Source organism: Streptomyces poriferorum, assembly GCF_019399235.1.
In the GTDB taxonomy this organism is placed as follows: domain Bacteria; phylum Actinomycetota; class Actinomycetes; order Streptomycetales; family Streptomycetaceae; genus Streptomyces; species Streptomyces poriferorum.
The window spans coordinates 1-57,671 of record NZ_JAELVH010000006.1 but is presented as its reverse complement, the minus strand read 5'-3'; the positions used below and the strand labels follow the sequence as shown (position 1 = coordinate 57,671).

Genomic DNA, 57,671 nt, shown 5'->3' with positions numbered 1-57,671 from the left:
TCGCCACCGGGTCGGTTCCGAAGTTCGCCACCAGCAAGGTGCTGATCTCGTCTGCCGTACTCATGGGGGCACTCCTCCGCTGTCGTACGCGGTGACGCCTTGCCGCGTGGGGTGTGCGTGCCATCGGGGGACGCCGGCTGGTCCGGAGGAACCTTTTATACGCCCTGCCGGCGACGGGTCCGGTCCGCGTTCCCCCGTGCGGTGGGGGGCTGTCCAGGTGTGCGAATTGGCCGGGGCGCGACGAGGAGCGGAGGCGCGTACGGGGCCGGCGCCGCACGCACCCCCCGCGGGCCGGCCAACGGGCCTCCTCATGGCCGGGCTTCGCCCGTAAACTCCGCGATCATGACGATCGAAACGACTCAGGCAGCCGGAACGGCCGAGGCCGAGGCCCTGTTCTCCACCATGTCCACGATGCGCGCGATGCGCCGGCTCAAGCCGGAACCCGTCCCGGACGAGACGCTGGAGCAGCTCATACAGGCCGCCGTCTGGGGCCCCAGCGGCGGGAACATGCAGTGTTACGAGTACGTGGTCGTGACCGACCGCGAGGTGATGGCACGTCTGGCCCCGCTGTGGAAGCGGTGCGTGGACGCGTATCTGGCGACGACCGGGAAGTACGCGCCCAAGGGCATGGACGACGCGGCGTACGGCCGGATGGTCGCCGCGATCGAGTACCAGCGCGACCACTTCGCCGACACACCGGCACTGATCGTGCCCTGCTACCGGTTCCCGGAGCCCCGGATGGACGAGGAGGGCCTGGCCGCCTACGCGCAGGCGCTCGGCCCGGCGGGGGTCGAGCACATGATGAGCACGCAGACCCGCTTCCAGGCACTCGCCGAGGGCTCCTGCGTGTACCCGGGGGTCCAGAACGTCCTGCTCGCCGCCCGGGCGCTCGGGCTCGCGGCGAACGTCACCATCTGGCACCTGATGCTGGAGCAGGAGTGGAAGGAGGCGCTCGGCATTCCCGAGGACATGCAGACCTTCGCGGCCATTCCCGTCGGATGGCCCAAGGGCAACTTCGGGCCGATCCGGCGCCGCCCGGTGGCCGACGTCATCCACCGCGACCGCTGGTAGGACCAGCCGTCCGGACCACGCCCCGGCGGCGGGGTCCGGACGGCACTCTCCCCGTGCGCGCGGGACGCTCAACTCCATTGGGGTGAAAGGGAGTTCGACACGCCGCGCCATGATTGTCATGCCCTGGACAGACGGATAACCTGAACGGGCCTCGCGGCCCCCGCTCCACCCCACCCGGGCCCGGCGCCGTTCTTCTCCCCCACAGAGCAGGAGCAGGTATGCCCACACGCGCCGCCGCCCACACCCGGGCCCGCGCCACCGTGCTCGCGGCCCTCACCGCCACCGTCCTGGCCGCGACCGGCACCCCGGCCCTCGCCTCGACGGACACCGGGCGCCCCATGAACCGGGCGTTCGAGCAGGCCGCCGAGACGTACGACGTACCCCGCGATCTGCTCGCCGCCGTCGGTTACGGCGAGACCCGGCTCGACGGCCACTCCGGTCGCCCCAGCCAGGCGAACGGCTTCGGCGTCATGCACCTGGTCAGCAACCCCACCCACCGGACCCTGGAGCAGGCCGCCGGCCTCACCGGGAAGCCCCTGGCCGAGCTCCGCGGCGACACCCCGGCCAACATCCTGGGCGGCGCGGCCGTCCTGCGCGGGTACGCGGACAAGCTCGGGCTCGACGCCGGGGACCGCGACGACCTCGGCGCCTGGTACCCGGCCGTCGCCCGGTACAGCGGCGCCGACGGGCAGGCCGCCGCCCTCTACGCCGACACGGTCTACACGTTCCTGGCCGACGGGCTCGACGCCGTCACCCCGGACGGCGAGCACGTCTCGGTGACGGGCCGCCCGGTCTCCCCGCACAAGGACGGCCTCACCGCCACGGACGCGAGCGTCCGGAGCGCCGACTACCCGTCCGCCCTCTGGGCCGCGGCCGACCCGAACAACTTCGCCACGGGACGCTCGGCGACGATCGACAAAGTGGTCATCCATGTCACGCAGGGCTCGTACGCGGGCACGATCAGCTGGTTCCAGGACCCGGTGTCCGAGGTGAGTTCCCACTACGTGGTCCGCTCGTCGGACGGCCAGATCACCCAGATGGTGCGCGACAGCGACACCGCGTACCACGCGCGGAGCGCCAACGCCTCGTCGCTCGGCATCGAGCACGAGGGCTTCGTCGACGACCCGTCCTGGTTCACGGACTCGATGTACCGGTCCTCGGCCGCCCTGACCGCGTACCTGTGCGACCGGTACGACATCCCGAAGGACCGCGCGCACATCATGGGGCACGTCGACGTGCCGGGCAACGACCACACCGACCCCGGTCCGTACTGGGACTGGAACCGCTACATGGAGCTGGTCGGCGGGAGCAACGACGGCGGCACCGGCGCGGACGGGCTGAGCTTCACGGCGTACGCGACGCAGCGCAGCGGTTCGACGGGCGCCCAGGTGCGAGCCGTTCAGACACTGCTGAACGCGCAGAAGTACCCGGTGGGCGAGGTGGACGGCAGCTTCGGCCCGGCCACGGAGGGTGCGGTGAAGAAGTTCCAGACCGCGCGCGGCCTGGACTCGGACGGGGTGGTGGGGGCGAAGACCTGGACCGCGCTGCTGTCCGCGGGTACCACGCCCGAGATCGCGGAAGGCGCCTCGGGCGACACGGTGAAGCGGCTCCAGCGCGCGCTGACCGCGGCGCTCGGCTCGACGGTCGGCGTCGACGGCAGCTTCGGTCCGGGGACGGCCACCGCGGTGCGGAGCTACCAGACGAGCCGGGGCCTGAAGGCCGACGGGATCGTGGGGCCGGGTACCTGGGGAGCGCTCCAGGCGGGCAGCTGACGGCCGGCCCCCGGGGCCGCGGCCGAGCCCCGGGGGCTCTTCGTCACGTTTGGGTAACCTGCCGGAAACCCTTGACGTTTCTCCTGACACGTTCCTAACCTCCTCGTGTAGTCGCACTTCACGTGCTGCGGCGCTTTCCGCAGTGTTTTGACAGGCACAGACATAGACCACCTGTCGGTGGTTTCGTCATGCCTGTTTTTTTGTGCTCCCCGTGCCGCCGATGGGTCTTCCTCGAAGGCGGATTCATGGCACAACGTCCGAGCGTCAAAGGCGTCGCCGACGTCGTTGCGCTCATCGATGGGCTGGGAAAGATCACCGGCCGGGCGCAAGTCATCTGGTTCCTCGTGTTCGGCGGGCTGTTCCTCGACGCCTACTCGAACGCGGCGCTGAGCGCCGGTCTGGGACCGATGACGTCCCAGATGGAGCTGACCAGCACGCAGGTCTCGATCCTCACGGCCACCGCTCCGGCCCTGGCGATCATCTTCAACCCGGTCGGCGGCTGGCTCGCCACCCGCATCGGCCGGGTCCCCCCGCTGCTCATCGCCAAGGTCTTCGCCATCGCGGGTGCCCTGCTCGCCGCGTTCGCCGGTGACTTCACGGTCGTCTGGCTCGGCCGGGTCCTGGTGGGTGTCGCGTACGGCATCGACTTCGCCGTCGCCATGGCGCTGCTCGCCGAGTACACCCCCGCCAAGCTCGGCGGACGGCTGAACCTGTGGCAGGCCGTCTGGTACGTCGCCACCACCAGCAACCTCGCGCTCGCCCTGGTCTTCTTCAACCTGGACGTCGGCTCGGACATCTGGCGCTGGTCGGTCGGTTCGGCCGCCGTCGTCGCCGTGGCGCTGCTCGTGGGCCAGTGGCTGATGCTCAGGGAGAGCCCCACCTGGCTGGCGAGCAAGGGCCGCCTGGACGAGTCCGTCCTCAACCTGGACCGGATCTACGGGATCAAGGCCGTGGCCGGGAAGCCGGACGCGGCGACGCGCGCCGCGACCGCCGCGCCCGCCATCGGCTTCCGCCAGGCCGGGGTGCTCTTCAAGGGCGAGTACCTGCCACGCACGATCCTCTCCTCGGTCATCTCGCTCGGGCAGTCGATGCAGTACTTCGCGGTCGGCTGGTACCTCCCGCTGATCAGCCTGACGATCTTCGGCGAGAGCTTCGAGAAGGCCACGATCGGCTCGATGGTTTTCAACGCCTTCGGCATCGCGGGCGGGCTGCTGTCCGCGTACTTCGGCCGCAGGCTCGGGCTGCGGCTCAGCTCCGCCGCCGGCTTCGCCGGGGTGTTCGTCGCGCTGATCGCGATGGGGCTGACCTTCGAGAAGGTCCCGACGGCCGTGGCGTTCCTGCTGCCGGTGCTGTTCATCCTCTGCCACTCCGCCGGTCCCGGCGCCAACGGCAAGTCCATCGCTGCGCTCTCGTACAGCAGTGATGTGCGCGCGCTCGGCACCGGTGTCACCGGGATGGTCGGCAGCTTCGGCAGTGTCGCGGGGCTGTACCTCTTCCCGCAGATCAAGGAGTCGCTCGGCCTCGCCGACACCTTCCTGGTGCTCTCCGTCGTCCCGCTGCTCGGCATGATCACCTGCCTGGCCATCAAGTGGGACCCGATGAAGGCCGCCTCGCCCGACGAGGCCGCGGCGCAGCGGGCGACGGATGCGCCGGAACACGCGGAGTCCGTCACCGCGCGCTGACCGTCCGCCGCTCCTGCCGCACCCCACGATGGTCCCTCTCCCCCTCCGTACAGCTCGCGATGCTCGCAATGAAAGGGCTGCAATGACGCAGACGCTCCCCGGCGCCTCCCCCCGGCGCGGTGTGCTGGCCATCGACGAGGGCACCACCGGCACCAGGGCCGGAGTCGTCCTCGACTCCGGCGCCGCGCACGAGGTGTTCTACCGGTCGATCGCGGTCAGCCATCCGGACGACCTCTCGGTCGAGCAGGATCCGATGGAGATCTGGACGGCCACCCTCGACGTGGCGCGCCGGGCCGTCGGCGCCGCCCGGGCGGAGGGGATCGAGCTCACCGCCGTCGCCCTCTCCACCCAGCGGGCCACCGCGATGCTCTGGGACCGGGTCACCGGGCAGCCGCTGCTGCCCGCCGTGGTGTGGCAGGACCGGCGGTACGCCGCCGAGCTCACCGCGCACGAGGCGAAGTGGGACGCCGTTCTCACCGCCCGTCAGGGCCGGCCGGTCGGCGCCCGTGCACCGTTCCTCTGGGCCGCCCGGCAGATCGCCGCGCACCCGGCGGTGGCCGCCGCGCACCGCGAGGGCCGGCTGCTCTTCGGCACCGTCGACACCTGGCTGATCTGGCGGCTGACCGGTGGCGCCGTGCACGCCACCACCCCGACCAACGCCGCGTCCAGCGGGGGCTACCTGCTGGAGCGGCACGCCTGGGACGAGGAGTGGATCGGCCATCTCGGCTTCCCCCTCGACCTGCTTCCGGAACTCCGCTCGGACGACGCCGGATTCGGCATCACCGACCCGGCCGCCCTCGGCATCGCCGTCCCGCTGGCCGCCTCCATGGGCGACCAGCACGCCGCACTGATCGCGCTCGGCGGCCTGGCCGCCGGGCAGGGCATGTGCATGTACGGGACCGGCGCGTTCGTCGACGCGGCGACCGGCACCACGCCCGCCCTGCCCCGGCCGGACATCTCCGGGGTGCTCGCCCAGCCCGGCTACCGGCAGGGCGGCACCAGCCACTACAGCCTGGAGGCCTACACCTCCACGGCGGGTTCGGCGCTGCGCTGGCTCTGCGACGACCTGGGCCTGTTCGCCTCGCCGAAGGAGCTCGGTGAGGAGGCCGGCCGGGTCCCCACCCGGCCGGGCCGCACCCCGCGCTTCGTCCCGGCGCTCGCCGGGATCCGCACACCGGTCTGGCACCCGGAGGCCACCGCCGCCCTCACCGGCCTCACCCTCGCCACCACCCGCGCCGATCTGGCCCGGGCCGTGCTCGACGGCATCGCGCACTCGGTGTGCGACCTCGTCGACGGGGTCGCCGCCACGATGGGCGCCCCGTTCACCCGGCTCCGGGTGGGCGGCGGGGTCGCGGGCAGCGACCCCCTCATGCGGATCCAGGCCGACCTGACCGGGCTGCCGCTGGAACGCGTCGCCGACTCGGCGACCGCCAGCCTGCGCGGCACCGCCTATCTGGCCGGGGTCGCCCAGGGCCTGTGGGGCTCGCTGGAGGAGATCGTCGAGGCGCAGCCGCGCGGCCAGGTCTTCGAACCCTCCACCGGCGCGGACGAACGCGCCGAGCAGCGGGCCGCCTGGCGCGACGTACTGATCGGCCACCTCAAGGACCCCGCTCTCACCCCCCACTGACGGCCCCTCACCGTCAGCAGGCGGCGGCCGGACACCCGACCACGCGGCCGCCGCACCGAACCACCAGGAGTTGATGTTGTGATCACCATGCCCGCCCGGAAACCGCGGCGCAGCGCCGCGGCGACCCGCCGCACGCCCCTGCTGCTCGACCGCGCGGCGGCCAAGCGGCAACTGGCCGACGACACGTACGACGTACTCGTCATCGGCGGCGGCATCACCGGGGCGTACGCCGTACTGGACGCCGCCTCGCGCGGGCTGCGCGCGGCACTGATCGAGAAGGACGACTTCGCCTCGGGCACGTCGTCGAAGTCCTCGAAGATGGTGCACGGGGGGCTGCGCTACATCGAGCAGGGCAACGTCAACCTCGTACGGCACTCGCTCCTGGAGCGGCACCGCTTCCGCAAGAACGCCCCGCACCTGGTGCACCGGCTGCCGTTCCTCTTCCCGATCCTGGAGAAGGAAGGCATCTTCGACGCCCGCCTCGCCAAGGGCTTCGAGGGGCTGCTGTGGACGTACGACCTGGTCGGCGGCTGGCGGATCGGCAAGCTCCACCAGCGGCTGACCGTCCCGGAGGTCCTCGCGCAGGCGCCGACGCTGCGCGCGGAGAACCTCCAGGGCGGGCTGATGTACTTCGACGCCCGTACCGACGACGCCCGTCTCGTCCTGACCATCGTGCGCACCGCCGCGGCGCTCGGTGCGACGGTCCTCAACGGGGCGAAGGCCGAGGGCCTGCTGATGCAGTCCGGCAAGGTGGCCGGGGCGCGGGTCGACGTGGACGGTGACAGCGTCGACATCCGGGCGCGGGCCGTCGTCAACGCCACCGGGGTGTGGACCGACGAGCTGGACGCGAAGGCCGTCGACGGCCACCGGCCGCAGGTCCGCCCGGCCAAGGGCGTGCACATCGTGGTGCCGTGGGACAAGGTACGGATCAACTGCACGGTCACCGTGCCGATCCCCGGCCGCGCCCGCCGTGCGACGTGCACCCGCTGGGGCAACAGCGTCGTGCTGGGCACCACGGACGAGGACTACCAGGGCTCCCCCGACGACGTGCACTGCACGCGTCAGGAGATGGACTTCCTGCTGGAGGGCGCCAACACCGCCTTCGAGGGCAAGCTCACCCCGGACGACGTGGTCGGCTCCATCGGCGGGCTGCGTCCGCTGGTCGGCGGCAAGGAGGGCGCGACGCTCGACATGCGGCGCGACCACCACATCAGCATCGGCCGCACCGGCATGGTCACGGTGACCGGCGGCAAGCTCACCACCAGCCGGCACATGGGCGAGCTCGTCATCGACAAGGTGATGACCGTCCTCGGCCGCAAGGGCAGGAGCCGCACCACGGACCTTCCGCTGCTCGGCGGCGCCGGCTACGACGCCGAGGCCGTGGCCGCCTCCGGTGGCATCGCCGCGCACCTGGGCGAGCGCTTCGGCACCGAGGCGCGCTTCGTCGGCGACCTGATCCAGGAGGACCCGACGCTGGCCGAGCCCATCGTCGCGGGACTTGCCTACACGAAGGCCGAGGTCGTCTACGCGGCCCGCGCGGAGCTCGCCCGCTCGGTCGACGACGTCCTCTCCCGCCGCATGCGCGCCCGGCTCTTCGCCCGCGACGCCTCCGCCGACGCGGCGGGCGCGGTCGGCGCGATCCTCGGCCGCGAACTGAACCTCACGGAGGCCGAGGTGGAGCGTTCCGTCTCCGACTACCTCGCAGCCGTCCGTCACGAAAAGTCCGTACTCCTCGAAGGGGCAGCAGCATGATCAGCCGTCAGACCATCACCCACCCGTTCAACCGGGGCAACTACACGGTCGGCGCTCCCAGTTTCGCCAAGTGGGCGCAGAACACCCCCATCGGCGACGGCGAGGCCGCGCTCCAGAACAACCCGGTCGAGGTCCCCGAGGCCGTGGTCGAGGCGCTGCGCGAGGCCGCGCACGCCGTGCACGTGGAGCGCGACGAGGTCGTCACCCGGACCCGTGACTGGTGGGCCGGTTCGATGATCGGCGAGACCGAGGGCCGTCCCGCGACTCCGGACGCCGTGATCGTCGAGGCGGCCGACGCGGACCAGGTCGCCGCCGTGCTGCGGATCTGCCACGCGGCGGGCATCCCGGTCACCCCGTCCGCGGGCCGCTCCAACGTCACGGGGGCGGCGCTGCCCGTCTTCGGCGGTGTCGTCCTGGACGTGTGCGGGCTGAACGGGATCACCGGATTCGACGCCGAGTCGAACGTGGTGGACGTCCAGGCCGGCATGTTCGGCGACCTCTTCGAGAAGCAGCTCCAGGAGGAGTACGGCGTCACGACGGGCCACTGGCCCTCCGCGTTCGCCGTCTCCACGGTCGGCGGCTGGATCGCCTGCCGCGGCGCCGGCCAGCTCTCCACGCGCTACGGCAAGATCGAGGACATGGTCGTGGGCGTGGACGTCATCCACGCGGACGGCACCCGCGCCACGTACGGCGACTACGCCCGTGCGGCGGTCGGACCGGACCTGCGCCAGCTGTTCATCGGCTCCGAGGGCACCCTCGGCGTCATCGTCGGCGCGCGGCTGCGCGTCCACCCGCTGCCCGAGTACGCGAACGCCGTCGCCTTCGGCTTCGAGACCTTCGCCGAGGGCCTGGACGCCTGCCGCAAGATCATGCAGCGCGGCGCGACCCCGGCCGTCCTGCGGCTGTACGACGCCCTGGAGTCGGGCACCCACTTCGGCCACCCGGAGACCAACCTCCTGCTGATCGCCGACGAGGGCGACCCGGCGATCGTGGACGCCACGATCAAGGTGGCGGCCGAGGTCTGCTCCGCGTACGGCCCCGAGCTGGACTCCGAGGCGGTCTTCGAGCGCTGGCTGGACGAGCGGATGATCGTCGGCAAGTCAGCGGACGGCTTCACGCCGGGTCCGGGCTTCGTCGCCGACACCCTGGAGATGGCGGCCTCCTGGGCCGGCCTCCCGGTCATCTACGACGAGGTGGTCGCCGCGATCCAGTCGGTGCCCGGCACCCTGGCGGCGTCCGCCCACCAGTCGCACGCGTACACCGACGGCGCCTGCGTCTACTTCTCGCTGCGCGGCGAGGTGGCGCCCGAGGCGCGGCGCGACTGGTACCGCTCGGTGTGGGACGCGGCCAACGCCGTCCTCATCAAGCACGCCGCGGCGCTCAGCCACCACCACGGCTGCGGACTGCTGCGCGGCCCCTACCTGCAGGAATCCCTGGGCGCGGGCTTCGCGACGTTCGTCGCGGTGAAGGCGGCCCTGGACCCGGCCGGCATCCTCAACCCTGGCAAACTGGGCCTTCCCAGCCGATTCGGTACGTCTCCGCTGAACTGACCCAGCACTCTTCCAGGCAGGTTGTGCCATGACCCCTTCCCCGTCCCGGTCCGGCGCACCGCTCGATCCGCGGCTCACCTCGGCGTTCGCCGAGGTGCCCGTGATCGCGTCGGTCGTCGGCACCCAGCCGCTGCGGCAGTTCCTGACCGCACCGGCCAAGGTATGCATCCTCGCGTCGTTCGCGGTGGGGCAGCTGCCCCAGGTCGTGCCGGCGCTGGGCCGGGCGGGGAAGCTCGTGTTCGTGAACGTGGACAGCAGCCCCGGTCTGGCTCAGGACCGGGGCGCGCTGGAGTTCATCAAGAACATGGGCGCCCACGGCGTGGTCAGCACCCGGCTCTCGCTCATAGAGAAGGGCCGGCCGCTCGGCCTGCTGACGATGATGAAGGTGTTCGTCACCGACCGGTCCAATCTGCGCCGCTCCACGGACGCGATCTCGCGCGGGGCGCCGGACCTGGTCGAGATCATGCCCGCCCCGATCATCGCCCGGATGAGTGCGCAGGCCCAGCGCGCCATGTCCCCGTCGGTGGCCGCGGGCTTCGTGGAGTGCCCCGCGGACGTGGCGCTCGCGCTGGCCCTCGGGTCGGCCGCGGCCGCCACGTCCGACCCCCGCCTCTGGCATCTGCGCCGCGACCAGCTGCCACCGGTCCCGCCGGCCGCACTCAAGAGGCCGGTCCCACCCCAGGAGTAGTACCGACGTGACATACGTAGTCGTAGCCCGCTACCGCACCAGGCCCGGCGAGCAGGACACCGTCCTCCCGCTGCTCGACACCATGGCCGCCGCCTCCCGCGAGGAGCCCGGCAACCTCGCCTACCGGGTCCACCAGGGCACCGAGGACCCGCGGGCGATCGTGCTCTACGAGGAGTACGCGGCCGAGGCCGACTTCACCGCGCACTGCGCGACCCCGCACTTCCAGGAGATCGTGCTCGGCCAGGTCGTCCCGCTCCTGGAGAGCCGCGACGTCCTGCGCTGCTCGCCCCGGGACGAGGTGACCGCGTGAAGACCCGGTCCGTGGTCCTGCGCGGTATATCAACGGCACGGCCCTACGCCCGAACCCGTCCGGTCGAGGTGGAGGAGCTGAACCTCGGCGCCCCGCGCGAGGGCGAGGTCCTGGTCCGCGTCGCCGCCGCTTCCCTGTGCCACTCGGACCTCTCGGTCGTCAACGGCGACCGGGTCCGGCCGCTCCCCATGGCCCTGGGCCACGAGGCGGTCGGGGTGGTGGAGGAGACCGGGCCCGGCGTCCACCGGATCGTCCCCGGTGACCACGTCGCCCTGGTCTTCGTGCCGAGCTGCGGCTTCTGCGCCGACTGTGCGGCGGGCCGCCCCGCCCTGTGCGCGCAGGCCGCCGCGGCGAACGGTTCCGGCGCCCTGCTGCACGGCCCCTCCCTGCTGACGGACGCCTCCGGCGCCACGGTCCACCACCAGCTGGGCGTCTCGGCGTTCTCCTCGTACGCGGTGGTGGCCCAGGAGTCCGTGGTGCCGATCCCCCGCGACATCCCGTTCACCGTGGCCTCGATGTTCGGCTGCGCGGTCCTGACGGGCGCCGGCGCGGTGATCAACACGGCCGCCCTGCGCCCCGGCCAGTCGGCCGTGGTCTACGGGCTGGGCGGCGTGGGCCTGTCAGCGGTGCTCGGGGCACGGGCGGCCGGCGCGTACCCGATCGTCGCCGTCGACCCGGTCCCGGAGAAGCGCGCACTGGCCCTGCGCCTGGGCGCGACGCACACATACGCCCCCGACGAGGCGCTCGGCGCGATCCGCGAACTGACGTCCGGCGGGGCGGAGGTGGCGGTGGAGGCCGTGGGCAGCCCGAAGGTCATGGCCGAGTGCCTGGCCGCGGTGGCCCGCGGCGGCAAGGTCGTCTCGGTGGGCCTGCCCGCCCCCGACCGGGTGCTGGAGGTCCCGGCCCTGGCCTTCGCGGGCGAGGGCAAGTCGCTGCTGGGCTCCTACATGGGTGACGCGGTCCCGCGCCGCGACATCCCCCGGTTCCTGGACCTGTGGCGGGCGGGGCTGATGCCGGTGGAGGAGATGCACACCGGCACCCTCGTGCTGGACGAGGTCAACCACGCGATGGAGGAGCTGGCTTCCGGCCGGGCGATCCGTCAGGTGCTCGACACTTCGGGGCTGCTGGGGGTGTGAGAAGAGGATCCCGGCCGCCCTTCACCGAGCCTCCGGCCCGCGCGGCCGGGGCCCGGTGCCGGGGTTCGGTGCCGGGTTCGGTGCCGGGTTCGGACAGCACCTCCTGTGTCCGCTCCGGAATGAGCGGACACGAGCGCGTCAGCCGCAGTGCCCGCGCTGTACGGCCGTCTCGCGCCCCGGGGCGACGAGTTCCGGAGCGGGGCAGCCGCCCGACCGATCGTGGTTCCGCGCGCGGCAGCAGTCCCACGCCTCCGTTCAGGCCCGCTCGTACCGCAGTTCCACGACCCCGCTGCCGAAGGTCCGCGTGCCCGCGAGCCGGAGTGCGGTCCTGGTGTCCGTCGACGGGAACATGGACCTCCCCCGGCCGATCAGGACCGGGTGGACGTAGACCCAGTACTCGTCGATCAGATCGAGCGCCGCGAAGGACGCGGCGAGGTCGGCGCCACCGAGCCCCAGGTCACCGCCGGGCTGCTCCTTCAGAGCCCTGACCTCTTCGGGCACGACCTCGCGGACGATCGTGGTGTTCCAGTCCGCCCGCTCCAGCGTCCGGGAGTAGACGTACTTCGGCATGTTCCGCCAGATGACGGCGAAATCGGCCATCGGCCCGGCGTTCGCCGGGTCCTGGTCCGCGGTGGGCCAGAAATCCGCCATCAGCTCATGGACGACCCGCCCGTGAAGGAACCCGCCCATCCCGGCGATCCGCTCGTTGAAGTAGCGGTGCAGTTCCTCGTCGACGAGGTGCCAGCTGATGTCCTGGTCCGGTCCCTCGAAGAAGCCGTCGAGGGAGACCGACATGGAATAGATGATCTTTCGCATCGCGAACCTCACCGGAAGCCTCGGGGCTGATCTGCGGGGACGATTCCCGACCATACCGGGCTGCCGGTCGCGGGCGCGGGAACCGGGGAGCGGCATCCGGATGTCCACGACGGACACATCGGGGCGGGAGGCACCGGGCTCGCGTCCGGCACCCCCTGACGGTTCGGCGCGGCCGGTCGCGCGTGTGAGGGCCCGCCTCCGACAGGCCGCCTCCGGCCTGTTCAGCGCGTGACGGTGAACGTGGCCGCCCGGGGCAGGAACTTCGTGTCTCCGTCCTTCGCGGTCGCCAGCACCGACACGTCCCAGGCGCCTTCCGCCAGACCGGCCGCGTCCCGCTGTGTCACCTTCAGCGTGTAGGTGCAGCGCGAGGTGGTGTCCGAGGTGCCGCGGCAGGTGGCCGCGTCCACGGACCGCATCTCCGCCTCGGTCGGGTCGAGCTTCGAGCTCGTCGGCCAGGCGAGCACCTTGAGGCTGCGCACACCCGAGTCGTCGCTCACGTCCGCGGTGTACGTGAGTGCCCCCGCACCGCGCGGGGTCGGCGCGACGTAGCGTGCCGAACCGTTCTCCACGTCCGGCCCGGAGGCGGCCGAGGCAATGGCGTATCCCCCGGCGGCGACGGCACCGAGAGCGACGACGCCGATGACGGACGGGACGAGGACGCGCTTGGACATGGGTGACTCCTTGAATCGACGGGAGAGTTGATGGGCGGGATGCGGAACAGCCGGTGACCGGCCGCTTTCCCGATGTGATCGAGCCTAGGGCCGGCCGTGCCCCCCGTCCTCGGGCCGGGGGACGACCGCGGGGTCCTCCCGCGGGTGCAGAGCCTGCACCCCAGGTAAGAGAACGGCGTCCGCCCCGGGTCGGAGGACGGCCGCTCACCTGCGGCCATAGCCTTGGTCCCTGATGAACCGAACCGACCGTCGACTGCTCCCGCTCGTGGTGCTCTGCGCCCAGGCCGCCCTGTGGCCGGGGGCCGGCCTGATCCGTGGGACGGTCCCGGACGGGTCCGCGCTTCTGGTGGCCGCCCTCGTCGCCGGACTGGTGACGGCCGCGCTCCTTGTCCGGCACGCGAGGCCGGTGACCACCCTTGTCCTGGTCGCCGCCGCCTGCGCCCTGGGGGCAGGTCCGCTGCCGCCGGGCGCGGTGGCTGTCCTGGGTACGGCCGGTGTCGCGCTGGCCCTGTTCACGGTGGCCTGCGAACACGACACCTTCACCGCCGTGTTGTGCGTACTGGCGCTCGCCGCCTGGCAGTCGCTGCACAACCTCAGCCTGCAAGGCCTCAGCGACCGCGACGGACTCGACCTCGCTCTGACGGCCGTGCTGTACGCAGCCACGTGCGCAGCCGGAATTCTCGTACGCCGGGCCCGGCAGGCGCGATGGACCGCCGGACAACTTCTCCTGCGGGCCGAGACTGAGCGCCATCGGCTCCCTGGCGCCGAAAGGCAGCGGATGGAAAGGGAGTTGCATGATGTCAGCGCCCACCACCTGACCGCTGTGGTCGTCACTGCCGGGGCCGCCCTCGGGCTGCGCGAGCGCCGTCCCGAACTGGCCGGCGAAGCGCTGAGGTTCGCCGCCGAGACCGGTCGCGAGGTGACCCGCGCCCTCGGTGCGGTGCGGGCTCCGGCACCCTCGCGGGAACAGCTCCCGTCGCCGCGGGAGCGACTGCTGGGCCTGGTCGACGGCTTCTCCCGGCTGGGCCGGCGGGTGGAGTGCGAGATCGATTCCCTGCCGGACGGCGCCGTCGCGGACGCGGCGTACGGAATCGTGCGCGAGGCGCTGACCAACGTGGCGCGGCACGCGCCCGGTGCGCCGGCCACTGTGACGTGCCGGTACGGCGACACCCGTACGGAGGTCGTGATCACGAGCGGGGCGCCACCGGCGGGGGCGGCGGCCCACGGCGCGGGCCTCGGTTCGGGACGCGGACAGGGCTTTCTGCGGTCCCGGGCACGAGAGGCGGGCGGCACGCTGACCAGCGGTCCGACGGCGGAGGGCGGCTGGGAGGTGTACGCGATCCTGCCCGGCAGGACCGCGGCCCCGGTGGAGCAGCCGGTCCCGTGGACCTACCGCCTCGCGCAACTGACGGCCGCTGCCGCCCTCGTCCTGCAGCCGCTGCTGCCCCTGCTGGTCGTCCGGACGGATTCCGTCTCCGGCGGCGAGCGGGTGTCGGCGGGCGTGCTCTTCGCCCTGCTGGCCGCGGCGCAGGCGTTCGCGCTGCTGTGGCGGCACCGGGCTCCCGTCGCCACCCCCGGGATCGTGAGCGGCCTGGCCGTGCTCTGGCCGGTGGCGATGGCCGTGGGCGAGTACACCGGTCCGGTGCTTCTGCCGCTGGTGCTGAGCATGGCCGCCACCTGCGCGGCCGTCGCCTCGGCCGCGGCCCGCCCGTCCGCCGCCGGCCCTCCCGGCACCGACGGCCGCCCGCGTGTCCCTCTGCCGGCCTTCCCGGTGGTGGCCGCCGTGGTGGGGCACGCGGTGGCCACCACCGCGGCGTTCCTGCACCGGGGCACGGACATCCCCGTCCCGGCGCTCGCCGCAGGGGCGACGGCCCAGGCGGCTCTGGTGGCCGGCGCGGCCTGGTGGGCCGGGTCCGTGCGGGGGCGTCGCGTCCGAGACGCCCGCAGCTCGCAGGCGGAACACCTCGCGGCCTGGACCGAGGAGGCGGTACGGGACGCGTGGGCGGAGCGCCGACGGATCGCCGAGGGGCTGGAGACCACCGTGCTGGCGCGCACCGCCGACCTTGTCGCGCAGGCCGAGGCGGGCCGGCTCGACGCGGTCGCCGACCACGCCCGTCAGGCCCTCGCCGCGATGCGCGGCCTGCTCGACACGGCCCGCGAGGTCCAGGGGCCGCCCGAGCTCCGTCCGCAGCCCACCCTCCAGGCCCTCGACCTGCTGGCCCATCAGGTCCGGGCCATCGGCCGCGAGGTCGAGATCCGGCCCGCCGACGGAATGCCGGAACAGCTGCCGTCGGCGGTGGACCTGGCCGCCTACCATGCCTGCGAGACCATCATCACGGCCGGCGGCGAGGAGCCCATGGTGCTGGCACTGGACGCGGACGACGCCGCGCTGATACTCACGGCGACCGGCGTGCCGGATTCCGTGCGCGCGTCCCTGTGCCGGGAGTTGGCCCTGCGGGCCGCGGTGATCGGCGGAACTCTCACCGGCGGCCCGTCGGGCCCGGTGCGCGTCCGGCTGCCACTGACCGCGGTACCCGCCGAGCGGCAGGACGACGAGGAGGGACAACGATGAGCCTCAGCGTGCTGGTCGTCGACGACCAGGGCATCGTACGGGCGGGATTCGCCGCCGTGATCGACGACGCACAGGACTTGACGGTGGTCGGCGAGGCCGCCGACGGCGCCGAGGCGGTACGCCTCGCCGGGGAACTGGCACCCGACGTGGTCCTCATGGACGTCCGGATGCCCGTACTCGACGGCATCGCCGCCACCCGCATCATCACCGGCCGCCCCGGCGCCCCTCGCGTGCTGGTGCTGACCACCTTCGACCTCGACGCATACGTGTTCGACGCCCTGCGCGCCGGCGCTTCCGGTTTCCTCCTCAAGGACGTGCGTCCCGGCGAACTGCTGGACGGCATCCGGGTGGTGGCATCCGGCGAGAGCGTCCTCGCCCCGTCCGCCACCCGTCGGCTCATCGGCTACTACGCGTCCGCACCGGGCGCCGGCATTCCGGGCGCCCGTACCCCTCGCGAGCTGGAGAGCCTGACCGCCCGCGAGCAGAGCGTCCTGAGCCTGATCGCCGCCGGACTCACCAACCCGGAGATCGCCGAGCACCTCGGCATCACCGTCGGGACCGTGAAATCCCATGTCAACGCGGTGCTCCGCAAGCTCGGACTGCGCGACCGGGTCCAGGCCACGATCCTCGCCTACGATCTCGGGCTCGCCCGGCCGGACCGGTCCCGAGGAGTCCCGTCGTGAGGGTCGGGACCGCACGCGCCGCCGCAGTCCGCTGGGTGGCCGCCCACGCCCGTCCCGCCCCCGGCTACCGCGGGGCGTACTTCAGCGGGTCGACCGTCGGCCGGCCCGACGACGCCGAGCTGCCGCCCTCGTCCGACGTCGACGTCGTGGTCGTCACGGAGGAGGACGAGCCGCCCGCCAAGCCCGGCAAACTCCGGTACGACGGCGCACTGTTGGAGATCACGTACGTACCGTGGGCCGAGCTGCGCGATCCGGGGGCCGTGCTGTCCTCGTACCACCTGGCGGGCAGCTTCCGTACGGACACGGTCATCGACGATCCCACCGGCGGGCTGCGCGCCCTGTACGCGGCCGTCGCGCCCCGGTTCGCCCAGCGGAGCCAGGTGCGCCGCCGGTGTCTGGACGCCCGGCGCCGCGTCGTGGACCGCCTTGCCGCGTTCGACGCGTCCGCGCCCTTTCACGAGCAGGTACCGGCCTGGATGTTCCCCGCCGGGGTCACCACCCACGTCCTGCTGGTCGCCGCACTGCGCAATCCCACCGTCCGGCTGCGCTACCGCGCCGCCCGCGACGTCCTCACCGCGTACGGACAGCCGGATCTCTACCGGAAGTTGCTGGCACTCCTCGGCTGCGCCGATGTGTCCGAGCGCGTGGTGCGGCACCATGTGGGCGAGCTGACGCGGACGTTCGACGCCACGGTCCCGGTGGCGCGCACCCCGTTCTTCTTCAGCAGCGACCTCACCGGGCAGGCGCGGCCCATCGCCGTCGACGGCAGCCTTGAGCTGATCGACCGCGGCGAGCACCGCGAGGCGGTGTTCTGGATCGTCGCGACGCTCGCCCGCTGCCACGCGGTCCTGGCCGTCGACGCTCCCGCGCTGCACCGGGCGCGGCTGCCGGCCTTCGAGGCGGCCGTGGCCGAGCTCACCGGGATCACCTGTACCGCCGATCTGCTGGACCGGCGTTCGGCGGTCCTCGGGTTCCTGCCCCTGCTGGACGCGGCCACGGAGGCCGTACTGGCCGCCAATCCGGACATCACCGGGTAGAGGGCCCTGACGCCGCGGGGCGCGCTCTGCTAATTTGCCCGCATGTTCCTTCCTCGTGCGTAGGACCCCGCGCTGACCGCACCCCCTCCCGGGTGCGGCACTCCGGTGTCCCCGCATGCCCGCAGCGCCGCGTCCTCGCGCTGCCCTCACGAGGAAAGTCATCGTGTCCACATCCTCCGCGCCCTCGCGCGCGCCTTCGTACGCCACCGTGCTCCGTACCCCGCACGCCGCACGCACCTTCGGGGCAGCGCTGCTGGGGCGGCTCTCGTACGGAATCGTCCCGCTCTCCCTCCTGCTCTCGGTCAAGGACGCCACCGGCTCGTACGCCGCGGCCGGTGGTGCGATGGCGGTGTTCGGGGCCGCGAGCGTCGTCCTCTCCCCCGCGCGTGCCGCGCTGATCGACCGGCACGGGCCGCGCCGGGCCCTGCCGCCAATGGCCGGGCTGTACGCGGCCCTGCTCGCCGTGATCGCCCTGGTCGCCTGGCGGCCGGGGGCCCCGCCGCTCGTCCTGGGCGCCCTGGCCGTGGCGGCGGGGGCCTGCACGCCGCCGCTCGGGCCGGTCATGCGGACGTTGTGGAGCAGCCTCGTTCCCGACCGCGAGCTGTTGCAGCGCGCGTACAGCCTGGACGGCGTCGCCGAGGAACTGCTTTATGTCACAGGTCCGTTGCTGGTGGGGATCGTGGTGACGGTCACCGTACCCGCGGCCGGTGTCCTGGCCGGTGCGGTGCTCGTGTTCGTGGGGGCGGCGGCGCTGGTGTCGTCGCCCGCGGTGTCCCGCGCGCGCATGGTGGAGCCCCCGGCAGGCGAGCCGGCAGCGCCCGGGCCGCGGTTGCACGGCATCGTCGCGCTGCGGCACGCGGTCGTGGTGACGGCCGCCGTGGGTCTCTGCCTCGGGGCGCTCGATCTGCTGGTGGTGGCGTTCACCGAGCAGCTCCAGCGGCCGGCGGCGGTGTCGTGGGTGCTGGCGGCCCTCTCGGCCGGGAGCGCCGTCGGCGGCCTGGCCTACGGGGCGGTGCGGTGGAGGTCGGCGAGCCGGGTGCGGCTTCCGGTGGTGGCCGCCGCGCTGGGTGCGGCGCTGATGGTGGCCGGCGTCTCGCCGCATCTCTATGTGCTGGTCGCCGTCGTCGCCGTCGCCGGGCTGTTCGTCGCCCCGGCGCTCACGACCGCTTATCTGATCGCCGACGAGTCCGTGGACGCCGCCCGGCGCACCCAGGCGGGCGCCTGGGTGAACACCGCGTTCAACGCCGGTTCGTCGGGCGGTACGGCGGTGGTCGGCCTGCTCGTGGACCGGCTGCCGCTCGCCCTGTGCTTCGCGCTGGCGGCGGCCCCGGCGCTGGCGTGCGCGGCGGTGGTGGGCGCCGGGGCCCGCGGCCGCCGGGCGGCGGGAACGGGGGCCCGGGACGCGGTCAGCGGAGCTTGATCGCGCCGCCGTCGGCCATCAGGGTCTGACCGGTGATGTAACGGGCGTCGTCGCTCGCGAGGAACGCGATGACGGGGGCGACGTCCGTGCGCGGGTCCCCGAAGCGGCCCAGCGGGACCTTGGCCGCGGAGAGGGCGTACTGCTCGGGGTTGGCATCGGCCCAGGCGGCGACGCCCGCGGTCTTCGCCATCGGCGCGACGACGTTGACGCGGATCTGGTCGGCCGCCCACTCGTTGGCGACGACCCGGCTCAGTCCGCGGATCGCCTCCTTCGCGGCGGCGTACGAGGCCTGGTTCGGCTGACCGTCGATGCCCGCGCCCGAGCCGAAGTTGATCACCGCGCCCCGGTTCCTGCGGAGCTCGGGGTACGCGGCGAGCATGAAGTTGCGGGTGGCGAAGAGCCCGGTGCCCAGGGCGAGCTTCCAGTCGTCCTCGGTCTGCTCGGTGAAGGGCCGTACGCGCGAGGCGCTGGCGTTGTTCACCAGGATGTCCAGACCGCCGAAGCGCTCGACGGCCGTGGCCACCGCCAGGTCGGCGACCGCCCGGTCGGAGACGTCGCCCCGGATGAACGCCACGGCGTCTTCGAGATCGGCGACGACGGCGTCCCCGGCCTCCTGCTGAAGGTCGACGACCACGACCCGGGCGCCCCGCTCGACGAAGAGCCGGGTGACGGCCTCGCCGATGCCCGAGGCTCCTCCGGTGACGACGGCGACCTTGTTCTCCAGTGTCATTGCGCTTTTCCTCCGACTCGATGTGTCCGGCGTCGCACCCCCGCGCCTCGCCATTTCTATGCACCATACATCCTATATGTATGGTGCATATCAATGAGGGAGCCAGGCCTCCCAGACCGCGCTCAGCTCCGCCTCGACCGCCGGGGCGACCGTGTCCAGCAGCCGCACCTGCGCACCCGGGCCCGCCAGGTCCGTCCGGTAGGGGTGCGGCGGGCCCGCCGGGGTCGCGCCGAGCGCGGTGACGGCTCCGACGACCCGGTGAGGACCGAGAACGCCGGGCAGTTCGCGCAGGTCCGGATCGGTCAGGTCGAGGTCCTCGACGAGGAGCTCGCGTCCGCCGTACGTCACCCGGGTCGTGGCCCGCAGGCTGCCGCCGCGTTCGCCCGAGCGGCCGAGGACCAGGGTGTCGCGCCACAGCATCCGGGCCCCGGCGGCGAGCCGGGCATCCATCGTACGGACGACGTCGGCCCCGTCCGAGACGACGAACGGCAGGCCGCGCCACAGGAGTTCGCCACCCTCGGCAATGTCCACGAAGGCCTGCCAGCGGGAGCTGCCGCCCCGGTGGTCGTAGGCGACGAGCCCGGCCGGTTCCACGAGCTCCAGACGCGCGCCCGGACCGACCGAGATCCGCAGTCCGAGGTCGTCGCCCGCCAGGAGCCCCGCCCGCGTGCCGACCAGGGCGATCCGTATCCGGTCGGAGGCCGGCATCAGGGGGCGGGGTGCGAGGAAGGCTCCTGGCCGCAGCTCGCGGGCCAGGTGGCGGCCCGAGGCGTCGCGCTCGACACCGACGACAACCGGTTCGTTCACGAGTGGCTGTGGGGCGCCATCGGGCCCGGGTCCGTGGGCACATGGCTGCCCGCACGGTGGCGGGCGAGCAGGGCCCGTACCCAGTCGGCGAGTTCGGCGACGGAGGCCGGGTCCTTCCGGGACAGGGCGAGGACGGGAAGTCCGCCGCGGGCCGCTTCGGCGTCGGCCACCATCGCGGCCACGTCCACCTCCACATAGGGCGCGAGGTCGGTCTTGTTGATGATCAGGAGGTCGGCGCCGGTGATGCCGGGGCCGCCCTTGCGGGCCACGTCGCCGCCGCCCGCGACGTCGATGCAGAACAGCTGCGCGTCGGCGAGGGCCGGGCTGAACGTGGCGGTGAGATTGTCGCCACCGCTCTCGATGAGGACCAGGTCCAGCGGCCCGTACGCCTCCTCCAGGTCCTCGACGGCGTCCAGGTTGGCGCTGACGTCGTCGCGGATCGCGGTGTGCGGGCAGGCGCCGGTCTCGACCGCCCGGATCCGTTCGGTGGGCAGGACGCCCGCCGAGCGCAGGAAGCGGGCGTCCTCGTCGGTGTAGATGTCGTTGGTGACGACCGCCATGGACAGTTCACCTGCGAGCTCGCGGCACAGGGTGGCCAGGATCGAGCTCTTCCCGGTGCCGACGGGGCCCGCGACGCCCAGGCGCAGTGCGCGGGGCTGGTTGAGCGGCTCGTGGAAGTGGGGGTTCGGCTGCGGGGCGGGGGTGGTGTCGTTGTCAGGCAAGGAAGAGTCTCCGTTCGCGTCGTGCGTGTTCGAGCGCCCACTGTTCGGTGAGCGGGGCCGTCCGGGCGGGCAGTCGGTCCGGGCCCGGTACGGCGAGGGCGGCGGTCACCGCCCGTGCCGCGTCGGGTTCGGCGGCGAGGATCCAGGCGACCGAGTCGAGCGGGTCGCCCGGCAGGAGTTTCAGCGCGGCCGAGGCGATGGTCTGGAGCTCGTCGTAGACGACGGCGTGCGCCAGTTCCTCCTCGGAGACCTTCAGTACGGCTCCGAGTGCGCCGAGCGCGACCGGCCGCAGTGGCCGGGGCCGCAGGGCGGCCAGTGCGGTGACCGCCGGGTGGTCCGGTGCCAGGCGCCGGGCCAGCCGGTGCACGCCCCGGCCGAGCGCCGCCGACGCCTCGCGCTGGGGCGCGGCCGGGGTCCGGGCGGTCAGTGCGTGCTGTACGGGTCCGTAGTCGGCCGGGTCCTGTCCGGCGGCCCGCAGCGCGAGGACTGCGGCGGCCGCCTCGGTCACGGCGGTGGTGTGCAGCCGGGCCCTGAGCAGTGCGGGGATCCGGTCGCGGGTGAGGCCGGCGGCGACGGCGGGTTCGAGTCCCGCGCTGTAGGTGTACGCGCCGACCGGGAGCCGTCCGTCGCCGAGCAGAAGAGAGGCGAGCGATGCCATCAGAACATGGAGTACCGCTGGGTCAGCGGCAGTTCGGTGGCGGGCGACGGCTCGACGAGTTCCCCGTCGATCCGGATGGCGAAGGTCTCCGGATCGACCTCGATGGCCGGGAGCGCGGTGTTGTTCGGCAGATCGGCCTTGGTGAGGTGGCGGGTGGGGCGCACGGCGACCAGTTCGCGTACGAGACCGAGCCGTTCGGCGAGCCCGTCGTCCAGGGCGGCCGGGGAGACGAAGGCGACCGAGAGGTGCGGGGCCGCCCCGGCGGCCGCCGTGGGGCGCAGCAGCACGGGCTGGGTGGTGGGGATCGCGGCGTTGGCGTCGCCGAGGGGTGCGTACACGACCATGCCGCCCTTGATGACGGCGGCGGGGCGGATGCCGAAGAACGCGGGGTCCCAGAGCACCAGGTCGGCGAGCTTGCCCGGTTCGACGGAGCCGATGACGTGGTCGATGCCGTGGGCGACTGCTGGGCAGATCGTGTACTTCGCGACGTAGCGGCGGGCGCGCTCGTTGTCGGCGGGCAGGGCGCTGCCGCGGTCCCCGAAGCGCTGCTTCATGACGTGGGCGACCTGCCAGGTGCGGCTGATGACTTCGCCGATGCGGCCCATGGCCTGGGCGTCGGACGAGGTGATGGAGAGGGCGCCGATGTCGTGGAGGATGTCCTCGGCCGCGATGGTGGTGGCGCGGATGCGGGACTCGGCGAAGGCGAGGTCCTCGGGGACCCGCGGGTTGAGGTGGTGGCAGACCATCAGCATGTCGAGGTGTTCGTCGACGGTGTTGACGGTGTGCGGGAGCGTCGGGTTGGTGGACGCCGGGAGGATGTTGGGGTGGGAGGCCACCGTGATGATGTCGGGTGCGTGGCCGCCGCCCGCGCCCTCGGCGTGGAAGACGTGGATGGAGCGGCCCGCGATGGCGTCGAGGGTTCCCTCGACATAGCCGGCCTCGTTGAGGCTGTCGCCGTGCAGGGCGACCTGGAGGCCATAGATGTCGGCGGCCTTCAGGGCGGCGTCGATGGCGGCGGGGGTCGCGCCCCAGTCCTCGTGGACCTTGTAGCCGCCCGCGCCGCCGAGCGCCGCCTCGCGCAGGGCCTCCTCGCCGACGGTGGAGCCCTTGCCGAACAGCATGACGTTGAGCGGGACGTTCTCCAGGGACCGGAACATCATCGCGAGGTTCCACGCGCCGGGGGTGACGGTGGTGGCCTTGGATCCTTCGGTGGCTCCGGTGCCGCCGCCGATGACGGTCGTGGTGCCGGTGGCCAGGGCCTCGTGGAGGGTCTCCGGCATCAGGAAGTGGACGTGGGTGTCGACGGCCCCGGCGGTGAGGACGCGGCCCTCGCCGGAGACGACGTCGGTGCCGGGCCCGATCACGAGGTCCGGGTGGACCCCGTCGGCGATGTCGGGGTTGCCGGAGCGGCCCAGGGCGACGATCCGGCCGGCCCGGATGCCGACGTCGGCCTTGACGACGCCCCAGTGGTCGAGGACCACGGCATTGGTGATGACCAGGTCGAGGGCGCCGTCGGCGCGCGACGCGGTCGCCTGGGCCATGGACTCGCGGATCGACTTGCCACCGCCGAAGACGGCCTCCTCGCCGCCGAAGCAGCGGTCCTCCTCGACCTCGATCCAGAGGTCGGTGTCGGCGAGCCGGACGCGGTCGCCGGTGGTGGGCCCGTAGAGCGACGCGTAGGCGGCGCGGGTCAGTTGTGCCATGTCACACGGCCTCCTCTGCCGCTGCGCGCGTCCGGGGTGCGGCGACGACGATGCCGGGCACCGTCCCGCGTCCGCCGAGCGCGACGAGGGTGATCTCCGCGCCGACGCCGGGCTCGAAGCGCAGCGACGTACCGGAGGGAATATCGAGCCGGAATCCCCTCGCCGGAAAACGGTCGAAGGAAAGTGCGGGATTGACGTCGAAGAAATGGAAATGGGATCCGACCTGAATGGGGCGGTCGCCGTCGTTCACCACGGTCAGCTGAATTTTCGGACGGTCGGAATTGATGTGCAGTACGCCGGATCCGGTCCGGATCTCACCGGGGATCACGGGATGGGCGAGGTGATCGTGACGAGCTTGCGCCCGTCGGGGAAGGTCGCCTCGACCTGGACGTCGTGCAGCATCTCCGGAACACCTTCGAGCACGTCAGCGCGGGTGAGGACGGATCGCCCCGCGGTCATGAGGTCGGCGACGCGAGCCCCTTCGCGGGCCCGTTCCATCGCCCAGCAGGCGAGCAGTGCGACGGCCTCGGGATAGTTGAGGCGTACGCCCCGCTCCCTCCGGTCACGGGCGACCATTCCGGCAACACTCAGTAGCAATTTCTCCGTGTCGGACGGAGTCAGAAACATGGGAAACCTCCGTGGCGGCAGTCCCCGGAATTCCCGGAATCGCCTTGACCACCCTCCTCTTATAAGCCTCCGGGCAGAGCCGTGGCAACTTGCACCGCACCGCAAAAAGTCCCTTTCTACCGTTATCACCTGCCATATACGGGCAAAGCAGACAAATTTTGGTCATCCGGAGGGCAGCACGAAGGCGGCCGCGCACCCGGTGAACGGGGTGCGCGGCCGCCTCGGGCGGAGTACTCAGCAGATCACTTCAGGCCGAAGGCCCGGATGATCTCCTGGTCCACCGCCAGACCGTCGCCGGCCTCGGCGTGCGCCTTGAGCGAAACCGCGGTGGCGCCCTTCTTCGGGGTCTTGAACCGGGCGGTCCAGGAACCGGCCGCGTCCTTCTTCAGCTGCACCGCGCTCCAGGACTTCCCGTCGTCGTAGCTGACCGACAGCGAGGCCTTCGTCGCCTTCACGGCGCCCTCCAGCCACTCCTGCGTGGTGGACGACAGCCCGATCTCGGTCCACTTCCCGGCTCTCACGTCACCGGCCAGGTCGGTCGCGACGTCGTAGTCCAGCTGGAGCATCGGGATGTCGACCTGGTACGGGCCCTCGGGGTCGGGCGCGCCCGAGACGAATGCCCACTCCGAGTGCGTGCGGACGGAGGTCTTCCAGATGTCCGCGTCGCGCGTGGCGTCGAGCACCAGCCGGTAGGGCCGTTCCGCCGCGGCGAGGTTCCCGGCGTATCCGGCACGGCCCGCGCCCTGGTCGAGCAGCTGATCGCCCTGGTACAGCGCGGCCGTCGTGGTGTCGTACTCCTTGTCCGGCATGGAGCCCGAGTGACCGGCGCCCCCGTCCGTCCACGGAGTGATGTTGTACTGCATGTCGTTGTACTGCGTGCGGAACGGGCCCCAGTAGCCGGTGCCCAGACGCGGCCGGGTGATCGGCGCGAACCAGTCGGCCGGGTAGGTGCGGCCCGCCGTGTAGTCCAGGTCGGCGCTGCGCTCCTCCAGCGAGACGTCCGTACCGCTCTCGTTGTACACCGCGTGGTCCTCGTACCAGAACGAGTCGCCCGGCAGCGGATTGACCCATTCCGTGCGGGTGGCGGGGTACTTCTCGTACTCGGCGAAGCCGATGCCGAATCCGTAGTCCGGGATGTCGTACCGGTAACCGCCGCCGACGACGGTCCGGTGGCCGTAGAAGGTGTTCTCGACCTTCGCCAGCTGACGGGTGGACGGGGCGAAGGCGAGTGAGCGGTCCGGGATCGTACCGTCGTGGCGGTCGACCAGGTCGTACACGTAGCTCGCGTACTTGTGCTGGTCGACAGTCAGCGGTTTGCCCCGCTGGGCGGCCCCGACGAGGCCCTCTCCGGCCAGTCGCCGGACGGAGGCGACCGGGATGGGCAGCGTGGTGCCGTAGTCGGCGTAGGACTCCATCAGCACGCCGTCGCCGCTGTTGACGACGAACAGGGCCTTCGCACCGGCGGCGATCGCGGCAGCGGCCCGGTCGGCGGGGGCCACCGTGTCGCTACTGCGGATCACGACGGCCTTGCCGCGGGCGTCGAGGCCATCGTAGTCGGCGGCGGCGCCGTTGCCGGCGAAGACGCTGCCGAACCGCTGCCCGCTGTCCTCGGCGACGGGCGAACCGCCCTGCACGGCCACCGGGACGTCACGGCCGTCGGCCGTCAGGTCGATCAGCTTCTCGCCCTGCCGCCAGCGGGTGAGGAAGGAGAAGCTGCCCTGGGTGACCTTCTCGGTCGGGCTCGCCCACAACTGGTCGTAGGTCAGCGGGATCTGGTACGCGTCGCGCTGGACGGTGCCGTCCGGTGCGGTGCGTGCCATGTCGTAGCGCAGCTGACGGGTCTCCGTCTCCTTCGGCGTCTTCACGGCGACCTTGTTGGCCTCGGAGGCGTCGAGGGTGACGGTGGTGGGCTTGTCGAGGATGACCTCGGGGGCCGCCAGGAAGGCCAGGGCCTTCGAGTCGGCGGTGTCGCCCTTGATGTCGGCGGCGGACCATGCGGTGTAGTTGCCCGGGGGCATCCGCAGTGTGGTCGTCCCGGACACCTGGACGGGGGTCAGGTTCGGGTCGCCGAGCGCGGCGAGGACGACGATGCCGTCCATCGGCCTGCCCGAGCGGTCACGCAGCTCCAGCGTGAGGTCGTAGAGCTCCTGCTCCTTGTTGAGCGCGAAGCCGGTGTGTGCGACGACCGTGCCGGAGGCGTCCTTCGCGATCACCTGGCCGGAGAACGTGGTGTTGTTCGCGACCTTCGACGGGTCGAGCGAGAGGACGGCCTCGGCGGTCGAGCCGGCCGGGACGGTCAGCTGCTTCGCGGACAGCGTGTACGCGTCGGTGTCGCTGTCCGTCGCCAGGTCGAGGGTGACGTCCTCGGTGCCGCTGTTGCGGTAGGTGATCGTCCGCTCGGCGACCGGGTCGGAGGCGCTGTGCGGCCAGTCGTACGCCGCGACCTCGACGGAACCGGTGGCCTCGATCGTCGTGTCGATCGCGGCCTTCACATCGAGCCGGCCGGTGCCCTGCTCGTACGGGGTGTAGGCGGGCAGCACCTTGGACGAGGTCATGAGCGCTTCCTTGATGCGCTGACCGGACCAGTCGGGGTGACGCTCCTTCACGATCGCCGCGGCGCCCGCGACGTGCGGGGTGGCCATCGACGTACCGGACATCGACTGGTACATGCCCTCGATGCCCGGGACGGACTGCGAGGCGGCCGCGTTGATGTCGACGCCCGGGGCGGAGAGGTCCGGCTTGAGGCCGTAGGAGCGGGTCAGCGGACCCATGGAGGAGAAGTCGGCACGGTTGTCCTGCTTGTCGACCGCGGCGATGGTGAGCGCCTTCTCCGCCGAGCCGGGCGAGCCGATGGTGCCGGCGCCGTACGCGTTGCCCGCGGCGATCACGTACAGCGGACCGCCATCGGCGGACAGCGCGTTCACGGCCTGGGACATCGGGTCGGAACCGTCGTCCGGGATGCTGGAGCCGAGGCTCATGGAGACCACGTCGGCGCCCTCCGCCTTCGCCCACTCCATCGCCTCGATGATGCCGGAGTCGGCTCCCGAACCCTCGTTGCTGAGGACCTTCCCGATGATCAGGTCCGCGGCCGGGGCGACGCCCTTGTTGACGCCGTCGGAGGCGGCGCCGGAGCCGGCGATGGTGGACGCGACATGCGTGCCGTGGCCGTTCCTGTCGTCGACCTCCTCGCCCGGCACGAAGCTCCTGGTCTCCAGGATGCGGTCCTTGACGTCCGGGTGGTCGGCGTCGATGCCGGTGTCCAGGACGGCGACCTTGGATCCCTTGCCGTCGTATCCCTCGGCCCAGGCCTGCGGGGCGTTGATCTGCGGTACGGAGTCCTTGAGCGCCGCCTCGACGCGGCCGTCGAGCCACAGCTTCGCGATGCCGTTGTCCAGCGATCGGGCCGTGGACGTCTTCGCGATGTCGTCCCAGAAGGAGCGCGCGGTGCCCTTGCCGGCCGTCAGCGCGGCACCGTGGATGGACTCCAGCGTCCGGACGGACTTGCTGCCGCGCGGGGCGGCGGGCAGCGAACGGGCCTTGCTCGCCGGGTAGGTGGCGATCAGTGGGATGCCGCCGGACCTCTTGTCGTCGTAGCCCATCTTCGCGAGCGCGGAGATGTTGAAGAGGCGGCGGTCCAGCTTGCCGGCGGCGATCAGGCTGCCGGCCTCGTCGGGCAGGACGTAGAGGTCGTCCCCGGCCTGCTGGACGTGGACCCCGCCGACCGCGCCGTCCGGGCGGTCCACGGTGACGGTGTCCTGCTTGCCCGCGCCGTCGGCGTAGTGGACAACATCGCCGGTGACCAGGGTGATGTCGTACTCACGGACAGGAGCGGCCGGGCGGTCGGCGGACGGCGCGGTCCCCTCGGTGGCGGACGCGGAACCCGTGACGGGCAGCAGCGCACCGCTCACCAGGGCGACGGAGGTCGCTATGAGGAGGGCTCTGCGCCGCGCACGAGCGGGTCTCGCCCGGCCGGCGGCGGTGGAGGGTGTCGAAGTCATGCACATGATTTACCGGTTGGCGCACCGGTACGTCATCGACCATCGCTGGCGGGAAACCGCCGCGGCGGAGAACCGCCTGTTCCCGAACCGGAACGGGGTACCCGCCGTCAGGCCACGGAGGCGATGCGCCCGGCCGGTGCCGGGGTGCCGCTGCGGTGGATCGGGGTGTGGGCTCCGGTCAGCGGGACGCCGCTGCCGCCGCGGCGGTCGGCGACTATCTCGGCGGCGATCGACAGGGCGGTCTCCTCGGGCGTACGGGCGCCGAGGTCGAGGCCGATCGGCGAGTGCAGCCGGGCGAGCTCCAGCTCGGTGACGCCCACCTCGCGCAGCCGGTCGTTGCGCTCCAGATGGGTGCGGCGCGAGCCCATCGCGCCGACGTACGCGACCGGCAGCTTCAGGGCCGCCTCCAGGAGCGGGACGTCGAACTTCGCGTCGTGCGTCAGGACGCACAGGACGGTACGGGCGTCCACACCGGTGGCGGCCAGGTAGCGGTGCGGCCAGTCGACGACCAGCTCGTCGGCGTCCGGGAATCGCGCCTTCGTGGCGAAGACGGGGCGCGCGTCGCACACCGTGACGTGGTAGCCGAGGAACTTCCCGGCCCGTACCAGCGCGGAGGCGAAGTCGATGGCCCCGAACACGATCATCCGGGGCGGCGGGACGCTGGATTCGACGAGCAGCGTGAGCGGCTGTCCGCACTGCGAGCCGTCCGCGCCGATGGTGAGCGTTCCGGTGCGTCCGGCGTCCAGCATGGCCCTGGTCTCCGCGGCCGCGGTGCGGTCCAGTGCCGGGTGTCCGCCGAGCCCGCCCTCATGGCTCCCGTCGGGGTGGACCAGCAGGGGCCGGCCGAGGAGTTCGGCGGGTCCCTCCGTGATCCGGGCCAGCGCCGCCGCCCGTCCCCGCGAGGCGGCGGCGAGCGCGGCGGCGAACACCGGACGGGCGGGGTCGTCCGCCCGGACCGGTGTCACCAGGATGTCGATGACGCCCCCGCAGGTCAGGCCGACCGCGAAGGCGGTCTCGTCGCTGTAGCCGAACCGCTCCCGTACGGATCTGCCGTCGTCGAGGGCCTGCCGGCACAGCTCGTACACCGCGCCCTCCACACACCCGCCGGAGACCGAGCCGATCGCCGTGCCGTCACGGTCGACGGCCAGTGCGGCACCCGGCTGGCGGGGCGCGCTGCCGCCGACGGCGACGACGGTCGCGACGGCGAAGTCGCGTCCCTGCCCGGCCCACCGGTCGAGCTCCTCGGCGATGTCCAGCATCTCGGTCTCCTTGGCGGATGTGTGGAGCGGCGGCGTCAGCTGACGCCGAGCCAGCTCTCGATCGGGTTCAGGGCGAAGTAGATGACGAAGATCACCGTCAGCCCCCACATGAAGGCACCGACCTCACGGGCCCGGCCCTGGGCCGCCTTGATGGCGACGTAACTGATGACGCCCGCGGCGACACCGGTGGTGATGGTGTACGTGAACGGCATCAGGACCACGGTCAGGAAGACCGGGATGGCGACGGAGCGGTCGCTCCAGTCCACGTGCCGGGCGTTCTGCATCATCATGGCGCCGATGACGACCAGGGCGGCGGACGCCACCTCGGCCGGCACGATCGCCGTGAGCGGGGTGAAGAAGAGGCAGGCGGCGAAGAAGAGTCCGGTGACGACGGAGGCGAGCCCGGTCCGGGCCCCCTCCCCGACCCCGGTCGCCGACTCGACGAAGACCGTCTGGCCGGAGCCGCCGGCGACGCCGCCGATCGCACCGCCCGCGCCGTCGATGAACAGCGCCTTGGACAGGCCCGGCATGCGGCCCTTGTCGTCGGCGAGCTTGGCCTCCGTGCCGACCCCGATGATGGTGGCCATCGCGTCGAAGAAGCCGGCCAGCACCAGGGTGAAGACGATGAAGCCGACGGTCATCGCACCGACGTCGCCCCAGCCGCCGAACTCGACGTCGCCGAAGAGGGAGAAGTCGGGTGACGAGACCGCGGAGCCCTTGAGCTCGGGCGGGCCGCTGCTCCAGATCTTCGGGTCGACGTCGGCGACCTTGTTGATCACGACGGCGACGACCGTGCCGACCACGATGCCGATGAGGATCGCGCCGGGGATGTTGCGCGCCTGCAGCATGAAGATCAGCAGCAGGGTGACCGCGAAGACGAGGACGGGCCAGCCGGCGAGTTCACCGGCGGGGCCCAGAGTGACCGGAGTGGCGGTGCCCTTCCCCACGAAGCCGGCCTTGTAGAGGCCGATCAGGGCGATGAACAGACCGATGCCCATGGTGATGCCGTGCTTCAGCGGGAGCGGGATCGCGTTCATGATCAGCTCACGCAGACCGGTGACCACCAGGAGGCAGATCACCAGGCCGTACATCACACACATGCCCATGGCCTGCGGCCAGGTCATCTCCGGGGCGACCTGTGAGGACAGGACGCCGGAGACGCTGAGTCCCGCGGCGAGCGCGAGAGGGACCTTGCCGACGAAGCCCATCAGCAGGGTGGTCGCGGCGGCCGCGAGCGCGGTCGCGGTGATCAGGCCGGGCTGGCTGAGGAGGTTTCCGTCGACGTCCTTGCCGCCGAGGATCAGCGGGTTGAGCAGCAGGATGTACGCCATGGCCATGAAGGTCGTGACGCCGCCGCGCACTTCGGTGGCCACGGTCGATCCGCGTTCGGATATGTGGAAGTACCGGTCGAGCCACGATCTGCCCGCGGGGACGCGCGAGCCTGGGCCCGCGTCCTCCGCACCGGTCTTCGGTTGCACTGACTGCTGGGTCATGATGCCTGACTCCCAAGGTTCACAGGGGCACCCGCGATGGTGAGTGGAGATGCGGGATTTGGGATGAATGCTCTGGCTGCACGACCCGGGGGACGGCCCGAGACGAACTGTTCGTGCGGGTGGAAAGGGAACTGCGTACATCAGGTCAAGGGCCGCTAGCGGTGCGGAACTTGGGTTCTCCGGGCGGTGCGGATGGCGGGGAGGTGTGACGTTCCCGTCGGGCGCGCACCGCCCGGAGAGCTGTGGCGGAGCGCCGGTCAGGTGCCGGTGAGGTGCTCCGGGCGGACCGGGGTCCGGTTGAGCTCCAGCCCGGTCGCGTTCCGGATCGCCGCGAGGACGGCCGGGGTCGACGACAGGGTGGGGGCCTCGCCGATGCCACGGAGCCCGTACGGGGCGTGGTCGTCGGCGAGTTCGAGCACGTCGACCGGGATGGTCGGGGTGTCGAGGATGGTGGGCAGGAGGTAGTCCGTGAAGGACGGGTTGCGTACCTTCGCGGTCTTCGGGTCGACGATGATCTCCTCCATGACGGCGATGCCCATGCCCTGGAGCGTGCCGCCCTGGATCTGGCCGAGGACGGAGAGCGGGTTGAGCGCCTTGCCGACGTCCTGGGCGCAGGCCAGTTCGATGACCTTGACCAGGCCGAGCTCGGTGTCGACCTCGACGACCGCGCGGTGCGCGGCGAAGGAGTACTGGACGTGGCCGTTGCCCTGTCCGGTACGGAGGTCGAAGGCCTCGGTGGGCCGGTGGCGCCACTCCAGCTCGACGTCGACCGCCTCGTCCTCCAGCACATCGGCCAGGTCGGCGAGCACCTCGCCGCCGTCGGTGACGACCTTGCCGCCCTCCAGGAGCAGTTCGGCGGTGGCCCAGGCGGGGTGGTACGTACCGAACTTGCGGCGGCCGATCTCCAGGACCTGCTCCCGGACGGCCTCGCAGGAGTTCTTCACGGCGCCGCCGGTGACGTAGGTCTGGCGGGACGCGGAGGTCGAGCCCGCCGAGCCGACAGCGGTGTCGGCCGGGCGGATGGTGACCTGGGAGACGCCCAGTTCGGTACGGGCGATCTGGGCGTGCACGGTGACGCCGCCCTGTCCGACCTCCGCCATGGCGGTGTGGACGGTCGCGACGGGTTCGCCGCCGATGACCTCCATGCGCACCCGGGCGGTGGAGTAGTCGTCGAAGCCCTCGGAGAAGCCGACGTTCTTCAGGCCGACCGCGTAACCGATCCCGCGCACGACACCTTCGCCGTGCGTGGTGTTGGAGAGCCCACCGGGCAGGGCGCGCACGTCGGGGTGCTCGCCGGCGCTCTCCCACTGGCGCTCGGGCGGCAGCGGCCTGGCCTTGACCCGGCGCAGCAGTTCGGCGACCGGGGCGGGCGAGTCGACCACCTGGCCGGTCGGCAGCAGCGTGCCCTGCTCCATGGCGTTGAGCTGCCTGAACTCGACCGGGTCCATGCCGAGTTCGGCGGCGACCTTGTCCATCTGCGCCTCGTAGGCGAAGCAGGCCTGGACCGCCCCGAAGCCGCGCATCGCGCCGCACGGCGGATTGTTGGTGTAGAGCGCGACCGCCTCGATGTCGACGTCGTCGATGACGTACGGGCCCACCGCGAGCGAGGAAGCGTTGCCGACCACGGCCGGCGAGGCGGAGGCGTACGCGCCGCCGTCGAGCACGATGCGGCACTTCATGTGCGTGAGCTTGCCGTCGCGGGTGGCGCCGTGCTCGTACCAGAGCTTGGCGGGGTGACGGTGGACGTGCCCGAAGAAGGACTCGAAGCGGTTGTAGACGATCTTCACCGGCTTGCCGGTGCGCAGCGCCAGCAGGCAGGCGTGGATCTGCATCGACAGGTCCTCGCGGCCGCCGAAGGCGCCGCCTACGCCGGAGAGCGTCATGCGGACCTTGTCCTCGGGCAGGCCGAGGACGGGGGCGATCTGGCGGAGGTCGGAGTGCAGCCACTGGGTGGCGACGTACAGGTCGACGCCGCCGTCCTCGGAGGGCACGGCAAGACCGGACTCGGGACCGAGGAAGGCCTGGTCCTGCATGCCGAAGACGTACTCGCCGCTGACCACCACGTCGGCGCGGGCCTTCGCGGCCTCCGCGTCGCCGCGGACGATCGGCTGGCGGTGGACGATGTTGGGGTGCGGTACGTGCCCGATGTGGTGGTCGTCGCGGCCCTCGTGGAGGAGGGGTGCGCCGGGCGCGGTCGCGGAGGCCTCGTCGGTGACGACCGGCAGCTCGCGGTAGTCGATCCTGATCTTCGCGGCGGCGCGGCGTGCCGTCTCCGGGTGGTCGGCGGCGACGAGTGCCACCGGCTCGCCGTGGTGGCGGACCCGGCCGTGGGCCAGGACGGGGGTGTCCTGGATCTCCAGGCCGTAGTTCTTCACCGCGGTAGGCAGGTCGTCGTAGGTGAGGACGGCGTAGACGCCGGAGGTGGCCAGCGCCTCGGAGGTGTCGATCGAGACGATCTCGGCGTGCGCGACGGTGGAGCGCAGGGTGTGGCCCCAGAGCATGTCCTCGTGCCACATGTCCGAGGAGTACGCGAACTCGCCGGTGACCTTCAGGATCCCGTCGGGGCGCAGCGTGGACTCGCCGATGCCGCCCTTGGTGCGGGTGCCCTGGTTGATGTTGGTGGGGGAACCGGTAACGCCCATCGTTAGGTCCTGTCTGGAGTCCCGCGTCGTCCGCGCGGAGCGCGGGCGCAGCGGCGGTCGGTGCGATCGGTGTGCGTGGTCGTGGGTCATGTGGCGGAGTCACCTGTCCTGCGACCACGTGCGGCGGGTGTGCGTGCCGGGCGTCGGGGCGTAGAGGCGGGACTCCGGACAGGACCTAGACCGTTTCATCCGCGCGGGCGGCCGCGAGGCGGACCGCGTCGAGGATCTTCTCGTAGCCGGTGCAGCGGCACAGGTTGCCGGAGAGCGCCTCGCGGATGTCCGCGTCGGACGGCTCCGGGTTGCGCTCCAGGAGCTCGTCGGCGGCGACCAGCAGTCCGGGGGTGCAGAAGCCGCACTGGACGGCTCCGGCGTCGATGAACGCCTGCTGGATCGGGGAGAGCTCCCCGGTGTCGCGGGTCTCCTCACCGGTCGGCTTGGCCTTCCACCGCTGCGCCTGGTCGACCGTGGTGCCGCAGGCGCCCGACGCGCAGCCGGTGCCGGGGTGGGCCTCGGAGCGGTGGGCGGCGAAGTCGGCGAGACCTTCGACGGTGACGACCTCGCGGCCCTCTACCTGTCCGGCGGCGACCAGGCAGGAGCAGACCGGGACCCCGTCGAGGCGGACCGTGCAGGAGCCGCACTCGCCCTGCTCACAGGCGTTCTTGGAGCCGGGCAGGCCCATCCGCTCGCGCAGGACGTACAGGAGGGACTCGCCCTCCCACACGTCGTCGGCCTCGTGACGTCGGCCGTTGACCGTGAAATTGACGCGCATGATCAGGCAGCTCCTTCGGTGCTGCGGCCGTTGCCGCGGTACGTCTCCCAGGTCCAGCCGAGGGTCCGGCGGGCCATGATCCCGACCGCGTGCCGGCGGTAGCTCGCGGTGCCGCGCACGTCGTCGATCGGGTTGCAGGCGCCCGCGGCGAGCGTGGCGAACTGCTTGGCGACGGAGGGCGTGATGATGGTCCGGCTGTCCCAGAACCCGCCTTCCTCCAGCGCCGCGTTCAGGAAGGCCTCGGCCTCCTTCGCCCGTACGGGTGTCGGGGCGGCGGATCCGATGCCGGTGCGGACGGTGCGGGTCTCGGGGTGCAGGGCCAGACCGAAGGCGCAGACGGCGATGACCATCGCGTTGCGGGTGCCGACCTTGGAGTACTGCTGCGGCCCGTCGGCCTTCTTGATGTGCACGGCCCGGATCAGCTCGTCCGGTTCCAGGGCGTTGCGCTTGACGCCGGTGTAGAAGTCGTCGATGGGGATCAGCCGGGTTCCGCGGACGGACTCGGCCTCCACCTCGGCGCCCGCGGCGAGCAGTGCCGGGTGGGCGTCACCGGCGGGCGACGCGGTGCCCAGGTTGCCGCCGACGCCGCCGCGGTTGCGGATCTGCGGGGAGGCGACGGTGTGCGAGGCGAGCGCCAGCCCGGGCAGCTCGGCCCGCAGGTGCTCCATGATGGCGCTGTACGGGACCGAGGCGCCGAGCCGCACGTTCTCCTGGCCCACCTCCCACTCGGACAGCTCACCGATGCGGTTCAGGTCCAGGAGGTACTCGGGCCGCCGGTGGTCGAAGTTGATCTCGACCATCACATCGGTGCCGCCCGCGATGGGTACAGCCGTCGGGTGCTCGGCCTTGGCGGCGAGCGCCTCCTCCCAGCTGGCGGGGCGAAGGAAGTCCATGAGTGGCTCTCTTCTTCTCAATCGGGTGGTTCGCTGGGGCGGGGGACGGCCGGCCCTCGACTCTGTTCATGTCTTGTTCACGCGGTGTGTGACTCAGTACACAAGCACTGCTCCACCTGGTGCAGTCACCGAAACCATGAAGGAGTTGGCTGGTCTCCTCGCTCGTCTTGTAGATTCGAACGAATGGCGGGGATCGGTGACCTCACCGCAATACCCAGTTTTCACCCGCACCAACGAATGAGAACGGCGGCGACGAGATGCGGCTGCGCGCACTGCTGGAGACCGACGCGCTGGGCCTGCGGCTGCTCGGCGGCGACGAGGAGCTGGACCGGTCGGTCCGGGGCGTGATGACCACCGACCTGAAGGACCCCAGCCGCTACCTCACGGGCGGCGAACTGGTGCTGACCGGGCTGGCCTGGCACCGGGAAGCGAAGGACTCGGAGCCGTTCGTACGGATCCTGTCGGCGGCCGGGGTCGCCGGCCTCGCGGCGGGCGAGGCGGAGCTCGGAGCCATCCCGGACGACCTGGTCGAGGCGTGCCGCCACCACCGGCTGCCGCTCTTCGCCGTTCATGAGACCGTCGCGTTCGCAACGATCACCGAGCATGTGGTCCGCCAGGTGTCCGGCGAGCGGGCGGGCGACCTCGCCGCGGTGGTGGACCGGCACCGCAGGCTGATGACATCGGGGCCCGCGGGCGGCGGCCCCGAGGTGGTCCTCGATCTGCTCGGCTCCGACCTCGACCTGCACGCCTGGGTGCTCTCACCCACCGGCCGGCAGATCGCGGGCGCGGGTGCGCCGCTGTCCGGGCCGACGGGTGCGGAGCTGGCCGGGCTGCACCTGGCCGCGGTGCGCTCCGGCCGGCGTGCCCCGCACCGGGTCACCGTCGACGGGGTGACGTATTCGCTCTTCCCGATCCGCAACAACGGCCGGGGCGCCGTGCCGGCCTCCCGCGATGTGCGGGAGTCGGTGCTTTCCGACTGGCTGCTGGCCGTCGAGGCCGACGCGGGCGACTGGCCGGCCGCCCGGCTCGACCTGCTCCAGGGCGTCACCCAGCTGATCGCGGTGGAACGGGACCGGCGCGACGCGGCCCGTACGGTGCGCCGCAGGCTCGCCCAGGAGGTTCTGGAGCTCGTCCAGGCGGGCGCCCCGCCCACCGAGATCGCCGCCAGGCTGCGGGTGGCCGCCCCGGTCCTGCTGCCCGGCGTCGGCACCGCACCGCACTGGCAGGTGGTGGTGGCCCGGGTCGAGTGGGACGCGGCGGACGCGCCCGGCGGTGCGGGCTCCGGGATCGCGGGCGGCCCGGTCGCCCAGGCGCTGCTGGAGGAGATCCTGGTCGACCCGGCGGTGACCGGTCCGGATTCGGCCGACCGGATCGCGGTCGCCCACACGGGTGACGAGGCCATCGCGCTCGTACCGCTGCCCGCCCTGTCCGATGCCCGGCCGGAGGCGGACGGGGCCGAAGACGGGGAGGCCCCGGCGCAGGACCCGGCGCTGCACGCCGACGCCCTGCTCGCCGCCGTACGCGCGCCGCTCTCCGCGGGCCTTGCCGACGACGGCCGTCTGACACTGGGTGTCAGCGCCTCGGTGCACTCCCCCGAGGGGCTGCGCGGCGCCCTGGAGGAGGCCCGGCACGCCCGCCGGGTGGCGGCGGCCCGGCCGGGACGGGTCTGCGCGGCCGGCCACCACGAGCTGGCCTCGCACGTGCTGCTGCTGCCGTTCGTGCCCGACGACGTCCGTCGCGCGTTCACCGCACGGCTGCTCGACCCGCTGCGCGACTACGACCGGCGGCACCGCGCCGAACTCATCCCGACCTTGGAGGCGTTCCTGGACTGCGACGGTTCGTGGACCCGCTGCGCGGCCCGGCTGCACCTCCACGTCAACACGCTGCGCTACCGCGTCGGGCGGATCGAGCAGTTGACGGGGCGTGACCTTTCGCGGCTCGAGGACAAGCTCGATTTCTTCCTCGCCCTGCGCATGAGCTGAATCCCGGGGGCCACGGGGCTCCCGCGGGGTTACTGCGAGGTCCCGCCGATTGTGAAAAGTTTCACCTGACATTGCCTCGACCTCTTGGCCCGGCGTGCCATTCCGTGCTGTGATGCGGCCAGACTCAGAGCATCCGGCGCTCCATGGCCGGACGTTCTCCACAGCTCGATGGCGCGCTCGGGGAGGGCAATGTGGCGGATACCGCCATGTCTGGTTCCGGAACGACAGCAGATGACGATCCGCCGCTCCAGACAGCGGTATGGCGGCTGCGGTCACGCGCCTGCTGGACGGACGCCGCGGCACTGCTCGAACACGACGCCGCCACCGACCCGGCAGCGGCGCTCCAGCGCACGGCGCTGCTGACCGAGCGGTGTCTCTACACCGGACAGGGCTGGACCGAGGCCGAGGACGCGCTGCGTATCTCCGAGGCCATGGCCCAGGACGACGCCGAGCGGGGGGCCGCCGCCTGCGAGCGCGGCTATCTCGCCTACGCCTCGACCCTGCTCGGCGTACGGGACCGGGCCGACGAGGCGCGGGTGGCGCTGAGCCGCGCCGCGGCGCTTCTGGCGCCTGCCGCAGCGGGCCGCCCCCTCCTCGACTTCCGGCGGGGCCTGATCGCGCAGAACATCGCCGACTCGCCCCAGGCCGCCCGCGCCGCGTACCGAAGGGCCCACGCGGGCGCCACCGCACAGGGTGACGCACTGCTGCTCTCCTCCACCTGGCGCCATCTGGCCCTGATCGCCCTGCGCGAGGGCGAGCTGGCGGAGGCCAGGCACGGCTTCTCGGAGTCCCTGCGGATAAGGGAGGAGCTGGGCTATCTGGTCGGTACGGCTCCCGCGCTCATCGCGATGGCGGACGCCGAACCGGAGCCGGAGGCCGCCACCAGGCTGCGTGCCGAGGCGGGCCGGCTGTTCCGGCTGCTGGGCGGCGTACCGACGTGGCTGGCGCCGCATCTGGACCCGCCGGGTCCGGAGACCGTCGGGGCGAACTGACGCCGGCGGGCGGTCCGGGGGCGGCATCGACGTCCGCGGACCGATGCCGGCCACCGGAACCTCGCTCAGCCGGCGGACCCGGGGCGGCCACCCGGCTCGCTGCCGGCCACCGGTTCCGGTGGCCGCCGCCAAGCCCGATGCCGGCCACCGGAACCCGGGTCCGTTCAGCCGCCGGAGCCCGCGAAGTGTTCCCGTACAAGAGACTGCACGACGGCCAGGTCCTGGGCGATCAGCGCGTCCAGCAGGGCCGTGTGTTCGGCCGCGTCCGCCAGCAGGTCGGCGCGGCGGGTGACGGGGTTGCCCTCCAGGGGCCACTGCGAGCGGCGGTGCAGTTCGTCGGCCACCATCACCAGCTGGGCGTTGCCCGCCAGCGTGAGCACCGCTCCGTGGAAGGCCCGGTCGGCCTCCGCGTAGCTCGCCCGGTCGCCGACGGCCGCCGACGCGACGGTGGCCTCGGCCAGCGGGCGCAGGGCGCACCAGCTCGCCGGCGGGACGGTGCGGGCCAGCCGCAGCATGACGGGGACTTCGAGCAGCGCCCGCACCTCGGCCAGCTCGGCCAGCTCGCCCGGACCGCGCTCGGCGACCCGGAAGCCGCGGTTCGGCACCACCTCGACGGCACCTTCCACGGCCAGCTGCTGCATGGCCTCGCGCACGGGGGTGGCGGAGACCCCGAAGCGGGCGCCGAGCGCCGGGGCGGAGTAGACCTGCCCGGGGACCAGCTCGCCGTCGACGAGGGCGGCGCGCAGGGCGTCCAGGATCTGACCGCGTACGGAGTGCCGCTGCACCGCGGCCCGGGGAGCGGGTGCCTCGCTGTGGGTGTGCTCGCCGCGGGCCTGTTCGGGCACCCGGAGGGACGAGGAGGCGGACATGGATGCGGCGGACGCATGCGGTGCCCACACGTCGTCACGGGCTCTGCCCTGCTCCACGGATACCTCCTCGGCCGGTCGCGGGCGCGGCTCGCGGGCGCGGCGCCTCCTATGCACGATAGGCGGAGGAGGCTGCAGTTCAAACATCGATCGCGTCGGGTAAGGTAAGGCTTACCTGCAAACGATCGCGATTCGGTGGTCCCTGCATGACCCTTCCCACTCTCCTTCCGGGCACGACGACCTCGGCGGTCACGGACGCTTACGCGCGCCTGGCCGAGGTCTTTCCCGGTCTGCGCGCCGAGGCGCTCGACGACGCCGAGCCTTCCCCCGGCGGCGCCGGCTGGGTGGGTGCCCACGAGCTCGCGGCCGGGGGAAGCGGACTCGACGCCTTCCTCGCCTGGGACGAGGCGCAGGTGCTGCGGGACTACGGGCAGCGGGCCCGGCCCGATGTGATCGCCGGTTTCGGACTGCACCGGTACGCCTGGCCGGCCTGTCTGCTGGTGACGGTGCCGTGGTTTCTGCACCGCCGGGTGCCCCGGATCCCGGTCGAGGACGTCTCCTTCCAGCGAGCGCTGGGCCATCTGACCGTACGGGTGAGGGAATTCGCCTGCCTGCCCGGCGATCCGGCGGCGGAGCTGCCCGGCGCGCGCGTGGTGGCGGACGAGGCGGCGCTGCGCGCCGAGGTGCTCGCGTCCGTGGCCGAACACCTCGGCCCGGTGCTCGACGGCTTCGGCCCGCGGATGCGGCGCGGCAAGCGGGCCCTGTGGGGAATGGCCACGGACGAGATCGTCGAGGGCCTCTGGTACATCGCCCATCTCCTCGGTGAGGAGCGGCGCGCGATGGCCGAGCTGGAGGCGCTCCTGCCGGGCACCACGAAGCCGTACGTCGGCACCGCGGGCTTCCGCGAACTGACCGGACCGGACGGCGAGTCGCTGCCCACCCGGGACCGGGCGAGCTGCTGCATGTTCTACACGCTGCGGCCCGAGGACACCTGTGTCACCTGCCCGCGCACCTGCGATGCGGACCGGGTCCGGAAACTGACGCCCGCCCCCTGATCCGTGCGGCGGATCGGGGTCGGGCGGCTCCTGGCCCACACCGCCCGCAAGGGTGGCGTAAATCGAACGCAACTCGACTGCGACATACGGGTATTCGACCAGATCACGGTAATCGGTCGACTCTGCCACCCCATTGGCGTTCTCTTGCCCCGAAACCGCCTGAACGCGAGGAAAACCCCGGCACGATGGCGGCCGAAACGCCCTATCGCAACGCAAGGGACCGTGCATGAGACTGACCGACATATCGCTTGACTGGCTGCTTCCGGCTGCCGTATTGCTGGCGGGGGTCATGGCGGCGGTGGCGGTGGTCGCGCGCGGCAAGCGCGCCTCTGACACATCCGCGGCCGACGACTCCTGGGAACGCAGCGAGGAACGCCGCAGACGCAAGGAAACGCTCTACGCCACCGCGTCGTACGTACTGCTGTTCTGCTGCGCGGCGGTCGCCGCCGCGCTCTCCTTCCACGGACTCGTCGGCTTCGGCGAGCAGAACCTCGGCCTCTCCGGAGGCTGGGAGTACCTGGTGCCGTTCGGCCTCGACGGGGCGGCGATGTTCTGCTCCGTGCTCGCCGTGCGCGAGGCCAGCCACGGCGACGCGGCGCTCGGCTCACGCCTGCTGGTGTGGACCTTCGCCGGTGCCGCCGCCTGGTTCAACTGGGTGCACGCGCCTCGCGGACTGAACCACGCGGGTGCTCCGCACTTCTTCGCGGGCATGTCGCTCTCGGCGGCAGTGCTCTTCGACCGGGCACTGAAGCAGACCCGGGTGGCCGCGCTGCGCGAGCAGGGCCTGGTGCCCCGCCCGCTGCCGCAGATCCGGATCGTACGGTGGCTGCGCGCGCCCAGGGAGACCTTCGGCGCCTGGTCGCTGATGCTGCTCGAAGGCGTACGCACGCTGGACGAAGCGGTCGACGAGGTACGCGAGGACCGCCGGGAGAAGGAGCAGAACCGTCTCCGCAGGAGGGACCAGGAGAAGCTGGACCGGGCGCAGATCAAGGCCCTGAACCGGCAGAACCGGGCCTGGGCACGAGTCGGCCGGGGCGGCGCCCAGGTCGACGTCCAGGCCATCGCCCCCGCGACGGGCTCCGCGCAGTCCGTCGCGGAGCCCGCCATATCCGAGCCGGGTCAGCTGCCCCTGCGACCCCGACCATCCCTGCAAGCCGTGAACGGCCCGAAATCGAGGGACGTACCGGAACTGAACGCGACTGATCCGAGAACGGTCGACCTCACTGTCGACGACGACACCCAGGCACTGCCCCGGCTCGACTCGCTGGAGCAGAAACTGAAGGATCTGGAGCAGCAGTTCGGCTGATGTGGCGGCAGACGGACCTGCGGGATACACGGCCCTGACGATCCGAGCGGATCGTCAGGGCCGTTCGCCGTCCAGTTCGAACCAGACCATTTTGCCCAGCGGGTGGGAGCTGATCCCCCAGGAGTCCGCGAGGCTCTCCACCAGGACGAGTCCCCTGCCGTGCGTACCGTCGTCGGCGTCCGGTACGTGCGAAACGGGCATGTCCGGGACGAAGTCCCGTACCTCCACGCGCAGCCTCTGCGGTGCCACGCTCACAGCGACGACCGCTCCGTCGTCCGTGTGGACCAGCGCGTTGGTCACCAGCTCGCTGAGCAGCAGCTCGGCCACCTGCGCGGGCTCATCCCTCCATCGATATCGCAGTAACTCCCTTACGGCCCCTCGCACTTCCGATACGGCCGCCACATCGGCGCGGCCGACTCTGCGATGCAGCCGGGCCAGTTCCTGACGCTCCATCGTTTCCCCCGCACACACAGTGAATCGCCCCCTGTTCTTCGAAGGTGCTCACGCAATGCATGCCCCGCCTACGGGCAGTCACGCTTACTGCGGGCCACGGGACAGGAATGCCGGACGGGCGGAGAGGGCGGGCCGCTGTCGTGCGGAGCTCAGGCAGGCTTGCAGCAGCGGCCCACGCCTCGTGCGGACAGGAGTTGTAGGCGTAGCCGGACAGGCGCACCCAGCCTGTCCGGGTGGCACTCCGTCTGCCCTTGACCGCGCGTCAGGAGGACGCCGGCCGCTCCTTCGTGCCTGCGCCGTAGGCGGCGGCCGGCCGAGCGAGCCTCCTCGCGTCCGCCGGCTCCGGCCGCTGAGCCCCGCCCCGGTCCTTCTCGGTGGCCACGGCGGACGCGGACAGGAGCGTCGCAGCAGCGAGGCTGCCCCAGAGGGCGGCCGGGCCGTGGGGCGCGAGAGCGGTGATGGCGGCCGGGGAGACAGCGAGGCCGAAGCCCGTGGAGAGCTGGAAGCGCGCGAGAGTGCGTCCCAGGACGCGGGCCGGGGCGAGGGCCGTGACGAGCGCGACGGCGCTGCCGGCGTAGATGATCTCGCCGATGGTGCAGACCACGGACACCGCGGCGACGGCCGGGGCGCTCCAGCCGAGTCCCAGTGAGGTGGCCGCGAGGAAGCCGAGGTAGGACGCGGCGAGCACCACGCCTGAAAGGGCCAGCACACAACGGCGGGGGAAGCGGGACATCAGGACGGTGACCGGGACCTGGAGGGTGACCACCAGCACCGTGTTCGCCACGAAGATGGCCGCCGACCACATCGGGGACGCGTGCAACTGGGTCACGAGGACCAGGGGCAGCGCGATTTCGGGGACGTTGAGGCAGAAGACGTAGATCACGTTGGCGGCCAGCAGCACGCGCATGCGGGGCGGCGGCCCGTCGTCCCTCTCCTCGGCCGTGGCAGCGGCCGGCCGGGCGTGCACGTGAACGGACCACGCCAGAGCCGCCGCGGCCAGATAGGCGAGCCCCGTCACGGCTGCCAGCGCCTGCAAGGCGGTGGTGCCGCCTGCCAGGCATGCGGTGGCGAGGAGCGCGCCGGTGCCCAGGCCGGCGTTGCGCAGGGCGCGGCCCGCCGCGAGAGCGGCGTCGCGTTCCCGGCCGTGGGCGAGGGTGGCCACGAGAGCCGCGTGGGCGGCCGGCCACGCCTGGTTGCCGATGCCGAGGAAGAGTGCCGCCGCCGCGAAGAGCCGGACGTCTCCCGCCGGGGTGGCCAACAGCAGCGCCACGCCCAGCACTCGCACCAGCATCGACGCCGCCACGACCGTGCTGCGTGCGCCCCGGTCCAGCCAGTGGCCGACCGCGGGCATGCACACCAGACCCACGACGACGCCGACTGTCATGGCGATGCCGGTGGCGGGCGCGGACAGCCTCAGCACGGTCACCCCGTAGAGCAGCAGAAAGGGCCGCAGCAGGCCGGTGCCGAGCGCGTCCACCGCCAGGGCGACGGCATAGCGGGGGCCTCCGGAGGCCCTGACGAGGGCGCGCGGCTGGAGCTTGGTGGTGGTTGCCATGGCGCCAACGGTCGGTTCGAACCGCCTGGCCGGGCACGTCGGTTGACGGACATCGTCAACCGACGCCGTCCCCGGCCGCCGGGTCGGCGATGATGAGGGGGTGACGTTGAGGATCGACATCAGCGGCCTGCCGTCGGAGCGACTGCGGTTCGCCGCCTCCCCGCTGGCCGAACTGACCGCGATGCTGCACGTGCTGGCCGAGCCCGGGCATCATCCGGGACTCGCCGGCTGGGCCGGGGACGTCCGGGCAGGGCTGCGGCCGGAGCTGGCCGAGCGGCTCGGGGAGGCGGAGTTCCTCTGGCGTTCCTCACGAGCCGATTTCCTGGTCCCCGCCCGTCCACGGCCGACCCTCGCCGAGGAACTGGACGACGTGGACCGGATCGACGACGAGACGTATGTGAGGTCCGCGCTCGTCACCACGTGCGGCAGCAACCGGGTCCGCTTCGGTGCGCCGTCGCCGCTTGCCGACGCGACCGCACGCGAGCGCGCCCTGGACCTGGCCCAGGCGCGCGGCCCGCTCCAGGAGGCCTTCGCGGAACGGCTGCTCTCGGATCCGGCCGCCGTACGGGCACGGGTGCGCCGTACCCTCGAACAGTGCGCCGACGCCTTCTTCGACGCCGCCTGGGCGGGCGTCGCCGTGCGCATCGCCACCGACCTGCGGCTGAAGAACGACCTGCTGAAGCACCAGGGCCTCGGGGCGGCACTCGCGTCGGTCTCCGACGCGGTCACCCTGGCCCCGGACGGCGACAGCATCACCGTGGACAAGCTGCAGGACAACGCGACCGCCGCCCATGGCGCCGGGACCACGTTCCTCCCCAGCGTCTTCGGCCGCCCGCACCTCGTGGTGGTCCACGCGCCGGGGTGGCAGCCGGTGGTGCAGTACCCCGTGGCCGAGCCGAGCCCGGCCGAGCCGGTACCGCTGGAGACCGTCACGCTACGGCTGACGGCACTCGCGCATCCGGTACGGCTGCGGCTGCTGCGCACCCTGGCCCGCGGCCCGCACACCACCGGCGAACTGGCCCACGCCTGGGAACTCTCGCCCCCGGAGGTGTCCCGCCACCTCGCCGTGCTGCGCCACGCCGGTCTGCTCACGGCCCGGCGGCGCGGCCGCTACGTGCACCACACCCTCGACCTGTCCGCGATGACGGCGCTGGGTACGGACCTGCTGTCGGCCGTCATGCGCTGAGCGGCTTCGGTCCGCCGCGACGTGTTGTGTGCCGTCTCCTCGGTTAACTCCAGGAAAATTCACTCTTGTTGGCGTTGACGGGAGGGTATCTACGCGCGTCATCATGGTGGTTATGCGAATCCCCCCACGGATCACCACGCTCGGCGGCGTCGCCGCCCTCCTGTCCGTCCTCTTCGTCGGCGGCCCGGTCACGGCGACCGCGACCGCCGCCACCACCTCGGTCGGCAGCGTCTGTTACTCCGCGCTGCCGTCCCAGGCCCACGACACCCTCGACCTCATCGACGCCGGCGGCCCCTTCCCGTACGACCAGGACGGGACCGTCTTCCAGAACCGTGAAGGCGTCCTGCCCGGACAGAGCACCGGGTACTACCACGAGTACACCGTGATCACCCCCGGCTCCCCGACCCGCGGCGCGCGACGCATCGTCACGGGCGAGGAGGTCCAGGAGGACTACTACACCGCCGACCACTACGAGACGTTCGACCTCGTCGACCACGACTGCTGAGCCGCACCCCCGGTCCGGTCCGCGCCGCAGGGCCTTTCGGCCCCGACCCCCCACCTGCGGCGCGGATCACCGGAGCGAGGTACTTGTACGCTCACCCCATGACCGTGACCTATGTCATCGACGGCTCCGAGGTCACCGGCCTGGAGCGTTTCTGGGACGTGATCGGCGAGGCGGTGAACGGTCCTGGCGGCTGCTTCGGCCGGGGCCTCGACTCCTTCGCGGACTGTCTGAGAGGCGGGATGGGCACGCCGGACGACGGCGACTTCGTCATCGAGTGGCGGGACCACGCCCTGTCCGCACGCGCTCTGTCCCACGACGAGACCGCGCGCTTTCTCCGCGGCCTGTCCGGCCGTGCCCACACGAGCAACCTGCCGCGGCTGCGCGAGGAACTGGCGCAGGCGGAGGCCGGCCGGGGGCCGACGCTCTTCGACCGGCTGCTGGAGATCATCCGGGAGGAGACGGCCCCCGGCACCCTGCGACTGCTCTGAGGGCCACGGATGCGGCCGGCCGCGTCCGTGGCCCCCGGAGACCGGTCAGTACTGGGTGGAGATCTTCACCCCGCCGAAGTCCTGCACGGCGTAGAGGCTGATGTAGTTCGCTCCTGCCGCCGGGTTGTCGACCGTCAGCGTGTGGGCGTTGCCACTGCCGGTCGACCGTGAGGTGTAGGCGCCCGTGGTGGCCCAGCCGTTGGCGTTGTAGTAGAGGTCGGCGTCGCCCGTACCGCCGCTCGTGGTGATGGTGAGCCGGGTGGTCCCGGCGGGCACGTAGAGGTACAGGTAGGAGTAGTTGCCCCGGGTGGCCTGCCGTCCGCTCCGGGCACAGTCCTCGCCCAGTTCCCGGACGTCACTCCCGGTGCACTCGGCCGTCGGCTCGGTCGGCGGGTTGGTGGTGGTGCCACAGCTGCCGGCCGCGCACGCCGTCAGCCAGGAGTTCCAGTCGGCGTCGTAGCGGCTGCCGATGGTGGAGGTGAGCAGGGTGCGGGCGCCGTTCCAGTCGCCGCCGCGGTAGCGGCCCAGGAGCGTGTCCACATCGGCACGGTGCGACTGGAGCATGTAACGGACGGCCAGGTAGCCCCAGTTGTAGATGCGCGTCTGGTCGGCGTTCTCGTAGGTGGTGTCGAACAGGGAGCGCAGGGTGTAGGTGTGTGCGGCGGCCTGGGTGACGGCGTCGTCGTAGGTCACGTCACGGTAGGAGTAGGAGACGTACTCCGCGAAGCCCTCGACCCACCAGATGGTCGGCGTGGTGAGGCCGTCCTCGAAGTCGCCGGACATGTTGAACCGGCCGTCGAGGTAGTGCGTGTACTCGTGGTTGAGGTTCCAGATCTGGAAGTCGGGGCGCACCCATTCGGCCTCGTACGCGATGAAGCGCGGCTGGTTGCCGGCCACTGCCGGGTCGCCCTCCAGGTACATGCCGCCGTTGTTGGTGTCGATGCCGTAGATGGCCCCGGCGTAGGTCTGGTAGTCGGTGCTCGAATCGAAGACGACCACCTCGATGGTGGTGTTCCTGTCGTTGGCGACCGGTCCGCTGTCGCGGGCGATCCCGTGGAAGTAGGCGTCCTGGCCCTTCAGGCTGGTGCAGGCCGCCGAGAGGTCGGACGAGGACATCTGCTGGGCGAGGATGCGGATGCTGTCGCTACAGGTGTACGCGACCGGAAGGACGGCGCTCTTGATGCGTGCCGCCAGGTCGCAGGTGTTGTACGCGGTGCAGTTGGCCCGGTCGTAGTAGTCGGTCATCTCGGCGAGTCCGACCCAGAGCGGTGCGGTGGGCCCGGTCAGGGAGGTGCGGCCGAGCAGGTCGATGACGAGCGGGCGCGCCTTGGGCCGCAGCGACTCCTCCTGGAGGAAACGCCCGAGCTCGCGCCCGGCGTTGGAGGTCAGGTAGGAGCGGTCCGTGCCCAGCAGGCCGAGGTGGTCGCGGGCGAAGCCGGCGAGCGAGTCGAGCAGGCTCGGGTCGGCCTGGACGGCGCTGACGAACTCGGGCACCTGATGACCCCGGAAGGTCACCGTGTAGACGCTGTTGACGGCGTTCAGCATGTACCAGGAGCTGTCGTACGAGGAGTCGTAGTCGGCGAGCAGGCGCTTGACGACGTTGAGGTAGCGGGCGTTCTGCACGGCGCTGTCGATGAGGACGACGGCTTCGGACAGGGTCTCCCCGTTGGCGTCCGTGACGTCGTAGGCGTGCGCGGAGCCGAAGAAGGCGTCGAGCCCGCCCTGGATGGCGGTGCGGAGCGCGTCGCCGTAGTCGCCGACGGTGGCGGGGTCGTAGTACTGCACGTAGTAGCCGGCCCGGAGGAACAGCACCAGCTGGGGCATGCCGGTGCTGCTGTCACCCGGGTACGCGGCCGATCCGTCGCGCAGGGCGTTGGCGACGGTGACCATCTGCGCCTCACGGAAGGCGAGGTAGCCATCGTTGCCCTTGACCGTGAACAGGGTGTTGACGCAGGCGGTCGTCGACGACTTGATCTGCTGCACCAGGGCACTGCCGGTGCGGCTGGTGAAGTCGGCGACGGAGCAGGCGGCGGCAGGGGCGATTCCGGCGGCCTTCGCGGCGGAGCGGGCCTTGGCCCTCATCGAGGGGGCCGGGTGGCTCGGCGCGGTGGCACGCGGGTCGTCGTAGTCGCGCTTCAGCGCGTCCTTGGACGCGGTCTGCGGTGCCCGGTCTGCGGGCTTCAGGGCCGTGCCGCCTATGTGGCCGGGGTCCTGGACGGGCGCGGTGAGTGCCTGCGCGGCGGGGCCGCCCGGCTCGGGCGCCCCGGGAGCAACGGCCTTGCCCGCGGCGGCGGTCGTGGTGACCGCGGCCGGTGTGGAGGGCCGGGGCTCGGCGGCCCGGCTCGGTGCGGCGAGCATGCCGACACCCAGACAGGCGGCCAGGGCCACGGTGGACAAGCCGGTGAATCTCTGTCGAACCGTACGGTTCTTCACGTGCCGCCTCCCAGCGGTGTGGTGCCGCGCGACGGTGCGCGGCGTGGGGGATGGCGCGGTCGGGGCCGGAGGGCAGGCCCGTGGAGCAGCTCATGACATGAGCACGACCTCAACCGCGGCCGTCTGTACAATGGCACATGTCACATGTTCTTTGGAAGGCGCTGGGCGCACATTCATCTGCGCGCCAACTCCCGTCCGCGGCGCTCTGCTTGCGGGCGATTCCGCTTCAGCCCGAGGAGTTCCGCTCGTGACCGAGCCCCGACTTCGCCCGCCCACCGGCAGCCACGACCTGCCGGTGTCCCCGGCCCTGGACACCTTCATGCGTACGGGCTGGGCCAGGGACCGGCGCCCCGCCGACGCCCGCGTTCCCGCCCACGCCCTCACACCGGCCCGCCGCGCCCGCGTCGCCGCACGGTTCCCGGGCGAGCGGCTCGTCGTTCCGGCGGGCTCCCCCGCCGTGGCGTCCCTCGACGCGGACCACCGCTTCCGTCCGCACACCGCGTACGCCTGGCTCACCGGTCTCACCGGCGAGGACCAGGCCGGCCATGTGCTGGTCCTGGAACCGGACGGGGACGCGCGCCACGAGGCGGTCCTGTACATGAGACCCGGCTCGCCCCGCAGCGGCCAGGACTTCCACCGCGACCGCGGGCACGGGGAGTTCTGGGTGGGCCGCAGACCGGGCCTGGCCGAGGCCGCCGTACTCACCGGCATCCGTTGCGAGCACCGGGACGCGTGGGAAAAGCTCCTGACGGGCACCCAGCCCCCGACCCGGGTCCTCACCGGCGTGGACCCGTCCGTCGACATCTGGCTCGGGGACGCCCGCCGGATGCCCGCCGTCCGGTCCGCCCCTGCCGGGATCGACGCGGTGATCGACGAGCTCAGACTCGTCAAGGACTCATGGGAGCAGGGCCAGTTGCAGCGTGCCGTCGACGCGACGACCGCCGGATTCGAGGACGTCGTCCGCTGCCTCCCGCAGGCGATGGCCGGCCCACGGGGAGAGCGCCGGGTGGAGGGAGTCTTCGGACTGCGGGCCCGGCTCGAAGGACACGGCCCCGGGTTTCCGACCGTCGCGGCCGCCGGCGACCACGCGTGCGTGCTGCGCCGGACCCGCAACGACGGCCCGCTGGAGCGCGGCCGGTTGCTGCTGCTGGACGCGGGCGTGGCGACCGACTCCCTCTACACGGCCGACATCACCCGCACGATCCCGCTGTCCGGCACCTTCACCCCCGTCCAGCGCACGGTGTACGAACTGGTGCTGGCCGCACAGGACGCGGGGATCGCCGCACTACGGCCGGGCGCCCGCTTCCACGACTTCCACGAGGCCGCGATGCGGGTCATCGCCGAGGGCCTGCACGACTGGGGCGTACTGCCGGTCCCCGCGGACGAGTCGCTCACCCCCGAGAACGGTCTCCACCGCCGCTACACCCTGTGCGGCAGCGGCCACATGCTCGGCATGGACGTGCACGACTGCGCGCGGGCCCGCGCCGGCATCTACCCGGACGGGGTCCTGGAGGCGGGGCAGGTCCTGACCGTGGGGCCGGGGCTCTACCTCCGGCCGGACGACGAGACGCTGCCGCGTTCGCTCCGGGGCAACGGCGTCAGGATCGAGGACGACCTCGTGATCACCGGGGACGGCGCCCGCCTCATGTCGTCCGCGCTCCCCCGCACACCGGACGGCGTCGAGGCCTGGATGGCGGGACTGCTGGACGGCTGAGCGCGCGAAGGCCGCCACTCCGGGCAGAGGGTGGCGGCGTTCGCACGGCTCAGGGCTTCTCCTCGGCCCACAGCGAGCGGACGTGCGACATATGGGCGAGCATGCAGGCCTCGGCCCCCGGCGCGTCCCCGGCGACCACCAGGTCCAGCAGCTGTACGTGCTCCTGCGCGGAGGCGATCAACTGGCCCGACTCGGCAAGGCGGTTCAGCCCGAACAGCCGGGAACGCTTGCGCAGTTCACCGACCTCCTCGACCAGCCGGCGATTCCCGGCCAGCGCCAGCAGGGCGAGGTGGAAGCGGCGGTCCGCCTCCAGGTACCCCAGGATGTCGTGGCGCCGCGCGGCCTCGACGATCTCCAGCGCGACGGGCCGCAGCGCCTCCAACTCCTGTGTGAGGCCCATCCGGGCGATCCGGCCCACGGTGGGGACCTCGATCATGGCGCGGAGTTCGGTGAAGTCGTCGAGGTCCTGCTCGGTGAGTTCGGTGATCCGGAAGCCCTTGTTGCGGACGGCCTCGACCAGGCCCTCCCGGGCCAGGTCGAGCATCGCCTCACGGACGGGCGTCGCGGAGACCCCGAACTCGGAGGCGAGCGCGGGCGCCGAGTAGACGGTGCCGGGCTTCAGTTCGCCGGAGATGAGCGCCGCCCGCAGCGCGTGCGCCACCTGGTCGCGCAGATGCTCCTGCGCCGAGATCACGTTGAGCGATGTCAGGCGGGCCATGTCTGCTCCTCCAGGACCGTGCGGAGCCCAAGAATACAATGTGACGTTGTCCGCCCCGGATGCGACGTTGTCCACCCCGGACTCGACGCGTCACAGCAGGAACCCCTCGGGGAACGGGTCGGCCGGGTCGAGGAAGTACTGTGCGGTCCCGGTGATCCAGGCACGGCCCGTGACGGTGGGCACGACGGCGGGCAGCGGTCCCACGGTCGTCTCGGCGACGAGCCGGCCGGTGAACTCCGTACCGATGAAGGACTCGTTGACGAAGTCGGTGTCCAGGGCCAGTTCGCCGCGCGCGTGCAGCTGGGCCATGCGCGCCGAGGTACCGGTGCCGCACGGCGAGCGGTCGAACCAGCCGGGGTGGATGGCCATGGCGTGCCGGGAACGGACGGCGTCCGAGCCGGGGGCGATCAGCTGGACGTGCTTGAGCCCGTGTATGGCGGGGTCGAGGGGGTGGACCGGGCGGTCGGTGGCGTTGACCGCGTCCATCAGGGCGAGCCCGGCGGCCAGCAGCTCGTCCTTGCGGGACCGGTCGAACGGCAGACCCAGGTCGTCCAGGTGGACCATCGCGTAGAAGTTGCCTCCGTACGCGAGGTCGTACGGCACGGTGCCGTGGCCGGGGACCTTCGCCGTGAGCCCGAGTCCGGCGCTGAAGGCCGGCACGTTGGTGAGCGTGACGGAGGTGGCGGCGCCGTCCTCCACCCGGACGTCGACGCTCACCAGCCCGGCGGGGGTGTCCAGCCGCACGGTGGTGACCGGTTCGGTGACCTCCACCATGCCGGTCTCCACCAGGACGGTGGCCACCCCGATGGTGCCGTGCCCGCACATCGGCAGACAGCCGGAGACCTCCATGAACAGGACCCCGAAGTCGGCGTCGGGGCGCGTCGGCGGCTGGAGCACGGCCCCGCTCATGGCGGCATGGCCGCGCGGCTCGTACATCAGCAGGGTGCGCACCGTGTCCCGGTGCGCCATGAAGTGGGCGCGGCGCTCGGCCATGGTGGCGCCGGGCAGCGTGCCGATGCCGCCGGTGATCACCCGGGTCGGCATGCCCTCGGTGTGCGAGTCGACGGCGTGGAAGATGTGACGCGTGCGCAAGGGTCCCCCTCGGTCGTCCGGCCGGTCCGGGACCACGTTCCGGACCGGCCGGTGTCTGCTGTGGCGATGGGTGGTGCGGGAGGTTCAGCCGAGGCCCTCGGCGAGGGCCTTCTCGGTGGCCGCGCGCACGGCGGCCAGGGAGGCCGCGTCCAGCGGCGTGCGCGGCGGCCGGGTGGGGCCGCCGTGCCGGCCGACGATGTCCATCGACGCCTTGATGGCCTGGACGAACTCCGGCTTGGAGTCCCAGCGCAGCAGCGGGTGCAGCCGCCGGTACAGCGGCAGCGCCGTCTCCAGGTCCCCGGACACGGCGGCCCGGTACAGGGCGACACAGCCGGCGGGCAGCATGTTGGGGCACCCTGCGATCCAGCCGACGGCTCCGGCGAGCGCGAGCTCCAGCAGCACGTCGTCGGCGCCGATCAGGAGGTCGAGCCCCGGCGCCTCCTCGGCGATCTCGTAGGCCCTGCGGACGTCCCCGCTGAACTCCTTGACGGCGACGACGGAACCCTCCGCGTGGAGCTGGGCGAGCAGCCGCGGGGTCAGGTCCACCTTCGTGTCGTACGGGTTGTTGTACGCGACGACCGGCAGGCCCGCCGAGGCGACCTCCGCGTAGTGCGCGCGGACCGCCGCGTCGTCGCAGGCGTATCCGTTGGGCGGCAGCAGCAGGACGGAGCCGGCGCCGGCCTCGGCCGCCTGCTCCGCGCGGCGCCGCGACTGGGTGCTGTCGTACGCGGAGACGCCGGGCATCACCCTGGCTCCGTCCCCGGCCGCCTCGACGGCGACGCGCACGACCTGGTCGCGCTCCTGGTCCGTGAGCGTCTGGTACTCCCCCAGTGAGCCGTTGGGCACCACCCCGTCGCAGCCCGCGGCGACGAGGTCGCGCACATGGGCGGCGTACGCGTCGAAGTCGATGGACCGGTCCTCGCCCAGGGTGAGCGGCGTGGCGACCATGACGCCCCGCCAGGGACTGGTGCGTGCGGGCGTGTTCGTGTTCATGAAGGCTCCTTGAGAGGTGGGGCGAAGGAAGAGGGCGGCGATGGCGCCGGCGCGTCTGTCGTGCTCACGCGTCCTCGGGACGGTCGGCACGGGCGAGTACGGACAGGGGGACCGGGCAGGCGAGCGGCCGGCGGTCGGGGGCCCCGGCGTCCGCGGCGCAGCCGGCGAGTTCCCGCACGGCGAATCCGCACGTCCGGCCCTGGCACCAGCCCATTCCGGCCCGGGTGAGGAGCTTGACCGTGCGGCTGTCCCCGGCACCGAGTTCCGCGACGGCGGTGCGGATCGCGCCGGTGGTGACCTCCTCGCACCGGCAGACCTCGGTGTCGGCCGCCGTCCAGTCGGTCCAGCCCGGCCCGGGCCGGTGCACGGCGCCCATGAGTTCGGCGAACGCGCGCATCCGGCGCCGGGACCGGCACAGCGCCGCGGCGCGGGCCGTACCCGGGCCGCCGCGGGCGTCCGCGATCACGGAGCGGGCGGCCAGTTCGCCCTCGGTCAGGGCGAGGCGGACACCGCCGATGCCCCCGGTCTCGCCGGCGGCCCAGACTCCGGGCACGGTGGTGCGCAGCCCGTCGTCGAGCTCCAGCGCGGCCGAACCGTCCGCGCCGCACCGGGTGGCGCAGCCGATCCCCACCGCGAGGTCGAGCTGGGGCACCAGACCGTGCCCGACGGCCAGGACGTCGCAGTCGATGCGGCGCCCGGTCCCGGGCAGCGGGCGCCACTCGCGGTCCAGCCGGCTGACCGTGACGCCCTCCACCCGGTCGGTGCCGTGCACGGCGGTGACCGCCCGGTGCGTCAGCGGCCGGATCCGGTGGCGGGCCAGCGCGGCGCCGTGGCGGGCGCCTTCCGCGAGCCGGCCGGGGTTGCCGGCCAGCACCAGTGGCGCCCGTCCGTACGCCCCGTAGCCGGAGGCCTCCACCAGGGCGGGGACGCGGGCGCCCGCCCTGGCGAGGGAGACGGCGACGGCCTGCAGCAGTGGTCCGCTGCCGGCGACGACGATGCGGCGGCCCGGCAGCACCAGGCCCGACTTCAGCATGGCCTGCGCCCCGGCCGCTCCGACGACACCCGGCAGGGTCCAGCCGGGGAAGGGGAGTTGGCGCTCGACCGAGCCGGTCGCGATCAGCAGGCGGCGTGCGTCGAGGGTGGTGGCCCCGTCGCGTCCGTCGGGTCCGGTGACCGCGTGCAGTGTCCAGTCCGCCCCGCTCCGCTCGACGGCCCAGACGTGGTGTCCGGTGAGGTGGCGGATCCGGCCCGCGGTGCGGTGCCGGCCGAGCCGCGCGACGAGGGCGGCGAACTCCGCCCAGCCGTGGTGCAGCGCCTCGGGGCGGGTGGCGCCGAGGCCGGGCGCGGGAGCCCGGTAGTACTGGCCGCCCGGTGCGTCGGCGGCGTCCAGCAGGACCACGTCGAGTCCGCCGTCGGCCGCGGTGACGGCGGCGGCAAGACCGGCGGGACCGGCGCCCACGACCGCGAGTTCGGTGCGCTCCGGCCGGGCGGCGGGCTGCTCAGCGGACGAGGCCGGCATGTCCGTCCCCTTCCTGCGAGGTGACGACGTCGCCGGGACGGGCGGGGAGCAGGCAGGCGCGCCGGTTGGGCTGCCCGTTGACGGTGGCCAGGCAGTCGAAGCAGGACCCGATCCCGCAGAAGGCGCCCCGCGGGCGTCCGTTCACCCGGGTGGTGCGCCAGGTGAGGACGGAGGCGGCCCAGAGGGCGGCCGCGATGCTCTGTCCGGGCAGGGCCCGGACCGGTCGACCGTCGAAGGTGATCTCGAATGCGGGGCCGGGAACGGCTCCGGCCAGGGCGGCCGGGGTCCGTCCGGCCGTGCGTATGCGGGGACGTCTCACCAGGGCTCCTGCTCAGTCGGCGGCCGGTCGGTCCGGACCGTCAGCGGGCATCTCGGGGGGTGCGGCGTCACGGCGGCGGCCTCAGCTGCCGTGACCGGTCCGGGACGCCGCGTCGAACCGGTCCGGGCGGAACGGCTCCGGGTCAAGCGCGGGTTCCTCTCCCCGGATCGCGGCGGTGACCAGCACGGCGGTGGCGGGTGCGAGTCCGATGCCCGCGCCCTCGTGACCGCAGGCGTGGAAGAGGCCGGGCACCCGGCGGTCGGGTCCGATCGCGGGGAGGTGGTCGGGCAGGTAGGGGCGGAAGCCGTGGTAGGTCCGCAGTACCCGTGCATCGGCCAGTACCGGGAAGAGCGCAGCCGCCGCCGTGGCCAGCCTGCTGACCACGGGAACGGACAACGTGCGGTCGAATCCCACCCGTTCACGGCTGGCGCCGATGAGAACCGGACCTGCCTGGGTGCCCTCCACCACGGGTGAGGTCTGCAGGGCGGCCGATGCGCTGGACACGTCGGCCACGTACTCCGCCGCGTACACCTTGTGCCGGATCAGCCGGGGCAGCGGCTCGGTCACCAGGACGAAGCCGCGCCGGGGAAGCACGGGCAGCTCCACGCCCGCCAGGGCCGCCAGTTCACCGCCCCGTACGCCCGTCGCGTTGACCACCACCGGGGCGAGCAGATCACCCGCTCCTGTCCGTACGCCGCGCACCGCGCCCGTCGGTCCGGTCAGCACGGCCGTGACCGCCTGCCCGGGGTGGAGGCTCGCTCCGGCATCGCGGGCGGCTCGGACGAGGTGGGCCGCCGCCAGGGCGGGCTGGACCTGGGCATCCTGCGGATAGAGGAAGCCCCCGGCGAGCCCGGGCGCCAAGTGCGGTTCCAGCGAACCCAGTTCGTCCGCGGCCACCGAGGTGGCCCGGACCCCTGCCGCCAGCTGCCCGGAGGCGGTCGCGGTCAGGGTGGCCAGCGACTCGGGGCTCGCCGCGACGACCAGGCCGCCCTTCTGCTCGAACTCGATCGCGTGGGGCAGCACTTGGGCCAGCTCACGCCAGAGTGCGGCGGACAGGAGCGCAAGATCCAGCTCCGGGCCGGGCACCTTGTCGGAGACCAGGAGGTTGCCCTCCCCCGCTCCGGTGGTGCCGCCGGCGACCGGTCCGCTGTCCACCACCGCGACGACAAGTCCGGACCGGGCGGCGTAGTACGCGCAGGCGGCACCGACCACTCCGGCACCGACCACGACCACATCCAAAGGCTGTCTCGTGAACACGGCAGTAATATGTCACATTGCTCTGTGGCCGCCAAGAGGGCGTCAAAGACCTTCCTTTGACGCCCTGTCAGATGCGCTGGACCGCCGGTCTACGGACGGGGCACGTTGCGCAGGTTGGACCGGGCCATCTGCACCATCCTGCCCACGCCGCCGTCCAGCACGATCTTGCCGGCGGAGAGCGCGAAGCCGGTCACCATGTCCGCGCTGATCTTCGGCGGGATGGAGAGCGCGTTCGGGTCGGTGACGATGTCGACGAGCGCCGGGCCCTTGTGTTTGAAGGCGTCCTTGAGGGCGCCCTCCAGCTGCTTGGGTTTCTCGACGCGAACGCCGTACGCCCCCGAGGCCCGTGCGACGGCCGCGAAGTCCGGGTTCTTGTTGGTCGTACCGAACGACGGCAGCCCCGCGACCAGCATCTCCAGTTCGACCATGCCCAGCGAGGAGTTGTTGAACAGCACGACCTTCACCGGCAGGTCGTACTGGACGAGGGTCAGGAAGTCCCCCATCAGCATGGTGAATCCGCCGTCCCCGGACATCGACACGACCTGCCGGTTCCGGTCGGTGAACTGGGCGCCGATGGCCTGTGGCAGCGCGTTCGCCATCGAGCCGTGGCTGAACGAACCGATCACCCTGCGCTTGCCGTTCGGCGTCAGATAGCGGGCCGCCCAGACATTGCACATGCCGGTGTCGACGGTGAACACCGCGTCCTCATCCGCGAGTTCGTCCAGTACCGAGGCCACGTACTCCGGATGGATCGGAACGTGCTTGTCGACCTTGCGGGTGTACGCGCTGATCACACCCTCCAGCGCGTCCGCGTGCTTCTTGAGCATCCGGTCGAGGAACTTGCGGTCGCTCTTGGCCTTCACCCGCGGCGTCAGACAGCGCAGCGTCTCGCGGACATCGCCCCAGACCGCGAGATCGAGCTTGGAGCGGCGGCCCAGGTGCTCGGGGCGCACATCGACCTGGACGATCTTCACGTCGGTGGGGAGGAAGGCGTTGTACGGGAAGTCCGTGCCGAGCAGGATCAGCAGATCGCACTCGTTCGTAGCCTCGTACGCGGCGCCGTAGCCGAGCAGCCCGCTCATGCCGACGTCGTACGGGTTGTCGTACTGGATCCACTCCTTGCCGCGCAGCGCGTGGCCCACCGGGGCCTTCACCCGCTCGGCGAACTCCATCACCTCGGCGTGCGCGCCCGCTGTGCCGCTGCCGCAGAACAGCGTCACCCGTTTGGCCTCGTCGACCATCCGGCACAGCTTCTCGATCTCCCCGTCGCCGGGGCGCACGGAGGGCCGCGAGGTGACCAGGGCGTGCTCGACGGACTTCTCCGGCGCGGGCTGGGAGGCCACGTCGCCCGGCATCGAGACGACGGCGACACCGCCCCGGCCGATCGCGTGCTGGATCGCCGTCTGCAGCAGCCGCGGCATCTGCTGCGGGTTGGAGATCATCTCGTTGTAGTGGCTGCACTCCTGGAAGAGCAGCTCGGGATGGGTCTCCTGGAAGTAGCCGAGGCCGATCTCGCCCGACGGGATGTGCGAGGCGAGCGCGAGGACGGGGGCCATGGAGCGGTGGGCGTCGTAGAGGCCGTTGATGAGGTGCAGGTTGCCGGGTCCGCACGACCCGGCGCAGGCCGCAAGTTCGCCGGTGATCTGCGCCTCGGCACCGGCGGCGAACGCGGCCGTCTCCTCGTGCCGCACCTGGACCCAGTCCATGGCGGGATTGCGGCGGATCGCGTCGACGACCGGGTTGAGGCTGTCGCCGACCACCCCGTACAGGCGTTTGACGCCCGCCCGGGCGAGGATGTCGACGAACTGCTCCGACACGTTCTGCTTGGCCATGAGTGCGCACTCCCTCTGCCTGTGCTCCGTGCACGATCGGCTGTCCGGATCTCCGGGGCGCGAAACCCCCGCCGGACGGGTTCTCCGGAGTCCATCAACCCATGACCCGTGCGGTTACGCCTCCCAGACGCCGACCGCCGTCCGGTCGTCGGCGTACCCCTTCACCCGCAGCTGGGTGTCGGCCAGGAACGAGCCGAGGCCGGGCGCACCGGCCGGAGTCCAGCGCTCGGCGAGTTCCGCGGCGAGGGCCGGTTCGCCGCGCAACGGCTCTGCAAGGCCCGGGCTGCACAGCAGCAGGGTGTCGCCCGGCCGGGCGAC

At 72.2% G+C, this 57,671-nt stretch carries 48 protein-coding genes and 1 pseudogene (1 of these 49 running past the window's edge); 21 read left to right on the top strand and 28 right to left on the bottom strand.

The genetic code is table 11. From position 1 onward, the window contains the following. Positions 1–64 carry the beginning of an acyl carrier protein gene (locus JGS39_RS02400; protein ID WP_219566984.1) on the bottom strand. 170 nt of this gene lie to the left of the window's left edge, so the window shows 64 of its 234 coding nt (coding positions 1–64); its start codon is at positions 62–64; its stop codon lies off the left edge, out of view. A 278-nt stretch (positions 65–342) separates the two neighbouring features. Here JGS39_RS02400 and JGS39_RS02395 point away from each other — a divergent pair, with 278 nt between their 5' ends. From JGS39_RS02395 to JGS39_RS02355, 9 genes are all read left to right on the top strand, one after another. Further along, positions 343–1,071, top strand: coding sequence for a nitroreductase family protein (locus JGS39_RS02395; protein ID WP_219566983.1), 729 nt, complete (start codon positions 343–345; stop codon positions 1,069–1,071). 218 nt (positions 1,072–1,289) lie between these two features. Then, positions 1,290–2,843 carry a peptidoglycan-binding protein gene (locus tag JGS39_RS02390; protein ID WP_219566982.1) on the top strand — a complete coding sequence of 518 codons (1,554 nt, stop codon included), beginning with the start codon at positions 1,290–1,292 and terminating at the stop codon, positions 2,841–2,843. A 245-nt stretch (positions 2,844–3,088) separates the two neighbouring features. Further along, a complete protein-coding gene (locus JGS39_RS02385) occupies positions 3,089–4,525 on the top strand; it encodes an MFS transporter (RefSeq protein WP_219566981.1) in 1,437 nt (478 codons plus the stop codon). An 82-nt stretch (positions 4,526–4,607) separates the two neighbouring features. Beyond that, positions 4,608–6,152 (top strand): FGGY family carbohydrate kinase, encoded by a 1,545-nt coding sequence (locus JGS39_RS02380; protein WP_219566980.1) that lies wholly within the window; start codon positions 4,608–4,610, stop codon positions 6,150–6,152. Between the two features lie 78 nt (positions 6,153–6,230). Next, positions 6,231–7,904, top strand: coding sequence for a glycerol-3-phosphate dehydrogenase/oxidase (locus JGS39_RS02375; RefSeq protein ID WP_219566979.1), 1,674 nt, complete (start codon positions 6,231–6,233; stop codon positions 7,902–7,904). After that, entirely contained in the window at positions 7,901–9,454 is a 1,554-nt protein-coding gene (locus JGS39_RS02370) for an FAD-binding oxidoreductase (RefSeq protein WP_219566978.1), read from the top strand. The genes JGS39_RS02375 and JGS39_RS02370 overlap by 4 nt, the downstream gene beginning before the upstream one ends. Before the next feature lie 28 nt (positions 9,455–9,482). Further along, complete coding sequence (locus tag JGS39_RS02365) at positions 9,483–10,142, top strand: glycerol-3-phosphate responsive antiterminator (protein ID WP_219566977.1); 660 nt, start codon at positions 9,483–9,485, stop codon at positions 10,140–10,142. A gap of 7 nt (positions 10,143–10,149) precedes the next feature. Beyond that, complete coding sequence (locus JGS39_RS02360) at positions 10,150–10,452, top strand: putative quinol monooxygenase (protein ID WP_219566976.1); 303 nt, start codon at positions 10,150–10,152, stop codon at positions 10,450–10,452. After that, entirely contained in the window at positions 10,449–11,588 is a 1,140-nt protein-coding gene (locus JGS39_RS02355; protein WP_219566975.1) for a zinc-binding dehydrogenase, read from the top strand. Before JGS39_RS02360 ends, JGS39_RS02355 begins: the two co-directional genes overlap by 4 nt. A 255-nt stretch (positions 11,589–11,843) precedes the next feature. Here the strand turns inward: JGS39_RS02355 and JGS39_RS02350 are convergent, their stop codons facing one another. Then, complete coding sequence (locus JGS39_RS02350; protein WP_219566974.1) at positions 11,844–12,404, bottom strand: dihydrofolate reductase family protein; 561 nt, start codon at positions 12,402–12,404, stop codon at positions 11,844–11,846. A gap of 221 nt (positions 12,405–12,625) precedes the next feature. Then, positions 12,626–13,075 carry a DUF5707 domain-containing protein gene (locus tag JGS39_RS02345; RefSeq protein ID WP_219566973.1) on the bottom strand — a complete coding sequence of 150 codons (450 nt, stop codon included), beginning with the start codon at positions 13,073–13,075 and terminating at the stop codon, positions 12,626–12,628. A gap of 232 nt (positions 13,076–13,307) precedes the next feature. Between JGS39_RS02345 and JGS39_RS02340 the strand changes: the two genes are divergently transcribed. The 4 genes from JGS39_RS02340 to JGS39_RS02325 all read left to right on the top strand — a co-directional run bounded on the left by JGS39_RS02340 (position 13,308) and on the right by JGS39_RS02325 (position 18,787). Continuing rightward, on the top strand, positions 13,308–15,647 hold the full coding sequence (locus tag JGS39_RS02340; protein ID WP_219566972.1) for a histidine kinase: 2,340 nt from the start codon (positions 13,308–13,310) through the stop codon (positions 15,645–15,647). Further along, positions 15,644–16,330, top strand: a complete 687-nt coding sequence (locus JGS39_RS02335; protein ID WP_219566971.1) for a response regulator — start codon at positions 15,644–15,646, stop codon at positions 16,328–16,330. Before JGS39_RS02340 ends, JGS39_RS02335 begins: the two co-directional genes overlap by 4 nt. After that, on the top strand, positions 16,327–17,367 hold the full coding sequence (locus JGS39_RS02330; protein ID WP_219566970.1) for a hypothetical protein: 1,041 nt from the start codon (positions 16,327–16,329) through the stop codon (positions 17,365–17,367). Before JGS39_RS02335 ends, JGS39_RS02330 begins: the two co-directional genes overlap by 4 nt. Positions 17,368–17,575: 208 nt before the next feature. Next, positions 17,576–18,787 carry an MFS transporter gene (locus tag JGS39_RS02325; RefSeq protein WP_308120133.1) on the top strand — a complete coding sequence of 404 codons (1,212 nt, stop codon included), beginning with the start codon at positions 17,576–17,578 and terminating at the stop codon, positions 18,785–18,787. Here the strand turns inward: JGS39_RS02325 and JGS39_RS02320 are convergent. From JGS39_RS02320 to JGS39_RS02260, 13 genes are all read right to left on the bottom strand, one after another. Then, positions 18,774–19,517, bottom strand: a complete 744-nt coding sequence (locus JGS39_RS02320) for an SDR family NAD(P)-dependent oxidoreductase (RefSeq protein ID WP_219566968.1) — start codon at positions 19,515–19,517, stop codon at positions 18,774–18,776. The two genes, JGS39_RS02325 and JGS39_RS02320, sit on opposite strands and share 14 nt — an antisense overlap. A 90-nt stretch (positions 19,518–19,607) precedes the next feature. Further along, positions 19,608–20,324 carry an urease accessory protein UreD gene (locus JGS39_RS02315; protein WP_219566967.1) on the bottom strand — a complete coding sequence of 239 codons (717 nt, stop codon included), beginning with the start codon at positions 20,322–20,324 and terminating at the stop codon, positions 19,608–19,610. Beyond that, a complete protein-coding gene (gene ureG, locus JGS39_RS02310) occupies positions 20,321–20,971 on the bottom strand; it encodes an urease accessory protein UreG (RefSeq protein WP_219567018.1) in 651 nt (216 codons plus the stop codon). The genes JGS39_RS02315 and ureG overlap by 4 nt, the downstream gene beginning before the upstream one ends. Positions 20,972–21,038: 67 nt before the next feature. After that, on the bottom strand, positions 21,039–21,704 hold the full coding sequence (locus tag JGS39_RS02305; RefSeq protein ID WP_219566966.1) for an urease accessory protein UreF: 666 nt from the start codon (positions 21,702–21,704) through the stop codon (positions 21,039–21,041). Beyond that, positions 21,704–23,407, bottom strand: a complete 1,704-nt coding sequence (locus JGS39_RS02300; RefSeq protein ID WP_219566965.1) for an urease subunit alpha — start codon at positions 23,405–23,407, stop codon at positions 21,704–21,706. The genes JGS39_RS02305 and JGS39_RS02300 overlap by 1 nt, the downstream gene beginning before the upstream one ends. A gap of 1 nt (position 23,408) precedes the next feature. Next, positions 23,409–23,735 carry an urease subunit beta gene (locus JGS39_RS02295; RefSeq protein ID WP_219566964.1) on the bottom strand — a complete coding sequence of 109 codons (327 nt, stop codon included), beginning with the start codon at positions 23,733–23,735 and terminating at the stop codon, positions 23,409–23,411. Further along, positions 23,732–24,034 (bottom strand): urease subunit gamma, encoded by a 303-nt coding sequence (locus JGS39_RS02290; protein WP_148021623.1) that lies wholly within the window; start codon positions 24,032–24,034, stop codon positions 23,732–23,734. Before JGS39_RS02290 ends, JGS39_RS02295 begins: the two co-directional genes overlap by 4 nt. A gap of 242 nt (positions 24,035–24,276) precedes the next feature. After that, positions 24,277–28,032, bottom strand: a complete 3,756-nt coding sequence (locus tag JGS39_RS02285) for a S8 family serine peptidase (RefSeq protein WP_219566963.1) — start codon at positions 28,030–28,032, stop codon at positions 24,277–24,279. A 107-nt stretch (positions 28,033–28,139) separates the two neighbouring features. Then, complete coding sequence (locus tag JGS39_RS02280; protein WP_219566962.1) at positions 28,140–29,291, bottom strand: XdhC family protein; 1,152 nt, start codon at positions 29,289–29,291, stop codon at positions 28,140–28,142. Between the two features lie 35 nt (positions 29,292–29,326). Then, entirely contained in the window at positions 29,327–30,784 is a 1,458-nt protein-coding gene (locus JGS39_RS02275; RefSeq protein ID WP_219566961.1) for an NCS2 family permease, read from the bottom strand. Positions 30,785–31,041: 257 nt separating this feature from the next. Beyond that, positions 31,042–33,426 (bottom strand): xanthine dehydrogenase subunit D, encoded by a 2,385-nt coding sequence (pucD, locus tag JGS39_RS02270; RefSeq protein WP_219566960.1) that lies wholly within the window; start codon positions 33,424–33,426, stop codon positions 31,042–31,044. A gap of 175 nt (positions 33,427–33,601) precedes the next feature. Continuing rightward, complete coding sequence (locus JGS39_RS02265; RefSeq protein ID WP_219566959.1) at positions 33,602–34,195, bottom strand: (2Fe-2S)-binding protein; 594 nt, start codon at positions 34,193–34,195, stop codon at positions 33,602–33,604. Positions 34,196–34,197: 2 nt separating this feature from the next. Next, on the bottom strand, positions 34,198–35,088 hold the full coding sequence (locus JGS39_RS02260; protein ID WP_219566958.1) for an FAD binding domain-containing protein: 891 nt from the start codon (positions 35,086–35,088) through the stop codon (positions 34,198–34,200). Positions 35,089–35,345: 257 nt separating this feature from the next. Here JGS39_RS02260 and JGS39_RS02255 point away from each other — a divergent pair, with 257 nt between their 5' ends. Next, positions 35,346–37,070 carry a PucR family transcriptional regulator gene (locus tag JGS39_RS02255; RefSeq protein WP_219566957.1) on the top strand — a complete coding sequence of 575 codons (1,725 nt, stop codon included), beginning with the start codon at positions 35,346–35,348 and terminating at the stop codon, positions 37,068–37,070. A gap of 206 nt (positions 37,071–37,276) precedes the next feature. After that, positions 37,277–38,062 (top strand): hypothetical protein, encoded by a 786-nt coding sequence (locus tag JGS39_RS02250; RefSeq protein ID WP_219566956.1) that lies wholly within the window; start codon positions 37,277–37,279, stop codon positions 38,060–38,062. A gap of 164 nt (positions 38,063–38,226) precedes the next feature. Here JGS39_RS02250 and JGS39_RS02245 read toward each other — a convergent pair whose 3' ends face one another. Continuing rightward, the gene (locus JGS39_RS02245) at positions 38,227–38,988 is read right to left on the bottom strand and encodes a GntR family transcriptional regulator (protein WP_219566955.1); all 762 of its coding nucleotides are present in this window, start codon (positions 38,986–38,988) and stop codon (positions 38,227–38,229) included. Positions 38,989–39,134: 146 nt separating this feature from the next. Between JGS39_RS02245 and JGS39_RS02240 the strand changes: the two genes are divergently transcribed. Further along, positions 39,135–39,983 (top strand): (2Fe-2S)-binding protein, encoded by an 849-nt coding sequence (locus JGS39_RS02240; protein ID WP_219566954.1) that lies wholly within the window; start codon positions 39,135–39,137, stop codon positions 39,981–39,983. A gap of 226 nt (positions 39,984–40,209) precedes the next feature. After that, positions 40,210–41,289: a DUF2637 domain-containing protein gene (locus JGS39_RS02235; RefSeq protein ID WP_219566953.1), complete on the top strand. Its 1,080-nt coding sequence runs from the start codon at positions 40,210–40,212 to the stop codon at positions 41,287–41,289. A 54-nt stretch (positions 41,290–41,343) separates the two neighbouring features. Here the strand turns inward: JGS39_RS02235 and JGS39_RS02230 are convergent, their stop codons facing one another. Continuing rightward, on the bottom strand, positions 41,344–41,742 hold the full coding sequence (locus JGS39_RS02230) for an ATP-binding protein (RefSeq protein WP_219566952.1): 399 nt from the start codon (positions 41,740–41,742) through the stop codon (positions 41,344–41,346). A gap of 262 nt (positions 41,743–42,004) precedes the next feature. Next, positions 42,005–43,297 carry an MFS transporter gene (locus JGS39_RS02225; protein WP_236062941.1) on the bottom strand — a complete coding sequence of 431 codons (1,293 nt, stop codon included), beginning with the start codon at positions 43,295–43,297 and terminating at the stop codon, positions 42,005–42,007. A 100-nt stretch (positions 43,298–43,397) separates the two neighbouring features. On the opposite strand from JGS39_RS02225, the gene JGS39_RS02220 reads away from it, so the two are divergent. From JGS39_RS02220 to JGS39_RS02210, 3 genes are all read left to right on the top strand, one after another. Next, positions 43,398–44,483, top strand: coding sequence for a helix-turn-helix domain-containing protein (locus JGS39_RS02220; RefSeq protein ID WP_219566951.1), 1,086 nt, complete (start codon positions 43,398–43,400; stop codon positions 44,481–44,483). A gap of 112 nt (positions 44,484–44,595) precedes the next feature. Further along, positions 44,596–44,988 carry a guanyl-specific ribonuclease gene (locus JGS39_RS02215; protein ID WP_219566950.1) on the top strand — a complete coding sequence of 131 codons (393 nt, stop codon included), beginning with the start codon at positions 44,596–44,598 and terminating at the stop codon, positions 44,986–44,988. Between the two features lie 98 nt (positions 44,989–45,086). Next, entirely contained in the window at positions 45,087–45,476 is a 390-nt protein-coding gene (locus tag JGS39_RS02210; protein ID WP_219566949.1) for a barstar family protein, read from the top strand. Between the two features lie 45 nt (positions 45,477–45,521). Here JGS39_RS02210 and JGS39_RS02205 read toward each other — a convergent pair whose 3' ends face one another. Then, positions 45,522–47,909 (bottom strand): M9 family metallopeptidase, encoded by a 2,388-nt coding sequence (locus JGS39_RS02205; RefSeq protein ID WP_219566948.1) that lies wholly within the window; start codon positions 47,907–47,909, stop codon positions 45,522–45,524. Between the two features lie 247 nt (positions 47,910–48,156). On the opposite strand from JGS39_RS02205, the gene JGS39_RS02200 reads away from it, so the two are divergent. Next, positions 48,157–49,623: an aminopeptidase P family protein gene (locus JGS39_RS02200; protein WP_308120129.1), complete on the top strand. Its 1,467-nt coding sequence runs from the start codon at positions 48,157–48,159 to the stop codon at positions 49,621–49,623. A gap of 49 nt (positions 49,624–49,672) precedes the next feature. Here the strand turns inward: JGS39_RS02200 and JGS39_RS02195 are convergent, their stop codons facing one another. The 8 genes and pseudogenes from JGS39_RS02195 to JGS39_RS02160 all read right to left on the bottom strand — a co-directional run. Next, positions 49,673–50,341, bottom strand: a complete 669-nt coding sequence (locus JGS39_RS02195; protein WP_219566946.1) for a GntR family transcriptional regulator — start codon at positions 50,339–50,341, stop codon at positions 49,673–49,675. A gap of 90 nt (positions 50,342–50,431) precedes the next feature. Continuing rightward, positions 50,432–51,433, bottom strand: a complete 1,002-nt coding sequence (locus JGS39_RS02190) for a proline racemase family protein (RefSeq protein ID WP_219566945.1) — start codon at positions 51,431–51,433, stop codon at positions 50,432–50,434. A gap of 84 nt (positions 51,434–51,517) precedes the next feature. Next, on the bottom strand, positions 51,518–52,426 hold the full coding sequence (locus JGS39_RS02185) for a dihydrodipicolinate synthase family protein (RefSeq protein ID WP_219566943.1): 909 nt from the start codon (positions 52,424–52,426) through the stop codon (positions 51,518–51,520). Between the two features lie 64 nt (positions 52,427–52,490). Continuing rightward, positions 52,491–53,945 carry an FAD/NAD(P)-dependent oxidoreductase gene (locus JGS39_RS02180; RefSeq protein ID WP_219566941.1) on the bottom strand — a complete coding sequence of 485 codons (1,455 nt, stop codon included), beginning with the start codon at positions 53,943–53,945 and terminating at the stop codon, positions 52,491–52,493. Next, positions 53,926–54,264 carry a (2Fe-2S)-binding protein gene (locus JGS39_RS02175; RefSeq protein WP_219566939.1) on the bottom strand — a complete coding sequence of 113 codons (339 nt, stop codon included), beginning with the start codon at positions 54,262–54,264 and terminating at the stop codon, positions 53,926–53,928. Before JGS39_RS02175 ends, JGS39_RS02180 begins: the two co-directional genes overlap by 20 nt. A gap of 81 nt (positions 54,265–54,345) precedes the next feature. After that, the gene (locus tag JGS39_RS02170) at positions 54,346–55,521 is read right to left on the bottom strand and encodes an NAD(P)/FAD-dependent oxidoreductase (protein WP_219566937.1); all 1,176 of its coding nucleotides are present in this window, start codon (positions 55,519–55,521) and stop codon (positions 54,346–54,348) included. An 89-nt stretch (positions 55,522–55,610) separates the two neighbouring features. Further along, positions 55,611–57,353, bottom strand: coding sequence for a pyruvate dehydrogenase (locus tag JGS39_RS02165; RefSeq protein WP_219566935.1), 1,743 nt, complete (start codon positions 57,351–57,353; stop codon positions 55,611–55,613). Positions 57,354–57,467: 114 nt separating this feature from the next. Beyond that, positions 57,468–57,671, bottom strand: a pseudogene (locus tag JGS39_RS02160) (protein phosphatase 2C domain-containing protein); the annotation flags it as partial.

Excerpts from the sequence above, each read along its gene's own strand:
- JGS39_RS02395 (WP_219566983.1), top strand. The coding sequence starts at position 343 with ATGACGATCGAAACGACTCAGGCAGCCGGAACGGCCGAGGCCGAGGCC.
- JGS39_RS02390 (WP_219566982.1), top strand. The coding sequence starts at position 1,290 with ATGCCCACACGCGCCGCCGCCCACACCCGGGCCCGCGCCACCGTGCTC.
- JGS39_RS02385 (WP_219566981.1), top strand. The coding sequence starts at position 3,089 with ATGGCACAACGTCCGAGCGTCAAAGGCGTCGCCGACGTCGTTGCGCTC.
- JGS39_RS02380 (WP_219566980.1), top strand. The coding sequence starts at position 4,608 with ATGACGCAGACGCTCCCCGGCGCCTCCCCCCGGCGCGGTGTGCTGGCC.
- JGS39_RS02370 (WP_219566978.1), top strand. The coding sequence starts at position 7,901 with ATGATCAGCCGTCAGACCATCACCCACCCGTTCAACCGGGGCAACTAC.
- JGS39_RS02365 (WP_219566977.1), top strand. The coding sequence starts at position 9,483 with ATGACCCCTTCCCCGTCCCGGTCCGGCGCACCGCTCGATCCGCGGCTC.
- JGS39_RS02350 (WP_219566974.1), bottom strand. The coding sequence starts at position 12,404 with ATGCGAAAGATCATCTATTCCATGTCGGTCTCCCTCGACGGCTTCTTC.
- JGS39_RS02345 (WP_219566973.1), bottom strand. The coding sequence starts at position 13,075 with ATGTCCAAGCGCGTCCTCGTCCCGTCCGTCATCGGCGTCGTCGCTCTC.
- JGS39_RS02340 (WP_219566972.1), top strand. The coding sequence starts at position 13,308 with ATGAACCGAACCGACCGTCGACTGCTCCCGCTCGTGGTGCTCTGCGCC.
- JGS39_RS02335 (WP_219566971.1), top strand. The coding sequence starts at position 15,644 with ATGAGCCTCAGCGTGCTGGTCGTCGACGACCAGGGCATCGTACGGGCG.
- JGS39_RS02320 (WP_219566968.1), bottom strand. The coding sequence starts at position 19,517 with ATGACACTGGAGAACAAGGTCGCCGTCGTCACCGGAGGAGCCTCGGGC.
- JGS39_RS02305 (WP_219566966.1), bottom strand. The coding sequence starts at position 21,704 with ATGGCATCGCTCGCCTCTCTTCTGCTCGGCGACGGACGGCTCCCGGTC.
- JGS39_RS02300 (WP_219566965.1), bottom strand. The coding sequence starts at position 23,407 with ATGGCACAACTGACCCGCGCCGCCTACGCGTCGCTCTACGGGCCCACC.
- JGS39_RS02290 (WP_148021623.1), bottom strand. The coding sequence starts at position 24,034 with ATGTTTCTGACTCCGTCCGACACGGAGAAATTGCTACTGAGTGTTGCC.
- JGS39_RS02285 (WP_219566963.1), bottom strand. The coding sequence starts at position 28,032 with ATGACTTCGACACCCTCCACCGCCGCCGGCCGGGCGAGACCCGCTCGT.
- JGS39_RS02280 (WP_219566962.1), bottom strand. The coding sequence starts at position 29,291 with ATGCTGGACATCGCCGAGGAGCTCGACCGGTGGGCCGGGCAGGGACGC.
- JGS39_RS02275 (WP_219566961.1), bottom strand. The coding sequence starts at position 30,784 with ATGACCCAGCAGTCAGTGCAACCGAAGACCGGTGCGGAGGACGCGGGC.
- pucD (WP_219566960.1), bottom strand. The coding sequence starts at position 33,426 with ATGGGCGTTACCGGTTCCCCCACCAACATCAACCAGGGCACCCGCACC.
- JGS39_RS02265 (WP_219566959.1), bottom strand. The coding sequence starts at position 34,195 with ATGCGCGTCAATTTCACGGTCAACGGCCGACGTCACGAGGCCGACGAC.
- JGS39_RS02260 (WP_219566958.1), bottom strand. The coding sequence starts at position 35,088 with ATGGACTTCCTTCGCCCCGCCAGCTGGGAGGAGGCGCTCGCCGCCAAG.
- JGS39_RS02255 (WP_219566957.1), top strand. The coding sequence starts at position 35,346 with ATGCGGCTGCGCGCACTGCTGGAGACCGACGCGCTGGGCCTGCGGCTG.
- JGS39_RS02250 (WP_219566956.1), top strand. The coding sequence starts at position 37,277 with ATGTCTGGTTCCGGAACGACAGCAGATGACGATCCGCCGCTCCAGACA.
- JGS39_RS02240 (WP_219566954.1), top strand. The coding sequence starts at position 39,135 with ATGACCCTTCCCACTCTCCTTCCGGGCACGACGACCTCGGCGGTCACG.
- JGS39_RS02235 (WP_219566953.1), top strand. The coding sequence starts at position 40,210 with ATGAGACTGACCGACATATCGCTTGACTGGCTGCTTCCGGCTGCCGTA.
- JGS39_RS02230 (WP_219566952.1), bottom strand. The coding sequence starts at position 41,742 with ATGGAGCGTCAGGAACTGGCCCGGCTGCATCGCAGAGTCGGCCGCGCC.
- JGS39_RS02225 (WP_236062941.1), bottom strand. The coding sequence starts at position 43,297 with ATGGCAACCACCACCAAGCTCCAGCCGCGCGCCCTCGTCAGGGCCTCC.
- JGS39_RS02215 (WP_219566950.1), top strand. The coding sequence starts at position 44,596 with ATGCGAATCCCCCCACGGATCACCACGCTCGGCGGCGTCGCCGCCCTC.
- JGS39_RS02210 (WP_219566949.1), top strand. The coding sequence starts at position 45,087 with ATGACCGTGACCTATGTCATCGACGGCTCCGAGGTCACCGGCCTGGAG.
- JGS39_RS02195 (WP_219566946.1), bottom strand. The coding sequence starts at position 50,341 with ATGGCCCGCCTGACATCGCTCAACGTGATCTCGGCGCAGGAGCATCTG.
- JGS39_RS02185 (WP_219566943.1), bottom strand. The coding sequence starts at position 52,426 with ATGAACACGAACACGCCCGCACGCACCAGTCCCTGGCGGGGCGTCATG.
- JGS39_RS02180 (WP_219566941.1), bottom strand. The coding sequence starts at position 53,945 with ATGCCGGCCTCGTCCGCTGAGCAGCCCGCCGCCCGGCCGGAGCGCACC.
- JGS39_RS02165 (WP_219566935.1), bottom strand. The coding sequence starts at position 57,353 with ATGGCCAAGCAGAACGTGTCGGAGCAGTTCGTCGACATCCTCGCCCGG.